The following is a 55,391-nucleotide window of genomic DNA, read 5'->3' as shown; positions in this document are numbered from 1 at the left end:
GTCATCGAGGCCGGCGGCGGCGCCATGCCGCGGTTTCCGCTGCCGCTCGGCGACCCGACGCCCCAGCCCGAGCGCGTCGTGATCCGCGACGTCCTCGACCTGCGCGAGCTGGCCGACTTCTCGGCGCGCGCATCGTCCGAGCGGGTGTCCACGCTGGCCCTCGCGGTGTCCGCGATGACCGCGACCACGCTCGAGCTGGCGGGCACTCCCCTGCGCACCGTGTTCCCCGTGCACAGCCGCCACCAGGACCGCTGGCACGACTCGGTGGGCTGGTTCATCACGAACTCGGTGCTCGAGTCCGCCGACACCGACCCTCGCGCCTGCTCCGCGGCCGTCAAGCAGGCGATCCGGCTCGGCTCGTGGCCGCTCGCCGACCTCATGGCGCCGTGGGGCGGCATGCCCGAGCAACCCGGCATGTTCGCCGTCTCGTGGCTCGACCTGCGACGCCTCCCGGTGCGGATCGACGCGGCCGGCCTGGACGCCCAGTACGTCGGCGCCGCCATCCGCACGCACGGCGTCATGCTGTGGTTCATCATCGACGACTCAGGCGTCCACCTGCGCTGCCGCTACCCCGACACCCACGTCGCCCGCGCCAGTGTCGGCACGTGGCTCGACGCACTCGTCGCCCGCATGCGCGAGCTGGCCGACGAGCGGCCGGACCCGGAGGCCTGAGCCGGACTCAGCGCGCGACCGACTCGGCCGCGGCGAGGACGGCGAGGACGTACTCGTCGGAGTGGTTGTAGGAGTGGATCGCCCGGCTCCATCCGTGGCCCGTGCGCAGGTCCTCCCCCGAGGCGCACAGGTAGCGGGCCGCGGCCAGCGCCGCGTCGTCGAGGTCGTGGGGGTCCTCGACCCCGTCGCCGTCGCCGTCGGCGCTCCAGCGGTCCCACGTCGAGCCGATGAACTGGAACGGTCCGACCGCGTGGTCCCAGACGGGGTCGCCGTGCCGGGCCGTCGAGGCCGCGTCGGCCGGGATGGCTGCGAGGCCCGGAGAGCCGTCGAGCGCGGGCCCGATGATCGGGACGGTGGTGCGGCCGTGCGCGTCGAGGTCTCCCCCGCCGTGGCGGCCGTGGTCGGACTCGACGGTGGCGATGCCGGCGAGCGTCGTCCAGCCCACGTGGCACGCGGGCTGCTCGGACGCGAGGGTGAGCGCCGCGTCGGCGTAGGCGCGCACGGCGACAGCGGGGATGCCCGTGCGCTCGGCGTTCCGCCGGACCCACGCCGGGTCCACGCCCGACACCGGGGACGCACCGGCACCGGGGCTCGGCGCCGCCACCTCCGCGGAGAGGTCCTGCACCCGGTCGTCCGCGATGGCGAGCGTCTCCACGCCCCCGGTCAGGGCCGCGGCGGCGACCACGGCCACCGCCGACGCCCCGGCCACGGCCACGACGGCCGTGACGGCCAGCCGCAGCCGGGCCGCGCGCCTCATCCGAAGCGGCCGTTGACGTAGTCGTGGGTGCGCTGGTCCTGCGGCGAGCCGAACATCGACGCGGTGTCGCCGTGCTCGACGATGACGCCCGGCGTGCCCTGGGCGGCGAGGAAGAACGCGCACTGGTCCGACACCCGCGCCGCCTGCTGCATGTTGTGCGTGACGATCACGATCGTGACCTCCTTGGCGAGCTCGACCATCGTCTCCTCGATGACGCGGGTGGACGTCGGGTCGAGGGCGGAGCAGGGCTCGTCCATCAGCAGGACGCGCGGACGGATCGCGAGCGAGCGGGCGATGCACAGGCGCTGCTGCTGGCCGCCGGAGAGGCCGCCACCGGGGGCGTCGAGGCGATCCTTCACCTCGTTCCACAGGCCGCCGCGGCGCAGGCACGACTCGACGAGCTCGTCACGGGTGGAGCGGCTGGCGCGGGTGCCGGTGAGCCGCAGCCCCGCCAGCACGTTGTCCCGGATCGACATCGCCGGGAACGGGTTGGGCTTCTGGAAGACCATGCCGATGCTGCGGCGCACGTCCATGAGCTTGCGGCGCGGGTCGTACACGTCGTCGCCGTCGAGGCGGACCTCGCCGGCGAACTGGGCGCCGTCGACCAGCTCGTGCATGCGGTTCAGGGTGCGCAGGAAGGTGGACTTCCCGCAGCCCGACGGCCCGATCAGCGCGGTGACGTGACCCGCCGGCATGTCCAGGGAGACGCGGTCGAGCACGTGGTGGCGGCCGAACCACGCCGAGACGCCGACGGCGTGGAGGCCGGCCGGCGTGGGGCCGTCGACGGCCGGGATGACGGTGGTCTCGGTCTCGGCGAGGGGGATGACCGAGGTGTCGGTGGTGACGCTCAAGGGAGTTCCTTCGATGGTGCCGAGGGCCGGGGCGGGCTCGTGGGAGCGCCGCCCCGGCCTCGGTGGGGGTGTTAGCGGGTGACCTTGATCGTGAGGACCTTGGCCTTGGCGCCCGTGACGTTGCCGTTGCCGCCGTAGGCGACGACCAGGCGGTGCGTCCCCTTCTTCAGCTTCGCCAGCTTCACGGTGACCTTGCCGTTGCGGACGACGCCGCGGCCGACGACCTTCTTGCCGGCCTTCACGGTGACCTTGCCGGTGACCGGGACGCCCGCGGCCTTGACCGTCACGCGGAGCACGCCGCGCTGCGAGGCCTTGACCTTCGCCTTCACGAGCTTCGCGGTGACGGCGCCCTTCGCCTTGGCGATCCGGACGGTGACCGCGCCGCTCGCGGCGTCGGCCGAGGCCGAGCCCGGCAGCGAGGCCGTGACGCGCAGGCTGCCGGCCGGCGTGGCGGCCGCGACCGGCACGGTGGCCGTGCCGCGCGACAGCGTGTAGGCCCGGGCGGCTCCGCTGCCGACCGCGACGCGGACGGCGCCGGTGGCCGCGGCGCCGCCGACGGTCGCCTTCACGGTGACGGTCTTGGCCTTGCCGTACGGCGCCGAGACGCCCGTGACGCTCACGGTGGCGGGCGTCTTGACGACGACCTGCTGGACCGTGGACTGCGACGGGGCGAAGTCGTTCACGCGCGTCGGCACGAACGAGGCCGTGTACTGGTGCGTGCCGACCGACACGCCGGTGAGCGTCAGGGAGGCGACGCCGCCGGACGTGAACGCGGTGCCGACGAGGGCGTCGCCCTCACGGAACTCGACCTTGCCGGCCGCGGGGGCGCCGCCACCGGTGCCGACCGTGGCGCGCAGGCTCACGGTGCGCTGCCCCGGCGCCGAGGCCGCGAGCGTCGTGGTGGTCACGACGGCGTCGGCCTGGTCGGAGGTCTTGAGGTTGGAGACCGGGTCGGTGACGAACTGGCCGCAGGCGCCGCCGTCCTCAGTCGAGGCCAGCTGCTCGAAGCCCGCCTTCTCGATCACCGCGCGGCCGTCGGGACCGCAGATCCAGCCGTCCTCGCCGAAGACGTTGGTGAGGCGGGCGCCCACGGCCGCGTTCGCGAGGTCGGCCGTGCGCACGACGTTGTACACCGCGCGGGTGGCCTTCCAGCCGCCGAGCGCGTCGACCGTGGAGGTGATCGTGGCGCGGGCGCTGGAGAACGGCGCGATGGCGTTGGGGTCGCCCTTCACGTCGGCGTCGCTGTGCTCCTGCGTGGAGGTCGCGACCGGCGTGAACGGGATGCCGCCGTTGGCCGCGGTCAGCTGCGAGGTGAAGAAGCTGAGCGTGCCCGAGCCGGACTGCGGGATGAGCGCCTTGATGGTGCCCGGCCTGCCGCCGACCTGGCTCCAGTTCGTGACCTCGCCCTTGTAGATCTTGAGGATCTGGTCGATCGTCAGCTCCGACGGGGCGTTCGTGGCGGTCGCGCTCACGGCCATCTGGAGGCCGTCCACGGCGAAGGCCGCCTGCTTGAGGCCGCCGGTGATCTCGGCCGGGCTGAGCGTCGACGAGGACCGGGCGAACGAGACGCTCGCGTTGTTGTCCGGCGCGTAGAGGAGCTTCTTGCCCGCGCCCGAGCCGTTCGGGCGGGTGATGGCGGCGAGGCCGCTGCGCAGCGTGACCGTGGCGGGTGCGCCGTCGGCCGCGAACGACGCGAGCCGGCCCGAGGCGCGGCCGGCGTTGTAGGCGACGGCCAGGTCATGGGTGACGATCTGGGTCGTGTCCGAGCCGACACCGACCAGGTCGTCGGTGGTGTTCGGGACGAAGGTCGGATCGAAGGGGTTCACGTCGGCCGCGACGGCGGGCGACATGAGGGTCAGCGTCGAGCCGACCACGAGGGCCGCACCGGCCGTGATGGCCGATACACGGTTTCGCTTCATCGGGGGTTCCCTTTCCTCGAGCCGGCGATCTGCCGGGTCTCGTGCGGCACGCTATGAGTGAGTGCCGCGGACTCGGGGCGCTTGCGGTGAACGGCAGGTGAAACCCGGAGGGCCATCTGGCGCTCACACCAGGTTCGGCAGCAGGCTCATGCCGAGATCGGTTGCGATCCAGGCCAGGGCCACGACCGGGGCGGACAGCAGGACCCACGCCCGGGCGCGCCCGAGCCGGGCTCGGGCGTACGTCGCGACGCCGGCCAGGACCCCGAGACCGGCCAGCACGAGCGCCAGCAGCGGCAGCACGGACGTGTCGCGCCCCATCGGCTGCTCGGCCGCCGGCACGGCCGTCATCCGGGCCGGACCGGCCTCGTGGGGCTGCGAGACCAGCTCGGCGTCCACGTAGATCACGGCCCCCGGCGACAGCGCCGCCAGTCGGCCCTGACCCTCGGCGCCCACCAGGACGAGGCGGCCCCTTCCGGGGGCGAGCGGCTGGGGCAGCGGGTCGCCCGCGCGCCTCACGCCGCTCACCTCGTAGGCGGCCCGGCCCTGTCCGGTGACCGTGGTGATCGTGTCGCCGACCCGCAGGTCCGCCAGCCCGCCGAACGGTGCGCCGAACGTGCTGCTGCGCCCGTAGACGACCGAGGTGCCGGGCTGGCCCGGCAGCACCGTGTCCCGCCGGTGGCCCGGCCCGTCGAGCGTCTGGCCCGACGCGGTGCCCTCGACGACCACCTCGCTGATGCCGTGACGCGGCACCGTCAGCGTGGAGACGGCGGTCCCCGGCTCGATCACTCCCCCGACCGGGGCGGTGGCGGAGGCGAGGTCCGTGCGGAACTGCGCGTAGAGCACGTGCTGCGCGCGATCGTGCGAGACCCCGCCGAGCACGAGCAGCTGGAGCACGACCCAGGCGCACACGACCGCGACCACCGTCAGCGCCTCGGTCACCATCGTGATCTCGGCCGGCAGCCTGACGGGCTGGGCCGCGACCCGCGGCTTCGCGCGCCGTCCCGGGACGCGCACGCTCCACGCGCTCACCGGCGTGCCCTCGCCGTCGCGATCCCGCGCAGCACCGGCCCGACGGCGGCGGCCGCCAGCCCGACGCACAGCAGCAGGGGCAGCAGCATCCGGCCCGAGGTCGACGTGATCGCCCCGGTCGGCGCGGTCTCGACGAGGGTCACCTTGGTCGCCCCGGACGCCTTGACCTGCTCCTCGGGGAGGTCGCCTCCGGGTGCGGAGACCGGGGCATCGGAGGACCCTCCTCCACCGCCGGACGGTGGAGACGTGCTGGGCGTCGTGTCCGGCGCCTTCTCCGGGCGCTGCGCCGCGATGAGGTCGGCGGCGTGTCGGGCCGCGTCGTACAGGCGCTTCGTGACGCCGGTCGCGACGATCGGGACGTAGCCCGCGGGCAGGGTGCCGTTCGCCGACCCCGGACGCTGGCCCTCGGTGGTGGCCACGCGGATGAACTGCGCCACGTGCTTCGCGTCCTTCGCGGCCAGGCCGCGCGTGCGCGCCACGGTGTAGACGATCATCGTCCCGGGGTACGCCTTCGGTCGCTTCGCCAGCGCCTTCGGCGTGATGGCGAAGGCACCGGTGGTGCCCTTCACCTCGGTGGCGGCCGCCACGGCAGCGGCCATCGACGACGGCGTCGGCGCGACCCACGTGCTCGCCGAGGTGCGCACGGCCGCGGTCCTCAGGCCGAGTCGCTCGGCGTCGCCGAGGCTCACGACGCCCAGCATGAACCGGGCGCCGACGCCCTGGCGGTCGGCCCGGCCGAACTTGTACGGGTCGGAGCTCGACGGCCGCTCGCACTTCGTCTGCACGTTCGGCCACGCATCGAGCACGGCCTCCGCGATCGTGCGCAGGCTCGAGACCGGCGCCGCGAGCTGGGTGAAGTACGGCGTGCTGAGCTGCTGCTGGCAGTCGAGGTCGTACTCGGGCACGAACGTGTCGAGCAGCGGCCACTCCGCCACCGGCAGCTTGATCCGCCGGTAGCTCGGGTTGACGACCATCCCCCACGGGTCGGCGGTGCCGTTCACGAACGCCCGCGCGTCCGGGTCCGCCGCGATGTAGGACGTCAGCGACGTCATGACGTCGGAGGACTCCGACAGGGACAGCACCGTCGCGGCGGCCTCGCGCGTCGTGGTGTCGAGCCCGGGGTTGAGGGCGATGAACTCCGGGTCCTGGTTGAGGGACTGCGGGTTGCGCCCCATGCCGGGGTGCTGGGCCCCGTACGCGGATCCCGTGTACGACTGCGTGAGCAGCTTCGCCAGCAGTCGGGGGGTCAGCCGGAGGCGCTCGTACTCCCCCGCGTTGTCCGGCCGGTCGATGACGTACGAGATCGCGAACCCGGTGACGGCCGTCGGCGCATAGGCCACCGGCGTGTCGTCCTCCTGCTCGCGACGCCCGGACACGAGCGCCGCCGGCGCCACGTTCTTCTCCACGAGCGCGAAGGCGGCCTCGTCGGACATCCGGTTGTGCTGGAACTTGAAGCGCTTCTTCGACAGGCAGTAGGCCGGCGCCCACTGGAGCGCGGCCTGCGACATCAGCTCGGAGCCGTAGAAGGCCGTGGGCGCGCGCGAGTCGAGCACGTCGCACACGTTGGGCGCGGTGCCGAACGTGACGGGGACGGTGATCCGGTTGCGCCAGTTCGACCCGGCCCACCAGTAGCCGGCCGACACCGCGTCGTCGACGCCCTCGCCCGCGAAGTTGCTGGAGCCGGGCGCGAACCGTCCCGTGCGCGTGCACTCGTCGTCGCCGTCCACGCAGCTCAGCCCCATGATCGGGATGACGACGATGGAGCAGGCCACGGTGTCGCTGCAGCCGAGCGACTCGTTCTCGGTCGCGGTGCGGACCTCGAAGCTCACCGAGCCGGTGCCGTCGGTGTCGGTGAAGGCGGCCTGCTCGGCGGCGGGGAGGGCCGCGTCGACCGCGGCCTCGGGGGCCATCGTCTCGGCGCTGCACGAGGTGTACGTCTTGCCGCTGGCGGCGACGAACGGCACGGCGTGCGCCGAGAAGCTCGGCACGTCGTCGCACCCGCTCGTGGGGAACGGGTCGATGCCGCTCTTCTGCTCGGTGTCACCCGGCCGGGCATGCAGGTCACGCCGCCAGATCGCCTGGCGGTCCGACGTGGAGCGGAAGCGCTGCTGGGCCGTCGAGGTCCAGCACGTCTCGGGCGAGACGCGCTTCGCCGCCGGCAGGCCCGCGTCGTCGCGACCCCGGCACTGCAGGATCACGACCGGGTACTCCTGGCGCAGCCCGGCGGCGCCGAACGGGCTGGCGGCGCGCCCGCCGCTCGGGTGGGCTCCCTTCCAGCTGACCCGCACGCGCTCGCGGCCGCGCAGATTCTCGGTGTGGTCGACGCTCACCGTCACGCGTCGCTTCTCCACCGAGATCGTGTCGCCGTCGTCCTCGAAGGCGCGGTCGATCTCCTTCGTCCGGGTGAACGCGGAGCTCGGGGCGGCCTCGGCGTCAGGTGCCGCGGTGACGGGCAGGCCGGCGGCCAGCACCAGCAGGGCGGGCACCAGCAGCGTGAGGCGCTTCACCGGAGGTCTCCTCGCCGGCGCAGGAGCGCCGCCACGATGCCGGGGATCAGGACGATCGCGAGCAACTCCAGGACCGCCACGGTCCCGAAGACCCGCGAGTCGCCGGGTCGCGACGAGGTCAGCTCGACCGGCACGGCCTGGGCGCTGCCGCCCACTTGGCCGGACGCCTGGACCGCGTCACCCGTGACCGGGTCCACGGCACCACCGTCGGGTGCGGTGTCGACCGCCCCCGACCGGTCGGTCCCCGCACCTGTAGGCGCGTCCGAGGCCGTCTTGTCGGTACTGGACTTCTCGGCCTCCTCCAGCGTCGTCGGGGCCGATCCGGTGCCGCCGTCGCAGGGCCCGGCGCCGACCTTGTCGCAGGCCGCGGGCTTCGGAGCGATCTCGGCGAGCTTGTTCTTCGACAGGTCGCCGGCCACGAAGGTCGGGTTGTTGCAGGACTTCACGTCGCGTCCCGCGATCTCCACCTTGGGGTCGGCGGTCTTGAGCCGCTTGAGCTGGTCGAAGCCCGCCTTCACGAGGTTGAGCGGCAGCGGCGAGTAGCCGTACGCACCGGCCTTCGACTGACCCTCGCACAGCGAGTAGTACATGAAGTCCGCCAAGGTCTGCCGCTTCGTCGTGGACATCCGCCGGTCCGAGGCACCCGTGGGCAGCAGCATGTAGGAGTACGAGCTCAGCGGGTAGGCCCGCGGGTCCTTCGCGTTGTAGACGCCGTCGAGGATCTGGGTCAGGTAGTCCTGCGAGCCCTTGTCGGTGTTGATCCGCGCCTTGGTCAGCGCCACGGCCACGTTGTACTGGGTGGGCTCGACGAAGAAGCCGGCCTCGTTGAGCACCTTCACGACCGGGAACTTCTTGTTCACCGGGTACGAGTACTCGACGTAGCCGATCGTGCCGTTGCCCGCGGCACCGGCGATCGTGTTCATCACCTGGTCCGAGCCCGCCGCCGCGATCGTGTCGCCCCGGCGCGGGTAGTAGGAGGTCAGGCCGGACTTGCCGAAGAACCCGCGCCAGACCTTCGGGTGCTGGGCGTCCATCCAGCGCGTGAACTGCGCCGTGGTGCCCGAGCCGTCGGAGCGCACCACGGGGATGATCTTGAGCGAGGGGAGCTTGCGCCCGTTGTTGTCCTTCGCGATCGCCGGGTCGTTCCAGTTGGTGATCTGGTTCGTGAAGATCTTGGACAGGGTGTCGCCCGACAGTCGCAGGTTCTTGACCAGCTTCCCGCCGATGCGGATCTGGTACGAGAACGCCGTGCCGCCGGCGATGATCGGCATGTACGCGAACTCGCGGCTGCCCGCGGTGTCGGCGTTGCCGCTCTCGTCCTTGCCCTGGTACGGGATCTCGGTGATGCCGAAGTCGGTCACGTGCTGGGCGAATGCCTTGCGGCCCTGGGACGAGCCGCCGCCGTTGTAGGTGACCTTCATGCCGTTGGCGTTCACGTCGGCGATCCACTGCTGGACGATCACCTCCGACCAGGTGGAGCCCGAGCCCTCGATCTGGGCGTACGCCGCGTGGGCGGGGCGGATCGACGACAGCGTCACGATCGTGAGCGCCGCGAGCACGAGGACCAGGCGGTTCCGCGTGCGCAGGGGGGACAGGGTCATCGGGATCCCTTTCGAGGACGGGCGAGGCGGCGGGCGATCGCGAACAGCACGAGCACCAGCAGGAGCAGGACGGTGGCGGCGGCGAAGGCGCGCTCGATGTACATCGGCTCGCCGCTGCGCACGGTCGAGTAGATGAACAGCGGCAGCGAGTTCATCACACCGTCGGTGGGGTCGAGCACGAGGAACGAGGCGGCGCCGGAGGTGAGCAGCACCGGCGAGGTCTCGCCGATGCCGCGGGCGACGCCGAGGATGAGCGCGGTGGCCAGGCCGGGACGCGCCGTGGGCAGGACGACGTGCCAGACCGTCCGCCACCGCGACGCGCCGAGGGCCAGGCTCGCCTCGCGGAGACCGCCAGGCACCACCCGGAGCACCACGTCGGCCGCGCGGGCGATGATCGGCAGCATCATGACGCCGAGCGCCATCGCGGCCGCGAACCCGGACCGGTCGATGCCGAGCGCGACGATGAGCGTCGTGTAGATGAACAGGCCCGCCACGATCGATGGCAGCGCCGTCATCGCCTCCACGACCGTGCGGACGATGCGCGCGTAGCGTCCGCCCACCTCGGTCATGAAGACGGCGGTCCCGATGCCGAGCGGCACCGTGACCAGCACGGCGATGCCGACCTGGATGAGGGAGCCGGCGATCGCGTGCAGGATGCCGCCGCGGTCGAAGGAGTCCCGCGGGCCGACGCCGGACATGTCCTGCGTGAGCAGCGAGAGGTGGAACAGCGCCTCCGCTCCCCGGTAGACGATGAACGCCACGGTGGAGAGCAGCGCGACGGCGACCGTGAGCGCCGCGACGTGCACGAGGGCCGCGACCACGCGGTCGACGACCACGGGCCTCGGCTCGGTCATGGCGGTGGCCACCGCGAGCACGGCGAGGCCCGCGACGACGGTGGACAGCACGAGGGGCAGCACGCCGGTCCACGGCAGCAGCCGCGCGTTGACGATCCACGCCAGCGCGAAGCCGGCGACCCACGAGCCGATCTCGACGAAGCGGTCCTCGGCGGTCACAGTGGACAGCCGGCGGGTGCCGGTGGGCTGCTGGGGCGTGGCCAGGTCCGGCCGGGCGATGGTGGTGCTCATGCGTCGGTCCCCGCTCCGGATCGACTCCGCGACACCACGACCGCGGCGGCCGTGTTGATGACGAGCGTGATGACGAACAGGACGAAGCCCGCCGTCAGCAGGGCCTGGAGCTGACCGCCGCTGGCCTCGCCGAACCGCCCGGCGATGAGCGCCGAGACGGTGTTGGTGCCGATCTCCAGCACGCGGGGCTTGAGCTCGAACGCGGGCGAGATGATCAGCAGGACGGCGATCGTCTCGCCGAGCGCGCGGCCGAGGCCGAGCATCGTGCCGCCGATGATGCCGCCCCGCCCGAACGGCAGGACGACCGAGCGGATCATGCCCCAACGCGTGGCGCCGAGGGCGTAGGCAGCCTCCCGCTCCCCCAGCGGCGCCTGGCTGAACACCTGGCGCATGACGGCGCACGCCATCGGGATCACCATCATGGCGACGGCGAGACCGGCGATGAACGCCGAGGCGGTGTAGCGGCTCTGCTCCCAGATGGCGGCCTGCGGATCGGCCTCCACCGCGAAGAACGGCAGCCAGCCCAGGTGCTCGTGCAGCCACCGCGCCACCGCACTGGCGTGCGGCTGGAGCAGGAAGAAGCCCCAGAGGCCGTAGATGATGCTCGGCACGGCCGCCATGAGGTCGACCATCGAGACGAGCAGGCCGCGCAGCCGCGCCGGCGCGTACTCGCTGATGTAGAGCGCCGTGGCGAGCGCGAGCGGGAACGCGACGACCAGCGCGACGGCCGCGACCGAGAACGTGCCCACGAGCACGGCTCCGATGCCGACGACGTCCGCGTCGGGCTCCCACTGCGTCTCGGTGAAGAACGAGGCGCCGTAGTGGCGCAGCGTCGGCACCGCCTGCAGCGCGAGGAAGAGGCCGATGCCGCCGGTGATCAGCAGGACGGTCGTCCCGGTGGCCCGCATGGCGACCGCGAAGACCCGGTCGGCGCCGGCCTGGCCGCCTCGGATCGTGCGAGGGACGTCCGGCGCGTCGGACGACGCCCGGGTGGGCAGGACCGTGGTCACACGACCTCCAAGCTCTCGACCCCGAACAACGACGGCTGTGACTCTAGGGATGCCGTGGCGGGCTGCGGACCACCTGCGATGAACGCGGCGTGAACGTTGGAAGGCACCTCGGTGGGGATGCGACGATGGGGCCGTGAGCCTCTCGATCACCGGTGACGCGACCGCCGACGAGCTGCTGACGGACGACCCCTTCGCCCTCCTCGTGGGCATGCTGCTCGACCAGCGCATCTCGTAGGTATGGACTGGTCGCGGTGGCTGCGGGGGCGCCCCTTAACGACGCAGTCGGGCGAACCTTGCCTGCGGCGTCAAGCATCCTAGAAATGCGAGAATCGCCTGTGCAGTGACCTTCGCGCCCGTATCGTCGGCCCATGGCTGTCCCGGCGTCGTACCTGACAAGCACCAAGAATCTGGCCTCAATTTTCGAAGCACTCCGAAAAGCTCAAGTCCCTGACGCTTTCACGTACGAATTCCTGAAGCAGCTCGGCTACTCAAGTTCCAGTGACCGCCCGGTGATTCCGGTTCTCAAAGCTATTGGTTTTCTCGACAGCAGCGGACGGCCGACACCGCTTTACCGGGAGTATAAGGATCCGAAGTCCTCAAAGTCTGTCCTTGCACGTGCCCTCCGGAAGGGTTACTCGGACGTCTTCGCGATCGACGCAGAAGCATTCGAGCGGACCACCACCGAGCTGACAGGGATGTTCAGCAGATTGTCTGATAAAGGCGAGTCTGTGACGTCAAAGATGGCACTCACTTTCAAGTCCCTTTCCGACATGGCTGACTTTGACGCAGTAGCGGAACCAGTTCATACCTACCCCCGCGAGCCCGACACCACCGACCCAACTCCCGGACCGCCAAGCCCCGGCCTTGCCAACGACGGACACTCGCTAACCCTGCGCCACGACGTTCACATCCATCTCCCCTTGTCGACCGACGTCGCTGTGTACGACGCAATCTTCAAGAGCATCAAGGCGAACCTGTTGTGAGCGACATCGCGACTGAACTCGCCGGCTTCATGTTCCGGTCTCTGGCGCTGAACAAGGAAGCCGACGTTGAGCACACTCAAGACACGACTCTTAGCACGAGCGCAATCGACCATTTTTCAGACGAAGCTCGTCGTCAGGCCAGTTCGATGGGTCGCGTCTATGAGCTTCTCTACTGTCTTGAGAACTCGATCCGGGAAATGGTCGAGTCGTCTCTCAAGGAAGCGTTTGGTGCAGACAGCTGGTGGGTCGCTGGAGTACCTACCACTATCCGCCGTAGCGCGGAAAAGAGACAAGCAGACGACTTGAGGAACAGGTGGCACGGCCCGAGAGGTGATTCACTCCTGGCCTACGTGGATTTCCCCCAGTATGGCGAGATCATCATCGAGCAATGGGAGCACTTCGAAGCGCTTCTGGGTGACCAAGACTGGGTGACGTATTACTTCGCAGAACTGAATCGCACCCGCAGGGCGCTCGCGCACACAGGACAGTTGACCGAGGCCGACGAGGAGCGGATGGAAGTTCGCGTCCGTGACTGGCTCAGGACGGTCGGGTAGAACCGCCGAGTCTCCTCTCCAGAAGGACCAGGAATTCACGAGGACGGAAGAGCAGAGGCGAGTCCGTTCGTGCCTGACCGCGTGGATCGGGCTTCGGCCAACTGATCCATCCCTAACTCGCATCGACGGCGCATGCGGCAGGCATGGAGTGTCTAACCACACATGAACTCATGCGCCGACTTGGCTGATTCTCTCAGTAATAGCGTCTAGATCCCGGATCGCCTCGTTCAAGGCGTCGTCGGTAGGGAAGCGCACCATCCGGCCATGCACGATGTCATTCCGCAGTCGATTGAGTCGTCGGATGCGCTCGTACTCCTTCTCAGAAATGAAATCGGCTGCCCGCGCAGCCTCAGCAATTCGCCTGGTGATGGGATAACGCGGTGTTCCCTCGCCTGCTGGGAGCTTCTGGAGCAGCTGGGTTCCTGCCGCCTCGAACGAAGCCCAAGCAGTAATGAACGCCCCCACCAAACCTGCCTTCGAATAGTCGTCGTTAGTGGATCCGCCATGACGAAGTCGTCGCGCATGAGTCTTCGCGGCCCGGTATGCCTCGTAGGCTTCCGGGTCACCAGCGAGGAGCACATCGCTGATCTGGTCTGCAAGGGGCCTACGCTCGAAGTCCTCGTCGATCGACTCAAGCACAGGCTCTATGTCCTTTGGACGGTTCTTTCCCTTCCGCCTCAGGAAGTCGAAGAGCACGTCGATCGCGCCTAGACCCGACTCATTGATCGTTTTAACCTGCGCTTGGTTCCTCAGGTACTCAGCGAGGTCGAAGTGATTCCTGAATGGTGTCTCGGCTGCCGCAATCCGCGCGTCACCCGCACGGAGCAGTTCCTCAAGTGCGATCTCGCCAGACTGAACGAGACCATTCAACTGATCCAGGAGGGCGTACTCCGTCTCCGAAAGGCTTCCCTCGAGCGGCTTGTACACGAGGTCATGTTCAACCTCTGACCAAGCGTGCATGAGGACCGACGCCACCTGGATCTCAACCTGAGCACCGATGTACCTGGGGTCAGAGAGTAGCTGCGGCTGAATCGACCCTCTGTAATGCCGAGCACGGTAACCCGTGAACCGTGGTGACCCGGGCCGGTCCTGATCCTTGACCGGGAAGTCCTTTGGCAGAATGTCCTTGAAAAGCGTTCCGATGATTCGGTCAACTTCGTCCAGTTGACTAGGAAAGTAGAGCGCGATCCGCACACCAGCTCGGTCGACGATGTCCTTCTCGATGTCCTTCGACGACTTGTAACGCCTTGAATGATTTCGTTGTTCGAGCTTTTCTCGAAGCCTTTCAACCGATTTGGCCCTACTCGTCACGATCGCTCGGAGACCTGACCCATCAACCTCCTCTTCGATCAAGACGCGCGCCCTCGAGGCCAGCGCATCCCAGTAGTCGTACTCGCGCTCGTAGGCCCGGATGTACTGGTCGATGAGGTTCACGGCGACGGCTCCCTGAAACGATTCGGAACACCGTACGCTAGCGCGTCCAGCAGCCGCCCGATGCGCGTAACGCATACTTGATGCGTGGCTCTTCAAATTGCGCAGGACTCGGAAGCCGATCGTGTCCTGGATGAGTACCCGTTCGCCATTCTGATTGGGATGGCACTGGATCAGCAGTACGGGATGGAGCACGCCTTCCGCGGCGGCCTCAAGCTCCTTCAGCGTCTCGGAACGCTCGATCCGGAATCTATCGCGACCCTGAATCCCGAAACGTTCAAGGCCGCGTGCGCCGAGGCGCCGGCGATTCATCGCTTCCCTGGCTCAATGGCGGAGAAGATCCAGCGAATCGCCGCGATCGTCGAGGATCAGTACGACGGAGATGTCACCAAGCTCTGGTTGGAAGCTGCCGACGGCGAGGAATTGTTGAAGCGAGTCACCGCATTGCCCGGGTTCGGGCAACAGAAGGCGCGCATCTTCATCGCTCTCCTCGCTAAGCAGCTCAATGTACGGCCTTCCGGCTGGGAAGCGGTTGCTGGGGACTACGCGCTTGACGGCTGGCGATCCGTCGCTGACGTAGTTGACGCAGAGTCGCTCCAAAAGGTGCGCGATTACAAGAAGGCCAAGAAGGCCAAGGCGAAGTCTGCCGGTGCGTAAGTGGGGCCACCTTCGGCTTGTCCGACCTGACCCGCTTCGACCAGCAGATCGCGATGGAGGCGGCCTTCTCCGGGCCGGCAAAGATCCTCGAGCGCCGTCGGCACGCTGGAGCCGGCCGAGATCGCCACGCAGGATCCTGAGGGCTTCGAGGCCGTGTTCCGCCACACCCCCGCCGTGCACCGCTACCCCGGCTCGATGGCGGGGCGCGTGCAAACGCTCGCGGCGGCCGTGCGCGACGAGTGGGGCGGCGACGCCGCCGCGATCTGGACCCAGGGCTCCCCCGACGGCGCCGAGGTGCTCAAGCGACTCAAGGCGCTGCCCGGCTTCGGCGAGCAGAAGGCCAAGATCTTCCTGGCCCTGCTCGGCAAGCAGTACGGCTTCGACGGCGCCGGCTGGCGTGAGGCAGCCGGCGACTACGGCCAGCCGGGTCACCGCAGCGTCGCCGACATCACCAGCCCCGAGTCGCTGGCGAAGGTGCGCGAGTTCAAGCGCGAGCAGAAGGCGGCCGCCAAGGCCGCGAAGAGCCGCTGAGGCTCAGGCGTCCTCCGCGTCCGCGCCCAGCGCGGAACCCTCGAGCCACTCGTCCCACGAGCGGTTCCAGTCCGTCCATCCATTGGCCGGCTCGAGGCGCCGCGGGCTGCCGACGTAGCTGACGATGTCGCCGCGCTTGCTCTGCGCGAACACCCACGCGGCGTCCTTCGTGCTCATGCCGACGCAGCCGTGACTCACGTTGGCATTGCCCTGCGACGCCGCCGACCACGGGGCGGCGTGGAGGAACTCCCCCGAGTTCGTCACGCGCATCGCGTACTTGACGCCCTTGAGGTTGTAGTAGTTCGGGTCGTCGGAGTCCACGCCCGTCGTGGCCGCGTCCATGTCGATCGAGCGGTGCTTCTCCATGATGACCTTGATGCCGTTGCGGCTGCGGTGGTCGGCATCGCCGGTGGAGACCGGGATCGTCCGCCGGGCCTTGCCGTCGATCTTCACGGTCATCTGGTGGCGCCGGGTGTCGACGACGCTCACCACCGAGCGGCCCACCGTGAACTCCACGTGCTGGTCCTGCTGGCCGTAGATGCCGTTGCCGGCGTGCACGCTGTTGAGGCCGAGGTCGACCGTGACCTTCGTGCCGGGCTTCCAGAACTTCTTCGGCCGCCAGTGCGCCGTGTTGTCGCTCAGCCAGTACCAGCCACCGTCGGTGGCCGGCTGGGCGGTGACCTTCATCCGCTTCTCGAAGGCGGCCCGATCCTTGACCGCGATGTCGAAGCTGACGATGACGGGCATGCCGACGCCGACGGTCTCGCCCTGGAGCGGGGCCACGGCCGGGTAGGTCTGCTCGTCGAGGGTGAGGGCCCGCGTGGTGAACCGCGAGGTCTCGGTGACCTGCTGGCCGTCGTCGCCCGTGCCCGACGCGGTGAGGACGTACGTGGTGGCGGGCTCGAGGAGCTGCCCGGCGGTCCAGCGGACGCCGTGCACCTCGCCGGGGATCGTCGTCGAGCCGTCGGCGCTCGCGAGCTTCACGTCGGCCAGCTGGCCGTCGAAGCCGTCAACGGTGACCACCGAGTCGACGGGGACGTCCGCGGCGCCGTTCTCGACGCTCGCGGTGATCGTCAGCGGATCCTTCGCCTGCTCCTGCTCGGCGACGTCACTGCCGCCGCCGCTCGTGCACGACGACGTCAGGACCATCACGACCAGGGCACCGACGGCCCGCACTCCCCACCTGCTCACGCCTGGAAGTCTAGGCAATCGCACCCCACGCCCCGGACAGCGAAACGCCCCCGGTGTCGGAACACCGGGGGCGTGACGTGCGGGGATCGGGCTCAGTGAGCGTGGATCCCGCGGTAGTACTCGAAGATCCAGCCGCAGACGCAGATCGCGCCGAACGGCAGGGCCAGGATGAACATCCACCAGCCGAAGACGACGCCCAGGACCAGGAAGCCGAACGACATGGCGGCGAACAGCGGCCACCAGGAGAACGGCGGGAAGAAGCCGAGCTCGCCGGCACCCTCCGCGATCTCGCCGTCGAGACGGTCCTCGGGACGCTCGGGGATGGCCTTGGCCACGAACCACAGGTAGAAGCTGATCATGAAGAACAGCAGCATCGCCATGATGAGGGCGACCGTGCCGGTGACCTCGTGCGCCACGGCCCAGTAGACGGGCGTGACGATCACGAAGAAGATCGCGCAGCTGAAGAACAGCCAGAATTCCTTGCGCATCGATCACTCACCAGCCTTGGGGTTCTTGCCGCCGAGCGCCTCGCCACGACCCTCGAGGTCGGGGGTGTCGGCCAGCGGCTCGTTGGCGTCGGGGTTCTGGGCCATCTCGAGCTCCACCACGTCGGGGTGGTGCAGGTCGAACGCCGGGCTCTCCGAGCGGATCCGCGGCAGCGACACGAAGTTGTGACGCGGCGGCGGGCTGGAGGTGGCCCACTCGAGCGTGCGGCCCCAGCCCCACGGGTCGTCCTGGCGGACCAGGGGCGCCTTGCGGGACTTCCACACGTTGTAGATGAACGGCAGCGTGGAGGCACCGAGCAGGAACGCACCGATCGTGGAGATCTCGTTCAGGCGGGTGAAGCCGTCGCCGGGCAGGTAGTCGGCGTAGCGACGCGGGAAGCCCTCGACGCCCAGCCAGTGCTGCACCAGGAAGGTGAGGTGGAAGCCGACGAACAGCAGCCAGAAGTGGATCTTGCCCAGCTTCTCGTCGAGCATCCGGCCCGTGATCTTCGGCCACCAGTAGTAGTAGCCGGCGAACATCGCGAACACGACCGTGCCGAACACGACGTAGTGGAAGTGCGCCACGACGAAGTACGTGTCGGACAGGTGGAAGTCCAGGGCCGGCGAGGCCAGGACGATGCCGGTCAGACCACCGAAGAGGAAGGTCGTCAGGAAGCCCAGCGAGAACAGCAGGGGTGTGTCGAACGAGACGGACCCGCCCCACATCGTGCCGATCCAGTTGAAGAACTTCACGCCTGTCGGCACGCCGATCAACAACGTCATGAAGCTGAAGAACGCCAGGTTCACCGCTCCGGTGACGAACATGTGGTGGGCCCACACCGCGGCCGAGAGGACCGCGATCGCCAGCGTCGCGCCGACGAGGCCGACGTAGCCGAAGACCGGCTTGCGGCTGAAGACCGGCAGGACTTCGGTGATGATGCCGAAGAACGGCAGGGCGATGATGTAGACCTCTGGGTGGCCGAAGAACCAGAACAGGTGCTGGTACATGATCGGTCCGCCCGTGGAGGGGTCGAACACGTGCGCCCCGAGCATGCGGTCCGCGCCCAGCGCGAGCAGCGCCGCGGCGAACACCGGGAACACGATGATGATCAGGATGCTGGTGACCAGCGTGTTCCACACGAAGATCGGCATGCGGAACATGGTCATGCCGGGTGCGCGCATGCAGAAGATCGTGGTGATGAAGTTGACCGCGCCCAGGATCGTGCCCAGACCCGACATGTACAGGCCCATGACCCACAGGTCGCCACCGACGCCGGGGCTGTGGATCGAGTCCGACAGCGGCAGGTAGGCGAACCAGCCGAAGCTGGCCGCGCCGCCGGGGACGATGAAGCCCGAGACGGCGATCAGCGAGCCGAACAGGTACAGCCAGTAGCTGAACATGTTCAGTCGCGGGAACGCGACGTCGGGAGCACCGATCTGCAGCGGCATGATCATGTTGCCGAAGGCGAAGAACAGCGGCGTCGCGAACATCAGCAGCATGATCGTGCCGTGCATCGTGAACAGCTGGTTGTACGTCTCGTCGCCGACGAACTGGCCACCCGGGCGAGCGAGCTCGGCGCGGATGATGAGGGCCAGGATGCCACCGAAGATGAAGAAGAAGAACGTCGTCACGGCGTACATCTGACCGATGACCTTGTGGTCGGTGGTCGTCAGCAGCGTGAAGGCCTTCGTCCCGAGGGAGCGCTCCCGTGCGGGTCGGCGCGGTTCTGACGCGTCGAAGGTTGCGGTGGCCATCAGTCCTCCGGTTCGCTCTCGCCGCTGGCGTCCAGCCCGGCGACGGTGTCAGCTGTGGTCGAGCCACTGGGATCGCCGACCTGGCCGGCGGCCTCGAGCTCGGCGAGGTGGGCGCGGTACTCCTCGGGGGAGACGACCTTGACCTTGAACAGCATGCGGGTGTGGTAGACGCCGCAGAGCTCGGCGCAGCGACCCGTGAAGGTGCCCTCGCGGTTCGGCGTCATCGTGAATGAGTTGTTGCCGTCCTTGCCGGGGATGTTGCCCGGGACGACGTCCATCTTGAAGTAGAACTCGGGGACCCAGAAGGAGTGGATGACGTCCGGCGACAGGAGCTCGAACTTCACCGACTCGCCCTTGGGCAGCCACAGCTCGGGCAGGTTCGCGGTGTCGCCCTGGTCGAAGACCGACTCCCCACCGGGAGCGCCCTCGAGGTAGTTGAAGGTCCACTGCCACTTGCTGCCGACGACCTCGATCGTGTGATCGGGGTTCTCGACCTCCTCGAGCTGCGCGTTCTGCGACTCGACCGTGTGGAAGAAGAACACGGCGACGATGATCACCGGGGCGATCGTGTAGAGCGCCTCCAGCGGGAGGTTGTAGCGCACCTGGACCGGCGCGGGATCATCGGCGTTCTTGCGGCGGTAGCGGAGGGGCGCGTAGAGGATCATGCCGAACACCAGCAGGAACACCACGAGCACTGCGATCCACGTACCGAGCCACAGGTTCCACATGTAGATGGATCGGTCAGATCCGGCCACGGGGAGCGCGAGTCGGTTCAGGTCCGACTCGTCCAAGGGCGAGCAGCCGCCAAGCATGACAGCGGCCAGGGCGGTCAACGCCGCCAGTTTCATTCGACCCACGGAGCGCCTTTCTCAGAAGATCTCGACCACACAGGGTTTTGATGAACAGTAACGCAGGCGACCGGTCGCCCAGCGGGTTAGGTCAGCCTGACTTGACGACCGTGTCATGGGTGATCGACAGCGCCGTGCCGATCTCGTCGCAGGCCTCGTCGCCGTACGTCGAGCGCACCCGATCGAGGAACGCCGAGCGTTCCAGCACGTACTCCTGGGTGCCGATCGTCTCGACCACGCTGGCCGCGATCGTGCAGCCCACCTGGGCCGCGCGGTCGAGCGAGAGCCCGGCGGCGACGCCGGCCATGAAGCCCGCCCGGAAGCTGTCGCCGACGCCCGTCGGGTCGACGGCGGTGACGCCCTCGATGGCCCCGATCTGGTGGCGCGTGCCGTCGGCCTCGTGGACGACGCAGCCGTCCTTGCCGTGCGTGACGACGCGGACGCCCACGCGCTCGGCGATGTCGGCGTCGCTCCAGCCGGTCTTCTTGGCGATCAGGGCCGCCTCGTAGTCGTTGCTGAACAGGTACGCGGCGCCGTCGATCAGGTCGCGGATCAGCTCTCCCCCGGCCCAGGCCAGCTGCTGGGAGGGATCGGCGGCGAACGGGATGCCCAGCTCACGGGCGGTGCGCGTGTGCCGCAGCATGCCGTCGGGGTCGTCGGGGCCGATGAGGAGCAGGTCGATGGGGCGCTCGGCGTGCAGTGCGGCGATGTCGATCTCGCGCGCCTGGGCCATCGCGCCCGGGTAGAACGTCACGATCTGGGCGTGCGCCTCGTCGGTCGTGATGGTGCACAGCGCGGTGTGCAGCGTGGGCGACACCAGGACGCTCGAGCAGTCGACGCCCGACTCCTGGAGCCACTCGCGGTAGCCGAGGTCGAAGTCGCGGCCCACGGCGGCGACGAGCGTGGGGTGCAGCCCGAGGCTGCCGAGCCCGAAGGCGATGTTGGCGGCGCATCCGCCGCGGCGGACGTCGAGGTCCTCGACCAGGAACGAGACCGCCAGCTTGTCCAGCTGGTCGGGGACGAGCGAGTCGGAGAACTTGCCGGCGAAGGTCTGCAGGTGGTCGGTGGCTACCGACCCGGCGATGGCGAGGTGCACGGCCGCCACCATATGCGATCGGGGCACGCCGCCGGAAACCCCGGTGGCGTGCCCCGATCGACGTGGGCTGCTGGGCGACTCAGTGGAAGGAGTCACCGCAGGCGCAGGAGCCGGTGGCCATCGGGTTGTCGATGGTGAAGCCCTGCTTCTCGATGGTGTCGACGAAGTCGATCGTGGCGCCGTGGAGGTACGGCAGGCTCATGCGGTCGACGACGACGTTGACGCCGTCGAACTCGCGGATCTCGTCGCCGTCGAGCGTGCGCTCGTCGAAGAACAGCTGGTAGCGCAGGCCCGAGCAGCCACCGGGCTGCACGGCGATGCGCAGCGCGAGGTCGTCGCGGCCCTCCTGCTGCAGCAGGCTCTTGACCTTGCCGGCCGCGCCGTCGCTCAGGGTCACACCGTCGGCGGGCGTGGTCTCGGTGGTGGTCTGGTCCGTGGCGGTCATCGAGGCTCCTCGGTCTACGGATGGATCATGCCGTCAGGTGCAACACGGCGCGATCGGATTCGATTCCCATGGTACGCGGCGAATCGAAGTCGTCGAGCGGCGCGGGCCGCTCGCGCGCGCCGGATCAGGCCGACCAGGAGCGGGCGACGCGCTCGGCGAGGTCGGCCAGGTGCCGGTCGGGCTCGCGCAGCGCGGCCTCCTCGCCCACCCGGTCGACCATCCCGTAGGCCGACTCGACGCCCAGGGCGCGCATCTCACGGCTGCCGACGTCGACGCGGCCGGCCAGGACGACGCAGGGCGTGGCGTGCTCCATGGCGATCGAGGCGACGCCGTGCACGACCTTGCCCGCGCGGGAGGAGTAGTCGAACGCCCCCTCCCCCGAGATCACGAGGTCGGCGCCCGCCACGAGGTCGGCAAGGCCCGCCTCCCGGGCGACCAGGCCGATGCCCGACGTGACCTCGGCGCCGAGGACCAGCAGCGCGAACCCGAGGCCGCCGGCGGCACCGGCGCCCTTCTGGTCGGCGACGCGGCGCTCGGCCGGGGTGGAGCCGCACGCGGCCTCGACGAAGCGGTCGAGGCGGTGGTCGACGGTGATCACCTGCTCGTCAGTGAGGCCCTTCTGGGGGCCGAAGGTGCGTGCCGCGCCGAACATCCCGAGCAGGGTCGTCTCGACGTCGGCGGCGACCACGAGCTCGATCCCCTCGAGACGGGCCCGCGCCGGAGCCAGGTCGACCCCGGTCACGCCGTCCAGTCCGGCAGGGCCGGCGTCCAGGGGGACGTCGGAGGTGGCGCCGAGGACCGCGAGGAGTCCCGCTCCCCCGTCGCTGGTGGCGCTGCCGCCGAGCCCCACGACGATCCGCCGCGCTCCCCCGTCGACGGCCGCGGCGATCGCCCGTCCGACGCCGACGGTGGTGGCGTCCATCGGGCGCCGCTCGGACACCAGGTGCAGCCCGCACGCCTGCGCGGACTCCAGGTAGACGGTGTCGCCGGCGACCAGCAGGCCGACCGGCGCCGGCTCGCCCAGCGGGCCCGGCACGGTGACGACCTCGAGGCGCGCGTCGGCGCCGAACGCTCCCTGGAGGGCGTCGAGGAAGCCAGGTCCGCCGTCGGCCATGGGCGCCTCGACGAGCTCGTCGCCGGGCGCGGTGCGGCGCCACCCCTCGGCGATGGCCCGCGCGGCCTGGGGTGCGGTCAGGGTGCCGGCGAACTTGTCCGGGGCGACGACGATGCGCACGTCAGGCCGAGGCGGCCTTCTCGGCCGCGGCGAGCAGCACGCACGTGGCCAGACCCTCCATCGCGAGCGTCAGCTCCTGCAGCGGCGGGAACGAGGGCGCGATGCGGATGTTGCGGTCGCGCGGGTCCTTGCCGTACGGGAACGAGGCGCCGGCGGGCGTGAGCGAGATGCCGGCCTCCTTCGCCAGCTGCACGACGCGCGACGCGGTGCCGTCGACGACGTCGAGGCTGACGAAGTAGCCGCCCTTCGGGGTGGTCCAGGTGGCGACCTCGTGCGGACCGAGGCGCTCGGAGAGGATCCGCAGCACGGTGTCGAACTTCGGCGCCAGGATCTCGCGGTGGCGTGCCATCAGGTCGAGCACGCCCTGCGGGCTGCCGAGGAACTGCGCGTGGCGCAGCTGGTTGACCTTGTCGGGGCCGATCGTGCGGATGGCGGTGTGCGACAGGTACCAGGCGACGTTGTCGGGCGAGCCCGCGAGGAAGCTGACGCCCGAGCCGGCCAGCGTGATCTTCGAGGTGGACGCGAACATCAGCGGGCGGTCGGGGTGCCCGGCGGCCGAGCAGAGGCCCAGGATGTCGGCCGACTTCGCGTGCTCCTCGGTGAGGTCGTGCACGGCGTAGGCGTTGTCCCAGTAGATGCGGAAGTCGTCGGCGGCGGTGTCCAGCGACGCCAGCTCGGCGGCGACCTGCTCGCTCACGACCGCGCCGGTGGGGTTGGAGTACGTGGGCACGATCCAGATGCCCTTGACCGCGGGGTCGGCGACGTGGGCGCGCACGGCCTCCATGTCGGGACCGTCCTCGCGCATCCCGACCGGGATCATCTCGATGCCGAGGTGCTCGCAGATCGCGAAGTGGCGGTCGTACCCGGGCGCGGGGGCCAGGAACTTGACCGGGCCGTCCTTCCACGGGGCCGATCCGCCGGGGACGCCGTGCAGCATCGCGAACACGATCGAGTCGTGCATCATCGACAGGCTCGCGTTGTTGCCGGCGAGGAGCTGGCCGACCGGAACGCCGAGCAGCTCGGCGAAGATCTCGCGCAGCTCGGCCAGGCCCGTGCCGCCGCCGTAGTTGCGGACGTCGACGCCGCCGGACACGTGATCCTCGATCGGCGTCGTCAGCAGGCCCTCGGAGAGGTCGAGCTGGTCCGAGGACGGCTTGCCGCGCGTGATGTCGAGCTTCAGGCCGGCCTGCTGGAGGTCGGCGTAGGCCTGCTGCTGCTCGGCCAGGAAGGCGTCGAGCTGGTCACGGGAGAGGGAGTCGAGGGTCACGGACCCAAGGTATCGCGCAGCACCGTCGGGCCCGCTCCGGCATCGCGGCCCGCTCGGGCTGCCCTACCATCAGGGCCATGACGGGGGACGAGGGCGGACGCGTGCGCCGGTGGCTGCGCCAGCTGAGCCGCACGATGACGCTGCGCCAGGTGCTCGCCGCGGGCGCCACCGTGGTCGTCCTGGCCTCGGGACTCTTCGGCGGGCTCGCCACCGCGAGGACCGCCGGACCCACCGAGATCAAGGCCGGCCAGACGTTCCACGCCGAGCCCTTCGACATCACCGTCGACCGGCTGCGGTGGTCGGACGACCTGGGCCTCGACGAGGAGGTCCGCGGACGCTACCTCGTGGCCGTCGCGACGGTGGAGAACACCTCGGACCACCCCGTCTACACCAGCACCATCCGCGACTCCGTGCGACTGACGGGACTCGAGGGCTTCTACACGGGACCGCTCGGTGACGAGACCGGGCCGAGCGACGACGCCGCCCCGCAGGTGCTCGTGCTGGCCGACGCCACCGCTCTCACGGCCGTCGCCCCGGGCCTGGAGTACGAGGTCGCCTTCGTGTGGGAGCAGGCCGCGTCCGAGCCGCTGCCGACCGAGGCCACCGTGGCCGTCTCGGCCTGGACCTGGCGCCGCAGCTCGCTCGACGACCAGCTCATGTGGTTCGACCCCACGGTCACCCACGCGGGCACGCTCGCGGTCTCGCAGGGGCGCGAGTCGTGAGCCGGCTGGGCCTGCGCCGGCCGCCCGCGACGGCCGGCGTCCTCATCGTGCTCGCGCTCGTCCTCGGCCAGTGGCTGCACCAGCAGCTGCCCGAGCGCGCCGAGTCCTCACGCCCCTTCGAGGAGCCGGTCGCCGTCGGCGGCACGGCCGCGCTGCGCACCGGCGACCTCGAGGTGCTGTCGGTCGACGGCGCGACCTCGGTGGCGCCCGCCGGCGGCACGACCATGGTCTCCCCCGGCGTCTTCGTCGCGGTCGAGCTGGCCTGGACGCCGCGCGGCGAGTCCTCCGACCTCACGTACGCCGCCCTGCGGGACAACGCCGGACGCGAGCTGCCGTTCTTCGGCACCAGCGGCCGCAGCTCCGTCTCCTGCACCGGCCTGATGGTCGACCGTCCCGCCCGCTGCGTCGCCGTCGTCGAGGCCGACCCGGCGAGCGTTCCCGGTGCCTCCGTGGCACTGGCACCGCTCGGCATCGACGAGCGCTGGGACTCGATGGCCGTGGTGGACCTCGGCGTCGACGCGAGCGACGTCGCGCGCTGGCAGCAGCGGAGCGAGCCGCTCGAGCTGCCCGCCCCGCGCGAGATGATCCGGACGGAGGCGTCGTGACCAGCACGATCGAGCACCGCCGCACGTGGTGGCAGCGCAACCGCTGGGGTCTCGTGGCCCTGCCGCTGGCCCTCGTCCTCGCGCTGGCCGCCGGCAGCTCGCGGCTCCAGGACTACTGGTGGGCGAAGGGCTTCCACTCCCCCGCACCCGTCGAGTCCTCGCAGGCGCACCTCGTCGACGAGTACGACGACGGACACCTGCGCTACCCGATCGAGGCGCGCTACGCGCTGGACACGTTCGAGCCGGCCGACGACGTCACTCTCATCGGTGGCGACCCGCTCCCCGACGGCGTGCGCGCCTGGCGGCTGCGGCTCGACGTCAGCGCCGATCCCGACGTCTCCCTCGTCGGCTGCACCGTCGCGGTGGTCGACGCCGCCGGCAACCTGCACGGCGAGTCGGACTCGGGGCTGCCGGTGGACGGCGCACGGTTCTCCAGCTGCGTCCCGAACGCGACGCCGGGCCCGCAGGCGGAGCTCGGAAGCACCGCCCCGCCCCGGCTGCGCGAGGGCGACGAGCCGCGTCTGGCCGCCTTCACCACCGAGACGCTGTTCGTGCTGCCCGCGGAGGCCGAGCCCACCGCGGTGCGGCTCTGGTACTTCCTGCCGCGCTACGTCGAGCTGCCGGTGGACGGCTCCGCCGCCTGATTCGGCTGCGCCCAGCGCCGCTGGTTCGACAGGATCCGCCCGATCGCCGCGGCGAGCAGTCCGGCGAGGACGACGTACTCGACGCCCGACGAGACGATGTCGAGCCACGGCGAGAACGCCAGCGCGGTGTCCCGGTCGCGGGGGCCGAGGGCCGCGCGCCAGACCTCGCTCGCCAGCGCGTTGGCCTGGTCGGCGATGACGAAGACGAGGCAGAACATCACCATCGGAACGAGTCCGCCGAGCGCCAGCACCCGGAACCCGTCGCGCAGGCCGCTGAACCGGCCGCGGAAGCCCGAGGTCGCCTCGCCCGCCCAGCGCTTGACGACGGCCGGGGTGCGCGACCCGACGACGGCCAGCGGGCGCACGCGCGAGAGGCGCGAGGGGCGCTCGCGCGGCGCCGGCGGGGCGATGCTGCGGCCGAAGACGACGGCCGCCACCGTGAGCCACGCGAGCGGCACGAGCACGACGTCGTCGGCATTGTCGATGAACGTGCCGATCCAGCCCACGACCGTGGCGACGGGGTCGCCGATCGGGCCGAGGAACTCCAGGAGGTCGGCCCACGTGTCCTGGACCCAGTGGACGAAGCGCCGGTCGGCCACCCACGCCCAGAGGCGGTCCTGGTAGGCCGCGAAGGACACGCCGAGCGTGACGATCCACAGCGTCTCGACGTAGGCGGCGCCGAAGGCGAGGGCGCGGCTGCGCGCCGGGAGGTTGAAGCGGTCGAAGAGGAACCGCAGCACGAGCGCCAGCACGACGATGGCGACAAGCAGCCAGCCGGTGGCGATGGCGGTGCGGTCGATGTCGGCCGCCTCGCCGTAGAAGGATCCCGCGCTGCCGTACAGCTCGTCGTAGGTGGCCTCGTTGACGTACGCGCGCACGTCCTCCTTGAGCAGTCCCTGCGCCGCGTAGACCGTGAGGAACGGCAGCAGCGCGCCGGCGAGCACGCCGAGCCAGCCGTCGGTGCGGGGCCCGGTGCCGGCCTCAGGTGCCGAGGTGTCGGCGACCAGGCCGGTGACCGACGACGAGACGACCAGGAGCATGACGATGATCGCCACCAGGGTGGACAGCGGCGCCAGCGGCACGATCAGGCCGGCGAGCGTGGAGTGGCTCTCGCTGAGCACGACGGCGAGCCACAGGAAGCCCCACCGTCCGGCTGCGCCGACCAGGTAGATCGTCGCCAGCACCGGCCAGTGCGCGCCGACCAGCCGGAATCCCTGCCACACCACGACGATCGCGTCGCGCAGCACCCGGCTCAGCTCCCCCATGGGCGCTGAGTCTAGACCGACTGCGTCACAGTCCCGGGGCGCCCCAGATGGCGAGCCAGCGGCCGAGGTCGGCCTCGATCGGCACGTCGTTCTCCACGAGCGCACGCATCCGGAGCTCGGTGGGGTTGTCGCGGCGCCGGGCGGCCGTGGGGTCGGGGACGAACGGGTAGAACGTGCCTCGCTTGAACAGGTAGACCAGCGCCGAGCGGTGGCCCTCGTGCTCGAAGACGACCGTGGAGCACAGCATCGACGCGTCGAAGCCCTGCGCGGCCATCGTGGAGTTCACCGCGTGCAGGTCGGTGACCAGCCCCGAGACGTCGCCCGTCGGGCGGATGACCTCGAGCCACGTGAACCCGAACTCGTCATGGTGCATCTCGACCGTGGCCGTGGGATCGGTGCGGATCATCTCCTGCGCCGACGCGATGACCTCGTCGTCGGCGCGGCCCTCGGCGTCGCGGAAGCAGACCGCGCCGTGGCCGCTGAACGCGAAGCCCTCGGCCTCGAGCGTGAGCGCCGCCTGGGGCACCGAGAACAGGACGTCGAGGTTGGCCTTCGGCGGCTTGCTGCGGCCGAGGATCCCGTCGAGGAAGCCCACGCTCAGCGCCGCTCGGTGAGGTCGGCGCCGATGCGGGCGAGCTGGTCGAGGCGCGTCTGCAGCGGCGGGTGCGTGGAGAACAGCGCCTGCGCCGCGTCGCCCTTGAGCGCCGGCGCGATGAAGAAGGCGTTCATCGACTGCGCCTCGCGCAGGTCGGACGTGGGGATGCGGCCCATGTCGCCGGAGATCTTGACCAGCGCCGACGCCAGCTTGGACGGCCGGCCGGTGAGGTAGGACCCCGACCGGTCGGCGCTCAGCTCGCGGTAGCGCGACAGCGCCCGCGTCAGGAAGAAGCTGACGGCGGTGACGACGAGGCTCACCAGGACCACGACGATCATCGCGGGGCCGCTGTTCTTGTCGCGGCTGCCGCCGCCGAACCACATCCCCCAGCGGGTGAGGAAGCCCGCGAGCAGGCCGAGCGACGAGGCGACGGTCATGACCGAGACGTCGCGGTTGGCCACGTGCGCGAGCTCGTGGGCCAGGACGCCCTCGAGCTCGTCGGCGTCGAGCCGCTGCATGATGCCGGTGGTGACGCACACCGCCGAGTGGTTCGGCGAGCGCCCCGTGGCGAAGGCGTTGGGCATGTCGGTGACCGCGACGGCCACGCGGGGCTTGGGCATGTCGGCCAGCGCGACCAGCCGGTCGATCATCGCGTGGAGCTCGGGGGCCTGCTCGGGCGTGACGACGTGCGCGCCCATCGACTTCAGCGCGAGCGAGTCCGAGAAGTACCACTGGCCCCACGCCATGCCGAGCGTGATGATGACGGCGACCCACAGGCTGCCGGCGACCGAGATCAGCATCGCGCCGAACAGCACGTAGAGCAGAACCAGTCCCAGGCCGACCCCGCCCATGCGCAGGGTCAGCCCCCGGTCACTGCGAAATCTGGTGCGGGCCATGTCCGTCTCCCTCCACGGCGCGCGGCTCGGGATCGACCGAGCCGAGGGCCTCGTCGAAGCGCCGCAGCAGCGCCTCGTCCTGCGACTCACCCGGGCGGGTGAGGATGCCTTCGTTCATGAGCTCGTCCACGGCGTCGGCCGTGGCCTCGAGCTCGCGGGTGTGCCGCTCGGCGTCGGCCATGACGCGGCCGACCTCGCCGGCGGCGGCGCCGATGCCGGCCGTGGCGCCCTGGATCTCGGTGCGCGCCTGGGCCGCCGAGTAGCGGGCGGCCAGCGTGTCCTTGCGGACGCGGAAGTCCTCGATCTGGCGCTCGATGCCCGCCGCCGAGCTGATCAGCTGCTGCTCCTCGGAGCGCAGCTGGGAGCGACGGTCGTCGAGCTCGGTGGCGGCCTTCTCCAGCGCGACCTGGCGCTCCAGGGCCAGGCGGGCGGAGGCGTCGTCGCCGCGGTCGACCGCGGCCTTGGCCTCGGCGCCCGCGGAGTCGATCTCGCGGCGCAGCGACGCCAGCTGGATCTCGACGCGCTTGCGGCTGGTGGCGACGTCGGCCACGCCACGGCGCACCTGGGCCAGCAGTCGCGACTGGGTGCGATAGGCCTCGTCGAGGCGCTCGCGCACCTCCTCGGGATCGGCTCCGGCGTCCTTCGCGGTGTGCGAACGGAACAGCCGCTTCGTCCGTGTCCAGAACCCGCCCTCAGCCATGGCACCACCCTAGCCGTGCACACCAGCACGAGGCCTCGCCTTGTAGGGTCGTTCGCGTGAACGACGCACCCGAAGGCACCCCCCAGCGCAAGGGTGGACCGACCCGCAGCCGCAAGGAGGCCGAGGCGGCTCGCCGGCAGCAGATGAAGCGACCGCTGACCCGCCGTGAGCAGGCCGAGCGCGAGCGCCGTCGCCGCTCCGCGGCCCGTGACAAGCAGCGCGAGGCGCTCATGGGCACGGGCTCCACCGCCGACCTGCCGCCCCGCGACCGCGGGCCCGCGAAGGCCCTCGCCCGCGACGCGGTCGACCGTCGCCGCACCGTCGCCGAGTTCATGCTCCCCCTGCTCGTCGTGATCCTCGTGCTCAGCTTCTTCCCCGCGATGGCGTCGATCGTCTTCTCGCTGTGGACCGTCACGATCTTCGCCACGATCATCGACGAGATCTGGCTGGTCGCCACGATCAAGCGCGAGCTCAAGAAGCGCTTCACCAAGGCCGAGAGCCGCGGCGCGGTGCTCTACGCGGTGCTGCGCAGCACGCAGCTGCGCCGGATGCGTCTGCCGAAGCCGGCCATCGAGATCGGCCAGCCGCTGCGCGAGCAGTACTGACGGTCGCCGCCCCGGAGGTCACTCCGGGCGCAGCGACATGGGTCCGTAGACCTCGGCCCCGTCCTCGAGCAGGCGCACCTGCTCGACGCCGTCCTCCAGCAGGTCCTCGAAGCTCGTGCCGATCCACGACTCGGCCTCGCCCCGCTGGTCGAACTCCTCCGACGCGCCGACGGCCTCGCCGGCGCCGTTCTCGTACTGCCACGTGAAGCCCATGTCAGCTCTCCTTGGTCGAGGGTTGGACGAACGGCGGCTTGGTCACCGTGAACGCCTGGACGCGTCCGCGCACGTCGACCGAGACGGTGTCGCCGTCGGCGACGGTGCGGTCGAGCAGCGCGAGGCCGATCCCCTGGCGCAGCGTGGGCGAGAAGGTGCCCGAGGTGATCTCGCCGAGCACGTTCCCGTCGGCGTCCTGCACGGCCATGCCGGGCCGCGGAATGCCGCGGCCCTCGGCCAGCAGGCCCCGCAGGGTGCGCACGGTCTTCTCCTCGCGCTGGCGCTCGAGCGCCGCCTTGCCCCAGAACACGGGCTTGGACCAGCCCACCGCCCAGCCCGCGCGCGCCATGACGGGGCTGACCTCGGCCGACAGCTCGTGGCCGTGCAGCGGGTAGCCCATCTCGGTGCGCAGGGTGTCGCGGGCGCCGAGGCCGCACGCGCGGATGCCCAGTGACTCGCCGGCGGCCATGACCGCGTCCCAGACCGGCACGGCGTCCTCGGCGGCGGCGACCAGCTCGTAGCCGCGCTCGCCGGTGTAGCCCGTGCGGCAGACCGTCAGCTCGACGCCGTCGATCGTGCCCTTCGTGAAGGACATGTACTCGTGGTCGGCCGGCAGGTCGAGCGCCTCGAGCAGCTCGTCGCTCAGCGGACCCTGGATCGCGAGCACGGCGTACTCGCGGTGCTGGTCGAGGACCTCGACGCCCTCGGGCGCGGCGGCGCGCAGCAGGCGCACGACCTCGGCGGTGTTGGCCGCGTTGGGGATGAGGAAGACCTCGAACTCGCTGCGCAGGTAGGCGATGAGGTCGTCGACCGTGCCGCCGTCCTCGGAGCAGCACAGCGTGTACTGGGCCTTCCCGGGCGCGATGCGGCTGAGGTCGTTCGTCAGGCAGCGGTTCACGAATCCGGCCGCTCCGGTGCCGCGGACGAGCGCCTTGCCCAGGTGGCTGACGTCGAACAGGCCGACGGCCTCGCGGACGGCCTTGTGCTCGGCCAGGACGCCGCCACCGGCGTACTCCAGCGGCATCGACCAACCACCGAACTCCGAGAACTTGGCGCCGAGCGCCTCGTGGCGCTGGTGCAGGGGCGACAGCAGCAGGTCCATGCGAGCCAAACTACCGCTGACTACAGTGGCGGCATGTCCACGGTCCAGTTGCGTGCCACCCTGCCCACCGTCGATGCGATCGTCGCGCTGATCCCCTCGGGCTCAGCCCTTCCCGACGACGTCCCCTGGGCGGCCTTCGGCTTCACCGGGGACGCGGGCGACGTGGCCGTCGTGGCCAGCGGCGACGCCCAGCTGACCGCATGGGTCGCCACCGCGGCCGAGCCCACGGCCGAGCAGCAGCGTCGCGCCGTGGCCAAGGGCCTGCGGGCCGTCCCGAAGGCCGCCCGCGTGGGCATCGATCCCAGCCGCGTGGCCGGCGCCGACCTCGCCGCCATCGCCGAGGCCGTCGTGCTGACCTCGTACGCGTACCTGGACTACAAGGGCGACGACGCCCGGAAGAAGACCACGGTGGTGGAGACCGCCACGATCCTCAGCGAGGACGCCCGCAAGGCCGCGACCAAGCGCCTCGTCGAGGAGGCCGTCGTCGTCGCCGAGGCCACCTGCGTGGCCCGCGACTGGGTCAACACTCCCCCGGGCGACCTGCGCCCGCCGGCGTTCGCCGACGCGATCAAGGCCGCCGCCCCGTCCGGCGTGCGCGTCACGATCTGGGACGAGAAGCGCCTGACGAAGGAGCGGTGCGGCGGCATCATCGGCGTCGGCGCCGGCTCGGACGCCCCGCCGCGCCTCGTCCGCCTCGACTACAACCCCGACGGCGCGAAGACGCACCTCGCCCTCGTGGGCAAGGGCATCACCTTCGACTCGGGCGGCCTCTCGCTCAAGCCCGGCGCCTCGATGATGACCATGAAGTGCGACATGGGCGGCGCCGCCGCGATCGTGGCCGCCACCCACGCCATCGCCCGTCTCGGCCTGCCGATCCGCGTCACCGCGTTCGCGTGCATCGCCGAGAACCTGCCCAGCGGCACCGCCACGCGTCCCGGCGACGTGCTGCGCATGCGCTCGGGCGCCACGGTCGAGGTCCACAACACCGACGCCGAGGGTCGCCTCGTGCTGGCCGACGGCCTCGCGCTCGCGGTCGAGGCGAAGGCCGACCACGTCGTCGACGTCGCCACGCTGACCGGCGCGGCCATGGTCGCGCTCGGCACCCGCACCACGGCCGTGCTCGGCAACGACGACGCGCTGCAGGACCGCGTGCTCGCGGCGGCCGACCTCGCGGGCGAGTCGATGTGGCGCCTGCCGATCACCGAGGAGATCGGCGCGGCGGTCACGACCTCCTCGATCGCGGACCTGCGTCAGCACAACCCGAAGCCCTACGGCGGCACGATGTACGCCGCGGCCTTCCTGCGCGAGTTCGTCAAGGACGCCTCGTGGGCGCACCTGGACATCGCCGGCCCGGCGTTCAACGATGCCGGCGCGTTTGACTACACGCCCGTCGGCGGCACGGGCGCCGGCGTGCGCACGCTCGTCGCGCTCGCCCGAGACCTGGGCTGACGGCCATGCCGGCGTTCGACGACCTGCTGCGCGCCGAGCACGAGGAGTCGGGCTCCGCGTCCGTCGCCGCCGCGGTCGTGCGGAACGGCAGCCTGCACTGGTCGGGCGCCGTGGGCACGCTCGACGGTCGCGACGGCGCGCCCGCCACCACGGCGACGCCCTACCGGATCGGCTCGATCACCAAGACGTTCGTCGCCGTGGAGGTCCTGCGCCTGCGCGACGAGGGCCGGCTCGACCTCGCCGACCGGATCGACCGGCACCTGCCGGACGTGCCGTTCGGGCACGTCACGATCGCCCAGCTGCTCACGCACACCTCGGGCCTTCAGGCCGAGACCAACGGCCCGTGGTGGGAGCGCACCTCCGGCGGCGACTGGGACCAGCTCGTCGGCTCGGGCCTGCGCCTCGTGCACACGCCCGGCACCCGGTTCCACTACTCCAACGTGGGCTTCGCGGTCCTCGGCCGCCTCGTCGCCGTGCTCCGCGGGACCACGTGGTTCGAGGCGATCCGCGCCGGCATCCTCGAGCCCCTCGGCATCGGCGCGATCTCCGAGCACCCGGGCGAGGGCGCGGCCACTGGCCTGTCACGCCACCCACGCGACGGACGACTGATCGTCGAGCCGCACCACGACGCCGGCGCGATGGCGCCCGCAGGGCAGCTGTGGTCGGGCGTCGAGGACCTGGCGCGCTGGGCGGCCTTCGCCGTGGGCGACACCGGCGACGTCCTCGCCCGCTCCACGTGGGAGGAGATGATCGTCCCGCTCGCGGTGGACGACCGCCCCGACGCCCCGTGGGCCACGGCGCAGGCGCTCGGCTGGCGCGTCTGGCCCGGCAGCGGCTCGGGCCGCCGCGTGGGCCACGGCGGCTCGATGCCCGGCTTCCTCGCCACCGCGATCGCCGAGCCCGCCACGGGCTGGGGCGTGGTGGTGCTCGCCAACGACACGCTGCACCTGGGCGACCTCGCCACGAGCCTGCTCGACGCGGCCCGCGCACTGCACCCGGCGACGCCGGAGAGCAAGACCGTCGAGCCCGCCCCCGACGTCGCCGCGCTCGTCGGCGACTGGTTCTGGGGCGCGGTGCCGTACCGACTCGAGGCGACGACCGAGGGCTTCCACCTCAGCGACGTGAACGGCAACCGCCGCTCGCGCTTCGTGCGCGACGGCAAGGGCTGGCGGGGCCTCGACACGTACTTCGCGGGTGAGCGCCTCGTGGTGCGACCCGACGGCGCACTGGATCTCGCCTCGTTCGTCCTCAGCCGCGAGCCCTACGACCCGACGGTCGAGCACCCCGGCGGCCTGGACCCCCGCGGCTGGCACTGACCCGCCCCCTTGAGGGAGCGGTGAGCAGTCAACCCCTCCCGCGCGAGAGCGGTGAGTGGTGAACCGCATCAACACGCCATGCGGTTGACCACTCACCGCCGACCAGGCTCAGAGGCCGAGCTTGCGGGCGGCCTGCTCGACCTTGTCCCAGCGGGTGCGGTCGCCGCCGGTGCGGTCGGGGTGCGCCTTGCTCCGTGCGGCGCGCAGCACCCGCTCGAGGTCGGACTTCGAGGGGTTGCGCGGCAGCGGCTCGGTGCCGGCGATCGTCTCGAGCGTCATGATCGCGGCGAACTGCGCCGGGCTGTAGTCCCCGCGCTCGACCTCGACGCTGGTCTTCTTCGTCGTGGCGCGGGCGTTGTAGTCGCGCATGCGCTGCGGATACCCCACGCGGTTGGCGTCGTAGAGCGGGATCTTGAGGCTGCGTGCGAGATCGGAGGCGACCTTCTCGTTGGCGACGCGGCGCCGTGTCCACTCGCCGTCGGCGGCGACGAACACCACCGTGGTCTGGGTGACCGTGGTCTTGGGCTCGACGTACGCCTCGACCCCCGACCGCGACGTGGCGAACTCGCGCAGCGCGGCGAGGTCGGCCTTGCTGGCGTCACGGTCGGACACGACGGCACCCGCGGCGGTGCGTCGACGGCGCTTGAACAGTCCCACGCGGCAATTCTGCCGGACCGCGCCCACTCACCGTGGGAACCCCGCGGAACCTACGCCGAAGTCACATCGACACGGGACCTCCCCGGTGGCAGCCCTCACCGGACAGGTGACAAGATGACAGCAGACCACCTACCCGGAGGACATCGTGCCCGACGACGCACCCCATTCGTTCGACATCGTCATTCTCGGAGCCGGCAGCGGAGGCTACGCGTGCGCCCTGCGCGCCGTGCAGCTCGGCAAGACCGTCGCCATGATCGAGAAGGCCAAGGTGGGTGGCACGTGCCTCCACGAGGGCTGCATCCCGACCAAGGCGCTGCTCCACGCCGCCGAGGTCGCCCACGTCGCCAGTGAGGGCGACTCGATCGGCGTCCACACCAGCTTCGACGGCGTCGACATGACGAAGGTCAACGCCTACAAGCAGGGCGTCATCGACCGCCTCTACAAGGGACTCACCGGCCTGGTGAAGTCCGGCGGCATCACCGTCATCGAGGGCGAGGGCCGCCTGGTCGACGCGAAGACCGTCGAGGTCGACGGCCAGCGCTACACCGGCACGAACGTCGTCCTCGCCACCGGCTCCGAGCCCCGCACCCTGGGCATCGAGATCGGCGGCCGCGTGATGACCAGCGACCAGGCCCTCCAGCTCGACGAGGTCCCGAAGCGCGCCGTCATCATCGGCGGCTCGGTCATCGGCGTCGAGTTCGCCTCCGTCTGGAACCACTTCGGCGCCGAGGTCACGATCGTCGAGGCGCTGCCCACCCTCGTGCCGCTGGAGGACCCGATCCTCAGCAAGGGCCTCGAGCGCGCGTTCCGCAAGCGCAAGATCGCCTTCAAGACCGGCGTGAAGTTCACCGGGGTCGAGCAGAGCGAGAACGGCGCCGTCGTCACCCTGGAGAACGGCGACACCATCGAGACAGACGTGGTCCTGGTCGCCGTCGGCCGTGGCCCCCGCTCCGCGGGTCTGGGCTTCGAGGAGGCCGGCGTCACCGTCGAGCGCGGCTGGGTGCCCACTGACGAGCGCCTGCGCACCAACGTCGACGGCGTCTTCGCCGTGGGCGACCTGGTCCCGGGCCTGCAGCTGGCGCACCGCGGCTTCGCCCACGGCATCTTCGTGGCCGAGGAGATCGCGGGCCTGAACCCGCAGCCGATCGTCGACTCCAACATCCCGCGCGTCACGTACTGCGAGCCCGAGCTCGCGTCGGTCGGCCTCACCGAGGCCCAGGCCAAGGAGAAGCACGGCGAGGTCGAGACCGTCGAGTACAACCTCGGCGGCAACGGCAAGAGCCAGATCCTGCAGACCGCCGGCGTCGTGAAGGTCGTGCGCGAGAAGGACGGCCCCATCGTGGGCGTCCACATGCTCGGCGCGCGCATGGGCGAGCAGATCGGCGAGGCGACGCTCTGGGTCGGCTGGGAGGCCTACCCCGACGACGTGGCCGAGTTCATCCACGCGCACCCCACCCAGAACGAATCCCTCGGCGAGGCCGCTCTCGCCCTGGCCGGCAAGCCGCTGCACTCGCACGCCTGAGAACGGAACAGGACACCCACATGGCAACCGAAGTCACCCTTCCCGCGCTCGGCGAGTCCGTCACGGAGGGCACGGTCACGCAGTGGCTGAAGTCCGTCGGCGACACGATCGAGGTCGACGAGCCGCTGCTGGAGATCTCCACCGACAAGGTCGACACCGAGATCCCCTCCCCCGTGGCCGGCACGATCTTGGAGATCAAGGCCGAGGAGGACGACACCGTCGAGGTGGGCGCCGTCCTGGCGATCATCGGCGACGCCGACGAGTCCTCTTCCGACGGCGGTGACTCGGACGCCTCGTCCGAGGAGGAGACCGCCAACGCCGAGGCCGAGCCCGCGCAGGAGGAGTCGCAGCCGGCTCCTGCCGAGGAGCCCGCGCCCGCCGCCGAGCCCGACGAGGAGGCGCCCGCCCCCGAGCCGGAGACCAAGCCCGCCTCGTCCGGCAGCACGGGCGGCCAGGCCGTCACGCTGCCCGCGCTCGGCGAGTCCGTCACCGAGGGCACCGTCACGCAGTGGCTGAAGTCCGTCGGCGACACCGTCGAGGTCGACGAGCCGCTGCTGGAGATCTCCACCGACAAGGTCGACACCGAGATCCCGTCGCCGATCGCCGGCACGCTGCTGGAGATCAAGGTCGACGAGGACGAGACCGTCGAGGTCGGTGCCGAGCTGGCCATCATCGGCGAGGAGGGCGCCGCGCCCGCCGAGTCGTCCGAGCCCGAGCCCGAGCAGCCGCAGGCGGAGGAGCCGAAGGCCGAGGAGCCCGAGCCGGAGCCGGAGCCTGAGCCCGAGCCCGAGGAGCCGAAGCAGGAGGAGGCTCCGAAGGAGGAGCCGAAGCAGGAGGAGCCGAAGGCCGAGGAGCCGAAGGTCGAGGTCTCCGCCTCGTCCGACTCCGGCTCGTCCGAGGGCTACGTCACCCCGATCGTGCGCAAGCTCGCGAAGCAGCACGGCGTCGACCTGGCCACCGTCACCGGCTCCGGCGTCGGCGGCCGCATCCGCAAGCAGGACATCCTCGACGCCGCCGAGAAGAGCAAGGCCGCCGAGGCGCCCGCCGAGGAGAAGCCCGCTGCCGCCGCCCCCGCGCCGGCGCAGGCCTCGCCGCTGCGTGGCCGCACCGACAAGCTCACCCGCCTGCGCAAGACCATCGCCAACCGCATGGTCGAGTCGCTGCAGGTCGCGGCGCAGCTCACGCAGGTGCACGAGGTCGACGTCACCGAGGTCGTCCGCCTGCGCGCCCAGCACAAGAACGCGTTCCTGGAGCGTGAGGGCGTCAAGCTGACGTACCTGCCGTTCTTCGCGAAGGCGGCCATCGAGGCGCTCAAGCAGTACCCGCAGGTCAACGCGGCACTCGACCTCGAGGGCGGCACCGTCACCTACCCCGACGGCGAGCACCTGTCGATCGCGGTCGACACCGAGCGCGGTCTGCTGGCGCCCACGATCAAGGACGCCGGCGACCTCAACATCGCCGGCCTGGCCCGCAAGATCGCGGACATCGCCGATCGCACCCGGAACAACAAGATCCTTCCGGACGAGCTCTCCGGCGGCACGTTCTCGATCACGAACCTGGGCAGCAACGGCGCCCTGTTCGACACGCCGATCATCAACCAGCCGCAGGTCGCGATCCTGGGCGTCGGCTCGATCGTGAAGCGCCCGGTGGTCATCACCGACGCGAACGGCTCGGAGTCCATCGCGATCCGCTCGATGGCGTACCTCGCGCTGACGTACGACCACCGGATCATCGACGGTGCCGACGCCGGTCGCTTCCTGACCGCCATCAAGGAGCGCCTCCAGGCCGGCGCCTTCGAGGGCGAGCTGGGCTGACCATGCGTGTGGTGATCGGGGGCGCGTCGGGGTTTCTCGGCGCGCCCCTGGTCGTGCACCTGCGCCAGCGCGGGCACGACGTCACGGCGCTCGTGCGGCGCACGGCCGGGCAGGGCGAGTCGTGGTGGAAGCCCTCCGAGGGGCTCATCGACCAGACGCTGATCGACGAGGCCGACGCGGTCATCAACCTCTCCGGGTCGCCGATCTCGCAGTGGCCCCGCACCCCCGCGCGCAAGCGCGAGATCCTCTCGTCGCGCCTCGACGCCACGTCCACGCTGGCGCGGGCGATCGCGGCGGCTCCCACTCCCCCGACGTTCCTGTCGGGCTCGGCGATCGGCTGGTACGGCACCGATCGCGGTGACGAGGAGCTGACCGAGGACACCGCCGCCGGTCCGGGCTTCCTCGCCGAGGTGGCCCAGCGCTGGGAGGAGGCCGCCGCCCCGGCGGTCGACGCCGGCGCCCGCGTGGCCTGGCTGCGCACCGGGATCGTGATGGACCGCTCCGGCGGCGCGCTCAAGCTGATGCTGCTGCCGTTCCGGCTGGGGCTCGGCGCTCGCCTCGGCGACGGCCACCAGTACTTCTCCACGATCTCGCGACGCGACTGGATCGCCGCGGTCACCCACGTCCTCGAGGGCGACCTCAGCGGCCCGGTGAACCTGGCGATTCCCGACGACGTCACCAACCGCGACTTCACCCGCACGCTGGCCACCACGGTGCACCGGCCGGCCGTGCTGGCCGCTCCGGCGTTCGCGATCCGGCTCGCGCTCGGCGGCCTGGCCGACGACCTGCTCGGCTCGCTGCGCGTGCGACCGCAGGCGCTCATGGACGACAAGTTCTCCTTCGCCGACCCGGGCATCGACCGGGTGCTGCGCACGGCCCTGGGCCGCGGCGCCTGACTCACCGCACGCGCTCGATCCGCCACCAGCCGTCCCGGTGGCCCAGCTCGACGATCCTGCGGTCCCACGCGTCCGCGGGCAAGGCCTGACGCGAGCCGTCGGGCAGCACGGCCACCGTGGGTCCCAGACGCTCCACCACTTCGACGTCGTGCGCTCCGCGCTCACGGCACGACTTCCGCAGCGTGCGGGCTCCCTCCAGACGGATCCCCCGCGCGGCCCACGCCCTCAGCCTGTCGGCGTCGTCGGCGCCCGCACCCTCCGTGTAGCCGGTTGCCAGCATCCGCTCGTCGCCCGAGGTCCAAGCAAGCGCCCGGACCACGTCGAGGGCCGCGAGCGCGTCGCAGCGCGCGGTGGACGGCACGGCGAGGGCGACGAGAGCCGCGATCAACTCCCCCATGGCCGCAGCCTCGCTGCCGGGGTGCGCCCGTGTCGACTCGTCGTCCACAGCCCTGCCACGATGGACCCGTGGCGACCATCCGCGCGGCGACCCCGGCCGACCTCCCCACGATCCTCGAGATCCACAACGAGGCCATCGTCCACACGACGGCCATCTGGGACGAGACGCCGGTCGATCTCGCCGACCGGGTCCGCTGGTACGAGACGCGGATCGCGGCCGGCCACCCCGTGCTGGTGGCCGACGTCGACGGCGAGGTGGCGGGCTACGCCAGCTACGGCGTGTTCCGGCCGCGCGAGTCGTACCGCCACACGGTCGAGAACGCCGTCTACGTGCACCACGACCACCGGCGGCGCGGGATCGCCCGTCAGCTGATGGTCGCGCTCCTGGGCCACGCCTGCGACAACCCCGACGTTCACGTCGTGCTGGCGCTCATCGAGTCCGGCAACACCGTGTCCATCGAGCTGCACGAGGACCTCGGCTTCGAGCAGACGGGCCGCCTCGCCGAGGTCGGCCGCAAGTTCGACCGCTGGCTCGACCTGACGATCCTGCGTCGGGTCGTAGGCTGATCCTCGTGCGCTACCTCCAGGACTGGTACGGCGACGCCGCGCTCGACTACTCGCAGGCGTGGCAGCTGCAGCGCGACCTGCACGCCGACCGCGTGGCCGACCGCATCGGGGACACCGTGATGCTGCTCGAGCACCCGCCCGTCTACACCGCGGGGCGCCGCACCGAGCCGCACGAGCGCCCCCAGGACGGCACTCCCGTCGTCGACGTCGACCGGGGCGGCAAGATCACGTTCCACGGTCCCGGCCAGCTGGTGGGCTACCCCATCGTGAAGCTCCCCGGCCACGTGCTCGTCGTCGACTACGTCCGTCGGATCGAGGAGGCGCTCATCCGCTCCCTCGCCGACCACGGCCTCGCCACCGGCCGCGTGCCCGGTCGCTCGGGTGTCTGGCTGCCCGAGGCTGCAGGCCGGCCCGAGCGCAAGATCGCCGCGATCGGCATCCGTGTCTCGCGCGGCGTGGCGATGCACGGCTTCAGCCTCAACTGCGACGTCGACCTCGACTGGTACGACCGGTTCGTGCCGTGCGGGATCGCCGACGCGGGCGTGACCTCGCTCGACCGCGAGGTGGGTCGCGACCTCCGCCCCTCGGACGTCGCGCCCACGGTGATCGCGCACCTCGACGACCTCCTGACGTGGCGCACGTACGAGCCCTCGCCCGACATCGAGCGCGTGCAGCACGCCTCGGTGCCGCTGTTGCAGCCGTAGGGCGTCGCCCGGGCGGGCTCGGTGGGTGCCGCGGCGTAGGGTGGTCACCGTGACCATCGCTCCCGAAGGACGCAAGATGTTGCGGCTCGAGGTCCGCAACGCCGAGACCCCCATCGAGAAGAAGCCCGCGTGGATCAAGACGCGCGCCAAGATGGGCCCCGAGTACCAGGAGCTCATGAAGCTCGTGAAGGGCGAGGGCCTGCACACGGTGTGCCAGGAGGCCGGCTGTCCCAACATCTTCGAGTGCTGGGAGGACCGCGAGGCCACGTTCCTCATCGGTGGCGAGCAGTGCACGCGCCGCTGCGACTTCTGCCAGATCGACACCGGCAAGCCGGCCGACCTCGATCGTGACGAGCCGCGCCGCGTCGCCGAGAGCGTCCGCACGATGGAGCTCAAGTACGCCACGATCACCGGCGTCGCCCGCGACGACCTGCCCGACGGCGGCGCCTGGCTCTACGCCGAGACGGTGCGCAAGATCCACGAGCTCAACCCCGGCACGGGTGTGGAGAACCTGATCCCCGACTTCAACGGCGTCCCCGAGCTGCTCACCGAGGTCTTCGAGTCGCGTCCCGAGGTGCTCGCGCACAACGTCGAGACGGTGCCGCGCATCTTCAAGCGCATCCGCCCGGCGTTCCGCTACGAGCGCTCGCTCGACGTGCTGACGCAGGCGCGCCAGTTCGGCCTGGTCACGAAGTCGAACCTCATCCTGGGCCTCGGCGAGACGCGCGAGGAGGTCTCGCAGGCGCTGCGCGACCTGCACGAGGCGGGCTGCGAGCTCATCACGATCACGCAGTACCTGCGTCCGTCGGCGCGTCACCACCCCGTCGAGCGGTGGGTGAAGCCCGAGGAGTTCGTCGAGCTGCAGCAGGAGGCCGACGAGATCGGCTTCTCCGGCGTCATGTCCGGCCCGCTGGTCCGCTCGTCCTACCGCGCCGGAAGGCTCTACCAGCAGGCCATGGACGCACGGGCCTGACGTAGAATCGGGGTCATGTCCAGCCCCGCCCCTGCCGCACCCACCGGACGCATCGCGCAGCTGCGCTCGGCGTACCAGATGACGAAGCGGACCCAGCCTCGTCTCGGTCTGCTCCTCGTCGCCGTGTTCGTGCTGTCCGCTGCCGCCATGGCGACCCTGTCGCTGTTCATCTTCGGCATCTGGTGGCTGGGCATCGTCATCACCGCCATCCTGTCGCTGACCACGGCGCTGCTGGTGACGATGATCGTGTTCGGCAAGCGCGCCGAGAAGTCGATGTACCAGCAGGCCGAGGGCCAGCTGGGTGCCGGCGCGGGCGCGCTGCAGATGCTGCGTCGCGGCTGGGACGTGAAGCCTGCCGTCGGCTTCACGAAGCAGCAGGACGTCATCCACCGTCTCGTCGGCCGCCCGGGCGTCGTGCTCGTGGGCGAGGGCCAGCACGCGCGCGTGAAGAACCTGCTCGGCGCCGAGGTGAAGAAGCACCGCCGCATCGTCGGCGACGACGTCCCGATCACCACGCTGATCGTGGGCCGCGGCGAGGGCGAGGTGCCCCTGCCCGACCTGGTGAAGCGGGTCAAGAAGCTGAAGAAGGCCATCAAGCCGGCCCAGCAGACCGACGTGCTCTACAAGCTGAAGGCCCTCGACGCGATGCGTCCGGCCGCTCCCATGCCGCGCGGCCCGGTGCCCACGAGCATGAAGGGCGCCCGCAAGATGATGCGCGGCTGACCCCGCCCCAGCCGTCGCCACCCGCCCACCGCGAGTGGCGCAAAGACGCCCGCCACTCGTCGAGTGGCGGGCGTTTCTGCGCCAGTCGCGACCCCGGTTTGCGCCACTCGGGGTCGGGCGGAGGTCACGCGGGTCGGCAGCGGGTCAGGCCTTGACGACCTTGCTGCCCGCGGCGAGGTCGTGGAGGCCGCGCTTGTCGTCGGTCATGACGATCGCGGGGATGACCACGCTGAGCAGCAGGGTGCGCAGCAGCGCCCGCGGGATGCCGATGGGCATGCCGTCGGGGTTGATGAGCCGCAGGCCCATGATCCGCTTGCCGATCGAGAAGCCGGTGAGGCCGACGAGGATCGCGACCTCGACGATGAACACGGCGTTGATGATCAGCTGGTCGCGGATGCCCTCGGGCGGGAAGGTCACGCCGGCCCAGGCGAACATCGCCACGGCGGAGAGGGAGGCGATCACCCAGTCGATCAGCAGCGCCACGAGGCGCCGACCCAGGGACGGCTCGTCGTCGAAGGTCTCGGTCACGCCCACCAGCCTAGGCAGCCGTGCCCCTCTCCCCCGGGCCGGGTCGCGGCGCCGCGGCGGTCAGGACCGACGCAGCCGCGTGACCGCGGGTGCCTCGTCGAACTGCTCGCCCTCGGCGCCGAACGAGATGACGAACTGCGCGAAGACGTACTTCGTCGCGTGTCCCTTCAGGCACGACCGCGGCACCTTCAGCCGGACGACCTCGGGCCCCCAGCTGCCGGAGATGCCCTTGCAGGTGCGCTTCCTCAGGCTGAAGTGGTCGTAGTACAGCAGCGACACCTTGGCGGGCTTGCCCCGGTGCTGGCGGATCCGCACGACGTAGCCGGCCTCGAAGATCTCGTACTGGGAGACCAGGAGGTCGGCGGTGCCGGACGGCCCGAGGTCGGGGATCCTCGCGGCGACGCGCACGCGGTCGGACAGGTGGGTGTAGCGGACCTTGGTGATGTCGATGCGCGCCGGAGCGTCGCCGACCGTGTCGGCTCGGTCGACCGACTGCGCCGAGGCGGGAGCGGCCACGCCGCCCACCAGCAGTGCAGCTCCGCAGAGCGCGGGAACCAGGTGTGAGCGTCTCATCGTCGGCCTCCTTCGGCGCGGGCGCCGTGCCCGCCCTCCCTCTCCGTGAGCGGACAGCAGCCCGACGGATACCTCTCAGGGCGCGATCCGCAGCCGGGCGGACGCCTCGGCACGGACGGTGGCGGAGTCCGGTAAGCCCGGCGGGACCAGGGGCAGCCGCGCCTGTCGGGTGACGCGGACCTCGACCCGGTCGTCGCTGGTCGTGAGCCGGAGGCCGACGTCGGCGGGGACGAGCCCGGCGGTGAGGGCCCGGGCGTCGGTGGCGTCGAGCGTGGCCTCGTCGGTGATCCCGCGGAGGTAGACCCGGTCGCGGTCGAGTCCGTCCGCCGCGTGCAGGGCGACGCGGTCGGCGAGGTTCATCAGCTCGCGCCGTTCGAGGAAGGCGGCCGAGGCGTTGACGACCACGACGACGAGCAGGCCCAGGATCGCGAGGAACCCGACCGTCAGCACCGTGACGTTGCCGCGCTCGGATCTCATGGCGCCGCCCGATAGCGACCGAAGGGCTCGGTGTGGGTGGAGGCCACGTCGAACGCCGGGATCGGATCGCCGAACAGGTCGGGAGCCAGGGGCAGGCGCTGGCTGGACCGCACCCGGACGACCACGGTGGAGCCGGGTGCGAAGCAGGTCGGCCGGCACTCGGTGGACACGTCAGCCCCGACCACGTCGTGGTCGGCCAGCACGAGGCGAGCGGCCACCCCCGCCCGAGCGCGCCCCTGCTCGGGAGTGTCCGCCTGGATGAACGCCCGCGCCGCCGCCTCGCTCGCCGCGGCGACGCCGTAAGCCGCGCGCTGCGTCTCGAAGACCGCCACGACGACGTACACGAGCGGCACGAGGAGCAGCAGCGTCAGCCACGTGAACTCCACGGTCGCGCTCCCCCGCTCGCGCCTCACGGCGCCTCCTGCCGAACGGCTCGGCCGACCACGTCGACCTCGACCCGTGGGCCCCACAGACCGAGCGGCGGCACCGATCCGCGGACCCGCACCTCGACCACACCCATCCCGTCGACCTGAGCTTCACGTACGGTCACGCCGTCGGCGTACCGATCGGCCAGCGTCGTGCTGAGCACGTCGCGGGTCCGGGTGCGGGCGTCGTCGACGGAGCCGTCGAGCCCCGCAGCGGCGCGCGCGCCGTCGGAGGCGGCCGCGGTCATCGTGTTGCGAACGTGCATGACGAGCGCAACCTGAGCGATCCCGAAGACGAGCGGCACGAGCACGAGGAGCACCAGCACGAACTCCGGGACGGCGGCCCCGCGCTCGTCGCGCTCCCGCACCGTCACCCGCCGACGGACGACAGTGCCTGATTGAGCATCGAGGTCAGCCGCGGCCCGGCGATCACGGTGAGGCCGGCGACGACGCCGGCCGTCATCAGCGTGATCATCACCCAACCGGGGACGTCGCCGCGCTCGCGGTGCCGACGGCTCCTCAGTCGCTCGATCCATGTCGTCATCTGGTCTCCTTCATGTCAGCCACCCGAGGTCAGGTGGAGTCCGGCCAGGCCCGGGAAGAACGCGAACGCGATCGTGACCGGGAGGATCAGGAAGACGACCGGCACCATCATCGCGATCTCGCGGCGGCCGCCCGACTCGATGAGCTCGCGGCGAGCGGTCTCGCGGACGTCGGCCGCCTGCGCGTGCAGGACGTCGATCAGCGGGGTGCCGCGGTCGATCGCGACCGCGAGCGCCTCGGCGAAGCGCGCCACGCTCAGGACCCCGGTCCGCGCTGCGAGCCCGTCGAGGGCATCGACGACCGTGGCGCCGGCCCGGACGTCGGCGAGCACGCGGCCGAGCTCGAGTGACAGCGCGCCGTGGCTGACGCGGCTCACGCGCTCGATGGCGGCGACGGGGCTCTCTCCGGCAGCGACCGACAGCGCGAGCAGGTCGGCGATCGTCGGGAACTCGGCACGCATCTGGGTCTCGTGCCGGCGGACCTGCGAGGACAGCGCCTGGTCGCAGGCGAGGCAGCCACCGACGAGCCCGGCCCCGCACCACAGCAGCAGCGCCACGACCGGTGGGTGCGCCACCGACCAGGCCAGCAGCGAGACGGCGACGGCCAACGCGAGGCCGATCGCGCCCCAGGTGGCCTGGCGGACCCGGAAGTCCTCGACGTCGTCGTCGCTCGCGCAGCGGCGGAGCCGGCGGGCGATTGCGGCGTTGCTCCCCACGGACTCGCCGATGGCCCGTGTGAGTCGCCGCCACGACGGGCCGACGAGCTGCTCGATCAGCCGCCCGGTCGGGACCTCGGCGGCCGCGGGGTGCACGTCCCTGACGTACGGCACGACGCGATCGGCGAGCGAGGGGCGACGGGCGCGCCGCCAGCCGTCGACGACGAGCAGGAGCCCGGTCGTGAGCATCGCCGCCACGACGGCGCCGATCACGCGAGGATCCTCTGCTCGGTGGGCAGCCGACCCAGGCGCAGCATGAGCCGGTAGGCGACGAGACAGGTGGCGGCACCGCCCACGAGCAGGACGACGCCCGAGGGGGTGGCGAACCGCGCGATGACGTCGCGCTGGAGGCTCATCGTCAGCAGCACGAGCCATGGCGCGGCGACGGCTAACCGGGCAGCGCCGATGGTCCAGGACTGGCGCGACTCGATCTCGCCTCGGGTGCGCAGGTCGTCGCGCAGGAAGCCCGACAGCGAGCGCAGCAGCCGGCCGAGATCACCACCGCCGACCTCTCGTGCGATCCGGAGTGCCTCGACGACGCGGTCTCCGACGGGATCGGCCAGCCGCGCCTTCAGCCGGTCGAGGCTCTCGGCGAACCGTCCGGAGGAGCCGTAGTCACGGCCGAACTGCGTGAACGGCTCACGCAGCGGCTCGGGCCCGCGCTCCGCCAGTTGGATGAGCGCCTCGGGGAGGGAGAGCCCGGCGCGAACGGCCGACGCGAGGTGGTCGACGGCATCCGGCCAGGCCTCGGCGTGCTCGCGCTGGCGCCGGGCGGCTCGCGAGCGGACCAGGGCGAACGGCGTCCACGCCGCCGCGCCGCCGGCGAGCAGAGCGACCACCGGGACCGAGGTCACCGCGCCGGCCGCCGTTCCCGCGATCACGCCGACCGCGATGGCTGCGACGAGAAGCGTGCGCGGAGCGACGTCGGGCATGCCGGCACGGAGCAGCAGGGACTCGAGCGGATGACGCCGCACGGCGCGCTGGGTCCTGCTGGGCCTCGGGTTCCAGCTCTCGACCACGAGCAGCAGGCCGATCCCGAAGGTCAGCCCGATCAGCGTTCCCACAGCGCTCCCGGGTCGATCCCCGCGGCCTCGAAGGCCTCGCGACGCTGCGGCGTGCCGGCGCCCCGCTCGAGCACCCCGGCTCGGCGGACGAAGATCGGCTCGGCCTCGATGATCCCGTTCTCGGCGCGACCGGTCGTGGCGACGATCTCCCGCACGGCGCGGCGACCGGAGGTGTCGATCCCCGTGTGCACGACGATGTCGACCGCAGTGGCGACGGTAGGAACGACGAACCCGGCCGAGACGTTCTCCCCCGCGAGCAGCGGCAGCGTGCAGAGCTTCACGAGCGCCTGCTTGGCGGAGTTCGCGTGGATGGACGCCATGCCCGGGAGCCCGGAGTTGAGCGCGAGGAGCAGGTCGAGCGCCTCCTCGGCACGGACCTCACCGACGATGATCCGGTTCGGTCGCATCCGCAGCGCCTCCTTGACCAGCATCCGCAGCGTGATCTCGCCGGTTCCCTCCAGACCCGCCTGACGGGTCTGCATCGCGACCCAGTCGGGGTGCGAGGTCTTGAGCTCGAAGACCTCCTCGACCGACACCAGTCGCTGCGTGCCGGGGATGGCGGCCACGAGGCAGTTCAGGAGGGTCGTCTTGCCGGCCTGGGTGCCTCCGCTGACGACGATGTTGAGCCCCGCCTGCACGCACGACGTGAGGAACGCCGCCGCGCGCTCGTCGATCGTGCCGAGCGCCACGAGGTCGTCGAGTCCGCCGGCCTTCGCCACGAACTTCCGGATGTTGACGGCCGTGAAGCCGCGGGTGATGCCGTCGAGCACGACGTGCAGGCGGTGCCCGCCCGGAAGCATGGCGTCGACGAACGGCTGACTGAGGTCGAGGCGTCGTCCGCTGGAGGACAGCATCCGCTCGACGAGCTCGCGCACCTGTGACGCCGTGAGCATCACCGAGGTCAGCTCGTGGCGCCCGGCGCGGGCGACGAAGACTCGCTCGGGCTCGTTGATCCACAGCTCCTCGACCTCGGGATCGTCAAGGAATCGCTGCAGCGGACCGAAGCCGACCAGGTCGGCCACGAGCTGGCCGACGACGTGATCGGGCTCGTCGAGCGCCCGGACGGCTCCCGTGAGGCTGCGCTGCTCGTGCTCGGCGACCGCCTCCGCGGCCGCTCGTCGCACGGCGTCGATGTCCGTGCGTGGATCGATGCGCCGTTCGCGCACCAAGGCCCTCACACGGTCCCCCAAGACATCCATGCTTCCCCCCGAAAGCCGTCCAGACTGCGCCGCATCCTGCCCAACTCCCAGTGACCGGCGCAAGGGGTCGTCCCACGGCTGTGGACGAGCACGCTCATGAGCGGGATCGAGGGGGCGGCAGATGCGGATGGGCCGGAAGTGTTGCACCCTTTTGGCATGGTGCGCGTTGCTCGTCGGGGAAGCACGGCCGTGGCCCTCGCCCTCGTCCTCTCGTTGATCGCCCTGCCCAGTCATGCCCAATCGGTGGAGCCCGAACCCGAGGTCGCACCGTCGGCCGAGGTGACGTCGGAGCCCGCCGAGCCGGAGGAGGTGGCCGAGCCGGAGACGGCCTCCCCGGAGGCGTCCGAGCCGGCCGTCGAGCCCTCTGCGGCGGCTCCCGCGGCGCCCGCCCGCCGGACCACCGCGTCCCGCGCGCCCGCCGCCACCGCGGCCTCCGCGCCCTCGGTCAACACCCCCGCGAAGTCCGGTCGCTGGGTCAGCATCCGGATCAACAGCGGCGCCGACACCCGCGTGCTCACGCGCGAGAACTTCTGGCTGCGAGGCCGCGTCCTCACCACGAGCGGCAAGCCGCACGCCGGCACCAAGGTGCGGATCTACCGCGACACGAAGAACGGCCGCGTCAAGGTCGCCACCGTGCGGACCTCGGCCAAGGGCTGGTACTCGTGGATGCCGAAGGTGCCCAAGAGCGGGAAGTACCGCGCCATCGTCAGCCGCTACCGCTACTCCCCCAAGATCACCGTGAAGCGCACCTACGGGAAGCGCTCGCTCGCCAGCCGCGAGAAGGCGATGTCGTTCCTGCTCGGCTCGCCGAAGGGCGGCGTCAAGCGCGCCCGGAACTACGTCTACCGCGAGTACACGAAGGCCACGCTCGTCCAGTACGGCGGCCGCACCTCGGTCGTGCGCACCCACGCGCTCAAGCAGATGCGAGCCCGCGGCGGCGCCGGCGGCTCCCTGGGCGCCCCGACCGGCGACCTGCGCTGCGGCCTGCCCGAAGGCGCCTGCCTCCAGCAGTTCCGCACCGGCGCGGTCTACGTGAACAAGAAGGCCAAGAAGACCGTCACGTCGGCCGTCTCGCCGAAGCTCGGCGCCGCCGACCTCGTGGCCGTCGCCCGCTCGCAGGTGGGCTATCGCGAGCCGAAGCCGCGCAAGAGCAAGTACAACAAGTGGATCAAGCGCACCGGCGCCTACGACCCCTGGTGCGGCTTCTTCGTCTCGTGGCTCGCGTACGCGGCCGACAAGCCCGGCTCGGTCATCAAGGCCAAGTCGTTCGGCTCGCTGCTCAAGGCGGAGCGCAAGCGCGGCCGCACCTCGAAGACGCCGCGCGTCGGCCGCCTCGCCTACATCGGCTACTTCAGCAAGGGCACCGCCTCGCACGTCGGCATCGTCGCCAAGCACCAGGGCGACTACGTCTGGACGGTCGAGGGCAATGTGTCCTCCGGTGGCGGGATGGCCCATCCGCGCGGCGTGCACATCGTGAAGCGACACAAGTCGAACGTCGTCTTCTACGCCGATCCGAAGTACTGAGACCGCCTCCACGCGACCGATTCCGCCCGGATTTCCAGACCGCGCGGATCGGTCGGCATGCCCGGAGGGGCCCGCACCCGGGGCCTCGGCGCCGACCTGCAGACGCGTAACCTGCATGTAACAATCCGGTGATGGACGGGAAACTGCCCCGACCTAGCCTCTAGGTGGACGCAGGGAGATGCTGTCCGCACCGATCTACCAGCCGCAGCGCGGTCGAGGAGGCCCAATGTTCGGCAATGCCGACGAGTTCTTCAAGTTTGTCCGGGACGAGGGCGTCGAGTACATCGACATCCGATTCACCGACCTCCCGGGCATCCAGCAGCAGGTCACGATGCCGATCTCGGCGTTCGACGAGGGAACCGCCGCCGAGGGCGTCGCGTTCGACGGCTCGTCGATCCGCGGCTTCCAGACCATCGACCAGTCGGACATGAAGCTGCTGCCGGACTACGGCACGGCGTACGTCGACCCCTTCCGCAACCCCAAGACGATCGCGATGGACTTCTTCGTCCACGACCCGATCACCGGCGAGGCCTACTCGCGCGACCCGCGCAACATCGCCCGCAAGGCCGAGGCCTACCTGAAGACCACCGGCATCGGCGACACCGCGTTCTTCGCGCCCGAGGCCGAGTTCTACATCTTCGACCGCGTCTCCTACGGCACCAGCGCCCACAAGAGCTACTACGAGATCCAGTCGGCCGAGTCCGCCTGGTCCACCGGCGACGAGCTGCACGAGAACCGCGGCTACAAGGTGCGCTACAAGGGCGGCTACTTCCCCGTCCAGCCCACCGACCGCTTCGCCGACCTGCGCAACGACATGATGACGCACCTGTCGAACGCGGGCCTGGTCCTCGAGCGCGGCCACCACGAGGTCGGCACCGCCGGCCAGGCCGAGATCAACTACCGCTTCGACACGCTGCTCAAGGCCGCGGACGACACGATGAAGTTCAAGTACCTCGTGCGCAACACCGCGTGGGCGAACGACAAGACCGTGACCTTCATGCCGAAGCCGATCTTCGGCGACAACGGCTCGGGCATGCACGTGCACCAGTCGATCTGGAACAACGGCGAGCCGCTGTTCTACGACGAGTCCGGCTACGGTGGCCTGTCCGACACGGCCCGCTGGTACATCGGCGGCATCCTGAAGCACGCCCCGTCGCTGCTGGCGTTCACCAACCCGTCGGTGAACTCCTACCACCGTCTGGTGCCGGGCTTCGAGGCCCCGATCGCGCTGGTCTACTCGGCCCGCAACCGCTCGGCCTGCGTCCGCATCCCGATCACCGGCGCCAACGCCAAGGCCAAGCGCATCGAGTTCCGCTGCCCCGACCCGTCGAGCAACCCCTACCTGGCGTTCTCCGCGCTGCTGCTCGCCGGCATCGACGGCATCAAGAACAAGATCGAGCCGCCGGCCCCGATCGACAAGAACATCTACGAGCTGCCGCCGGAGGAGTACGCGGAGATCGACATGGTCCCGACCTCGCTCGGTGCCGTGCTCGACGCGCTCGAGGCCGACCACGAGTTCCTGACCGTCGGCGACGTGTTCACGCCCGACCTGATCGAGACGTGGATCGACTACAAGCGCAACGAGGAGATCCTCCCGATCCAGCTGCGCCCGCACCCGCACGAGTTCGAGCTGTACTACGACATCTGACGGTCGAGGACTGGAACGGCAGGGTTTTCACGCTGTGACCTCTCTGCCAGTCCGCAAATAGTCCGCAACGTCTGGCACTTGGGCCGCGATCAGACCGTCGATCGCGGCCCTTGTGCTGTCGTCAGAGTCCGGCCAGAGGTGGCCGTAGACGTCGAGTGTCGTCTTCGCCGACTTGTGACGCAGCCGCGCCTGAACGACCTTCACGTCAGCGCCGGACGCGATCAGCAATGACGCGTAGTAGTGGCGCAGGTCGTGGAACCGGAACTCGAGCGGCAGGCCATGCGACACGGCCACGACCTCGCGCGCGTTGCGGAATGCCCGATCGAGAACCCGCGGCGCGAGCTGGTCGGTCCACTCGTTGCGGAAGAGGTGTCCGTCGCGGCTCGCGTAGCTGCCGGCGTGAGTCGACAGGATCTTCGCCAGCGACCTGGGAATCGGGACGGGAGTCTTCGACGTCTCCGTCTTGAGGGGTTCGTCGGGGTACTGCGCCCGCGGCTTCACCAGCCCGCGCAGGTAGTCGAGGTCATCGATCGCCAGCCCACAGACCTCCGCGTTACGCAAGCCCACGAAGGCGCCGAGCAGGACCGTCGCTCGCAGGTGGGCTGGCATCGCGTCATGCAGCGCCCACACCTGCTCCGTGGTCGCGACGTACGGCTTCTGACCGCCTGCCCTCGGCGACGTCCGCCTCGAGCACGGGTTCTTCGCCACGAGATCGTCATGGATGGCATCGGTGTAGATCTGCGAGAGCCGACGGTGCAGCGCGTAGATGTACGACTGCGAGAGGTTCTGGCCCTGGAGCTTCACGATCCACGCACGCACGTCGGTCGGCTTCACGGCTGCGAGCCGACGAGCGCCGAACTCAGTCTCGATGTGAGCGAGATGAGTCCGCGCCTGCCGGATGGTCGACGCTCGGTTCACCGAGTAAGCGGCCAGCCACCGCTCGCACCACTCCCCCACGGTGATCCGCGCGTCCTTTGGTGCGACATAGGTGCCGCGGTCAAGGTCGGCCGTGATCTTGTCGAGCCACTGCTGAGCGTCGATCTTCCGGTCGAAGTGGCGAGCATGTTCCTTGCCAGCGTCATCACGGAACCGTGCCCGCCATTTGCCGCTGTCGCGCTTCGCGATGCTCTTGCTAGCCATTCTTCTGCCTCGCTGCTAGGTCAAGCAGCTCGCGCCCCGTGCCGCCAAGGGCCGTGTCCCACCGCAGCCGCCATGCTTCGTAGGCCTCAAAGGCCTGCCTGATGTTGGATTCCGCCATCGCGGCCGACTGACGAGCGGCCCGAGCCACATGATCGGGAACGTCGCCGACGTTGTCCGAGATGATCTTCTCGACACGATCAAGCCGGCTCCCCTGCTCAGAGGCAAGACGTTCGGCCTCGGCCTTGAGGTTCATGAGTTGCCGGAGGTTCCTGATTAGGTCGTCGGATGCTCCGTTGACCATCGGCACCGTGCGCATCATCTGGTCGACGCAATGGGCAGCCTCGGTCATGGTGACGTGCGTCGCGCGGGTGAGGTCTTGGACCTGGAGTCCCGCTCGCGATAGGGAGCCGGTCAACCCCGCAAGCATGCTCGGGTCGGTAGACAGGACCTTCGAAAGAGCCATGCCCTCTTCGAACTTGAGACCTCGGTCGCCGGCCTCGACCTTCACGACCGTCTGAGGCCTCCAGGCAAAACCCATCTTGGACATCTCCTCGGCGATCGCCGCCTGCGTCATGCCTCGCTCTTCGCGGATCGAGCGAACTCGTTGGGCGATGTTGTCCTTTTCGTCTTCGGGCACGTCGACACCGTATCCCAAAATCGAACTCTCCACAACACTGTCGATAAGTGCCGTTCGGGATGGTACGATAAGGATGTTCCACTCATTCAGTATCGAAGGTTCTAAAACAGGAGGAACGCTCATGACTGAGCTTCTCACCACCGAGGAAGTCGCCAAGATCGCCCGCACGACACCCGGCACAGTTCGCTACTGGTTCCACTCGAATCGCGGACCTCGTTCCCTGAAGGTCGGGCGCAGGCGGCTGTACGACCGCGCAGACGTCGAGGCATGGCTCGACGCAGCGAAGGCCGCGAGCTGAGCCTTCGGCCCCTGCGCGCCTGGCCCGTCCCGCCACAAGGGGGCCACTCATGGAGATGACGTCTGCCCAGAAGGCGCGGGCCCGTCATCTCGTGAACGCCGCAGAGGAGATTCTCGCCCACAACGGCGTCGACATGCGGCGAGCGGAAATCCGCCGATACGCAAAGGAACATGTCCTGCAAGACCGACGCACTAGTGACTTCCTGGCCGCCGTGCAGGAGTTTGAGCCGTTCCATGAGCGGAGCAATGACGTTCCAGATCCGACCGGGTACCTAGCCGCGTCCCAGCGGCGCTACGCCGCTTCGGATCGAACCGTCTGACAACCGAATACCGAAGAACAGAAGGCCCCCGAGCGCACCAATCGCTCGGGGGCCTTCTGCATGTTCAAGGAGAGCACCGTGAACAACCACTCAACTACCCCCCATTCTACTGACGATCATTCTCGTTTGCGGGCCGAGATCGTGTCCGAGATCAGGGCGCAGCTGCCCGACCCTGGCGCCGTCCGCCGTCGAGCCGATCGGGTCAGGCGTCGCCAGGCCCGGAAGCTGTTCCCGACCCGTACTGCCCGTCCGTCGACACCTACGGCGTACGGACTGACAGCCGCCGGGATTCTTCGCCACGCTGCCCAACTGAGGGCTCAAGGGTGGACCGACGCCGAGATCCGCGCACGGCTCATCGACCCGAGGCAGGTGGCCGCGTGACCGACCTCGACGCGCACTACAGCGCGATGATCCGAAGCGGCGACTGGCTCGACGCCCAGGACTTCCCGCCACTGCGGTGGGCCGTCCCTGGGATCGTCCCCGAGGGCTTCGGTCTGCTGGTCGGTCCGCCGAAGGCCGGCAAGTCATGGGCGGCCCTGTCGATCATCCTGGCCGTCGCGAGCGGCGGGAAGGTCTTCGGCACGGTCGACGTCGGCACGGCGCGCCCAGTTCTGTATCTCGCTCTCGAGGACGGCGACCGACGCCTACAGGACCGTGCTCGTCTCTTGCTGGAGCGTGAGGCCATCCCGAAGCTGATGGAGTTCGCGACCCGTACGACACCAGCCGACGCGGTTGGCCTCATGGCGTGGTGGCTCGAACGGAACCACGACGGCTTGATCGTGCTGGACACGCTCGGCAGGGTCTCCCCGCCGTCAGTGCCTGGCGAGTCGGCTTACGCCCGCGACTACCGCATCGGCTCGACGCTCAAGCGGCTCGTGGACGACCACCCCGGCTCGACCCTGATCGCCGTGCACCACGACCGAAAGGCCGGCGCCGAGGACTTCGTCGACAGCGTCAGCGGCACGCACGGCCTTGCGGGCGCCAGCGACTTCCTGATCGTGCTCGATCGACACCGCCAGGAGCAGGACGGCGTCCTCAAGGTCACAGGTCGCGACGTGCGCGAGGCCGAGTACGCCGTGACGATGAACGGCCGCGGCCAGTGGACGCTTCGGGGCAACTCGCTGCACGAGGCCGCGCAGGCTGCTTCGGCCGTGAAGTCCAAGGCCGGCTTGGGTGATCGGTCCGCGGAGATCATCGAGTTCGTCACGAGCCAGCCGACCGCGGTCTCGGCCGGGGAGGTTCAGGAGGCACTCGATGTGCCTGATGCTCGTCGCTATCTCGCACGCTTGGTCGATGCCGGGCGACTGCATAGACCGGCGCGTGGCCTCTACGCCGGTGTCCCAAATGTCCCACTGTCCCAAGAGGGGAATGTCATCTATCCCTCAGGTTGGGACAACGGGACAGATGGGACACCCACTGACACCGGAGACGCTTCGTGACCCGCCTTCGCTCGCTCGTTGATTGCCACGCATGTGGGTGCGGTGCCTACTTCTGCCAGCTCCGCCGGCTCGAGGACGTCGGGCCCTGCTGCACGCGCTGCTCGCACAGGCTCGAGGGCACGTCGTGAGCCGCCCACCGAAGAACGCGATCGAGGAACCAGGCCGCGCTCACGCACTCGCCGACCTGTACCTCACGATCGCCGATGCACTCGACGCCGGCTCGAGCGTTCCGTGCATGTCCGAACCGAGCCTGTGGCTGTCGGAGTCCAAGGCCGATCAAGAGGCGGCTGGCTGGCGGTGCATGGCCTGTCCGGCCATTGGTGCCTGCGGTGAGTACGTGCTCGCGTTCCCGGAGCCGTCGGCCGTGTGGGCGGGCATGACGCCCAGCGAACGACGTCGGCACCCAGGCCAGCACCCCTTCCCCGGGGCGCCATGAAGACGGCAACCCCCGGGAAGCGGCCTATCTCCCCCTGCGGGGGTTTTTGCAATCGAAGAGGAGAGACCCATGAACCGAACCTGGACCGACTACACCGAAGGCCAGCCCAATCCCGGCCCGGAGGTCGCTTTCCGACTCGGGCTGCCGTACGGCG

Annotated in this window: 60 protein-coding genes (1 of these 60 running past the window's edge); 24 read left to right on the top strand and 36 right to left on the bottom strand. The window is 70.4% G+C overall.

All coding sequences use genetic code 11. The annotated features are described in order from the left end of the window. Positions 1–672: the 3' portion of a condensation domain-containing protein gene (locus ACK99Q_RS10725; protein ID WP_410186139.1), read on the top strand. The gene continues 636 nt to the left of window position 1, outside the view; 672 of the gene's 1,308 nt are visible here — the last part of the coding sequence; its start codon lies off the left edge, out of view; it ends in the stop codon at positions 670–672. Positions 673–679: 7 nt separating this feature from the next. On the opposite strand, the gene ACK99Q_RS10720 is transcribed toward ACK99Q_RS10725, so the two are convergent. The 8 genes from ACK99Q_RS10720 to pstC form a co-directional block, all read right to left on the bottom strand. Then, positions 680–1,429 (bottom strand): lytic murein transglycosylase, encoded by a 750-nt coding sequence (locus ACK99Q_RS10720; protein ID WP_410186138.1) that lies wholly within the window; start codon positions 1,427–1,429, stop codon positions 680–682. Beyond that, on the bottom strand, positions 1,426–2,223 hold the full coding sequence (locus ACK99Q_RS10715; RefSeq protein WP_269307056.1) for a phosphate ABC transporter ATP-binding protein: 798 nt from the start codon (positions 2,221–2,223) through the stop codon (positions 1,426–1,428). Before ACK99Q_RS10715 ends, ACK99Q_RS10720 begins: the two co-directional genes overlap by 4 nt. A 128-nt stretch (positions 2,224–2,351) precedes the next feature. Next, positions 2,352–4,199 carry an Ig-like domain repeat protein gene (locus tag ACK99Q_RS10710; protein ID WP_410186137.1) on the bottom strand — a complete coding sequence of 616 codons (1,848 nt, stop codon included), beginning with the start codon at positions 4,197–4,199 and terminating at the stop codon, positions 2,352–2,354. Positions 4,200–4,322: 123 nt separating this feature from the next. After that, the gene (locus ACK99Q_RS10705) at positions 4,323–5,228 is read right to left on the bottom strand and encodes a sortase domain-bontaining protein (protein WP_410186136.1); all 906 of its coding nucleotides are present in this window, start codon (positions 5,226–5,228) and stop codon (positions 4,323–4,325) included. Then, positions 5,225–7,735 (bottom strand): hypothetical protein, encoded by a 2,511-nt coding sequence (locus tag ACK99Q_RS10700; protein WP_410186135.1) that lies wholly within the window; start codon positions 7,733–7,735, stop codon positions 5,225–5,227. Before ACK99Q_RS10700 ends, ACK99Q_RS10705 begins: the two co-directional genes overlap by 4 nt. Continuing rightward, positions 7,732–9,336, bottom strand: a complete 1,605-nt coding sequence (locus ACK99Q_RS10695; protein ID WP_410186134.1) for a substrate-binding domain-containing protein — start codon at positions 9,334–9,336, stop codon at positions 7,732–7,734. The genes ACK99Q_RS10700 and ACK99Q_RS10695 overlap by 4 nt, the downstream gene beginning before the upstream one ends. Further along, a complete protein-coding gene (gene pstA / locus ACK99Q_RS10690) occupies positions 9,333–10,421 on the bottom strand; it encodes a phosphate ABC transporter permease PstA (RefSeq protein ID WP_410186133.1) in 1,089 nt (362 codons plus the stop codon). The genes ACK99Q_RS10695 and pstA overlap by 4 nt, the downstream gene beginning before the upstream one ends. Further along, a complete protein-coding gene (gene pstC / locus ACK99Q_RS10685; RefSeq protein ID WP_410186132.1) occupies positions 10,418–11,431 on the bottom strand; it encodes a phosphate ABC transporter permease subunit PstC in 1,014 nt (337 codons plus the stop codon). The genes pstA and pstC overlap by 4 nt, the downstream gene beginning before the upstream one ends. A gap of 368 nt (positions 11,432–11,799) precedes the next feature. On the opposite strand from pstC, the gene ACK99Q_RS10680 reads away from it, so the two are divergent. Together ACK99Q_RS10680 and ACK99Q_RS10675 are read left to right on the top strand one after the other, a co-directional pair. Next, positions 11,800–12,414 (top strand): DUF5343 domain-containing protein, encoded by a 615-nt coding sequence (locus tag ACK99Q_RS10680; RefSeq protein ID WP_410186131.1) that lies wholly within the window; start codon positions 11,800–11,802, stop codon positions 12,412–12,414. Continuing rightward, the gene (locus tag ACK99Q_RS10675; protein ID WP_410186130.1) at positions 12,411–12,968 is read left to right on the top strand and encodes a Swt1 family HEPN domain-containing protein; all 558 of its coding nucleotides are present in this window, start codon (positions 12,411–12,413) and stop codon (positions 12,966–12,968) included. Before ACK99Q_RS10680 ends, ACK99Q_RS10675 begins: the two co-directional genes overlap by 4 nt. A gap of 168 nt (positions 12,969–13,136) precedes the next feature. On the opposite strand, the gene ACK99Q_RS10670 is transcribed toward ACK99Q_RS10675, so the two are convergent. Beyond that, on the bottom strand, positions 13,137–14,402 hold the full coding sequence (locus ACK99Q_RS10670; protein ID WP_410186129.1) for a GTP pyrophosphokinase family protein: 1,266 nt from the start codon (positions 14,400–14,402) through the stop codon (positions 13,137–13,139). A gap of 84 nt (positions 14,403–14,486) precedes the next feature. Here ACK99Q_RS10670 and ACK99Q_RS10665 point away from each other — a divergent pair, with 84 nt between their 5' ends. After that, positions 14,487–15,056 (top strand): HhH-GPD-type base excision DNA repair protein, encoded by a 570-nt coding sequence (locus ACK99Q_RS10665; RefSeq protein WP_410186128.1) that lies wholly within the window; start codon positions 14,487–14,489, stop codon positions 15,054–15,056. Between the two features lie 105 nt (positions 15,057–15,161). Beyond that, a complete protein-coding gene (locus tag ACK99Q_RS10660; protein WP_410186985.1) occupies positions 15,162–15,587 on the top strand; it encodes an HhH-GPD-type base excision DNA repair protein in 426 nt (141 codons plus the stop codon). A 3-nt stretch (positions 15,588–15,590) separates the two neighbouring features. On the opposite strand, the gene ACK99Q_RS10655 is transcribed toward ACK99Q_RS10660, so the two are convergent. The 8 genes from ACK99Q_RS10655 to ACK99Q_RS10620 form a co-directional block, all read right to left on the bottom strand. Further along, positions 15,591–16,778 carry an Ig-like domain-containing protein gene (locus ACK99Q_RS10655; RefSeq protein ID WP_410186127.1) on the bottom strand — a complete coding sequence of 396 codons (1,188 nt, stop codon included), beginning with the start codon at positions 16,776–16,778 and terminating at the stop codon, positions 15,591–15,593. A gap of 92 nt (positions 16,779–16,870) precedes the next feature. Further along, entirely contained in the window at positions 16,871–17,266 is a 396-nt protein-coding gene (locus ACK99Q_RS10650; RefSeq protein ID WP_179424065.1) for a cytochrome c oxidase subunit 4, read from the bottom strand. Between the two features lie 3 nt (positions 17,267–17,269). Continuing rightward, positions 17,270–19,018 carry a cytochrome c oxidase subunit I gene (gene ctaD / locus ACK99Q_RS10645; RefSeq protein ID WP_410186126.1) on the bottom strand — a complete coding sequence of 583 codons (1,749 nt, stop codon included), beginning with the start codon at positions 19,016–19,018 and terminating at the stop codon, positions 17,270–17,272. After that, positions 19,018–19,746 carry a cytochrome c oxidase subunit II gene (coxB, locus tag ACK99Q_RS10640; protein ID WP_410186125.1) on the bottom strand — a complete coding sequence of 243 codons (729 nt, stop codon included), beginning with the start codon at positions 19,744–19,746 and terminating at the stop codon, positions 19,018–19,020. The genes ctaD and coxB overlap by 1 nt, the downstream gene beginning before the upstream one ends. A gap of 211 nt (positions 19,747–19,957) precedes the next feature. Beyond that, positions 19,958–20,962 (bottom strand): carbohydrate kinase family protein, encoded by a 1,005-nt coding sequence (locus ACK99Q_RS10635; RefSeq protein WP_179424063.1) that lies wholly within the window; start codon positions 20,960–20,962, stop codon positions 19,958–19,960. A 79-nt stretch (positions 20,963–21,041) separates the two neighbouring features. Then, the gene (locus tag ACK99Q_RS10630; protein ID WP_179424062.1) at positions 21,042–21,407 is read right to left on the bottom strand and encodes a HesB/IscA family protein; all 366 of its coding nucleotides are present in this window, start codon (positions 21,405–21,407) and stop codon (positions 21,042–21,044) included. Between the two features lie 124 nt (positions 21,408–21,531). Continuing rightward, positions 21,532–22,641 (bottom strand): glycerate kinase, encoded by a 1,110-nt coding sequence (locus ACK99Q_RS10625; protein WP_410186124.1) that lies wholly within the window; start codon positions 22,639–22,641, stop codon positions 21,532–21,534. 1 nt (position 22,642) lies between these two features. After that, positions 22,643–23,908 carry an aminotransferase class I/II-fold pyridoxal phosphate-dependent enzyme gene (locus tag ACK99Q_RS10620; RefSeq protein WP_410186123.1) on the bottom strand — a complete coding sequence of 422 codons (1,266 nt, stop codon included), beginning with the start codon at positions 23,906–23,908 and terminating at the stop codon, positions 22,643–22,645. 77 nt (positions 23,909–23,985) lie between these two features. Here ACK99Q_RS10620 and ACK99Q_RS10615 point away from each other — a divergent pair, with 77 nt between their 5' ends. From ACK99Q_RS10615 to ACK99Q_RS10605, 3 genes are read left to right on the top strand one after another with little or no spacing between them, the layout of a single operon-like run. Further along, positions 23,986–24,630 carry a hypothetical protein gene (locus ACK99Q_RS10615; RefSeq protein WP_410186122.1) on the top strand — a complete coding sequence of 215 codons (645 nt, stop codon included), beginning with the start codon at positions 23,986–23,988 and terminating at the stop codon, positions 24,628–24,630. Then, the gene (locus tag ACK99Q_RS10610) at positions 24,627–25,235 is read left to right on the top strand and encodes a hypothetical protein (RefSeq protein ID WP_410186121.1); all 609 of its coding nucleotides are present in this window, start codon (positions 24,627–24,629) and stop codon (positions 25,233–25,235) included. The genes ACK99Q_RS10615 and ACK99Q_RS10610 overlap by 4 nt, the downstream gene beginning before the upstream one ends. Next, positions 25,232–25,879, top strand: a complete 648-nt coding sequence (locus ACK99Q_RS10605; protein ID WP_410186120.1) for a hypothetical protein — start codon at positions 25,232–25,234, stop codon at positions 25,877–25,879. The genes ACK99Q_RS10610 and ACK99Q_RS10605 overlap by 4 nt, the downstream gene beginning before the upstream one ends. On the opposite strand, the gene ACK99Q_RS10600 is transcribed toward ACK99Q_RS10605, so the two are convergent. From ACK99Q_RS10600 to ACK99Q_RS10585, 4 genes are read right to left on the bottom strand one after another with little or no spacing between them, the layout of a single operon-like run. Continuing rightward, positions 25,843–27,144 carry a hypothetical protein gene (locus tag ACK99Q_RS10600; protein WP_410186119.1) on the bottom strand — a complete coding sequence of 434 codons (1,302 nt, stop codon included), beginning with the start codon at positions 27,142–27,144 and terminating at the stop codon, positions 25,843–25,845. The two genes, ACK99Q_RS10605 and ACK99Q_RS10600, sit on opposite strands and share 37 nt — an antisense overlap. 25 nt (positions 27,145–27,169) lie before the next feature. Continuing rightward, a complete protein-coding gene (gene pspAB, locus ACK99Q_RS10595) occupies positions 27,170–27,739 on the bottom strand; it encodes a PspA-associated protein PspAB (protein WP_410186118.1) in 570 nt (189 codons plus the stop codon). Between the two features lie 2 nt (positions 27,740–27,741). Next, on the bottom strand, positions 27,742–28,635 hold the full coding sequence (gene htpX, locus ACK99Q_RS10590) for a zinc metalloprotease HtpX (protein ID WP_410186117.1): 894 nt from the start codon (positions 28,633–28,635) through the stop codon (positions 27,742–27,744). After that, on the bottom strand, positions 28,610–29,335 hold the full coding sequence (locus ACK99Q_RS10585; protein WP_410186116.1) for a PspA/IM30 family protein: 726 nt from the start codon (positions 29,333–29,335) through the stop codon (positions 28,610–28,612). Before ACK99Q_RS10585 ends, htpX begins: the two co-directional genes overlap by 26 nt. 56 nt (positions 29,336–29,391) lie before the next feature. Here ACK99Q_RS10585 and ACK99Q_RS10580 point away from each other — a divergent pair, with 56 nt between their 5' ends. Next, positions 29,392–29,940 carry a DUF3043 domain-containing protein gene (locus ACK99Q_RS10580; RefSeq protein ID WP_410186115.1) on the top strand — a complete coding sequence of 183 codons (549 nt, stop codon included), beginning with the start codon at positions 29,392–29,394 and terminating at the stop codon, positions 29,938–29,940. An 18-nt stretch (positions 29,941–29,958) separates the two neighbouring features. On the opposite strand, the gene ACK99Q_RS10575 is transcribed toward ACK99Q_RS10580, so the two are convergent. Then, positions 29,959–30,153, bottom strand: coding sequence for a hypothetical protein (locus ACK99Q_RS10575; RefSeq protein WP_410186114.1), 195 nt, complete (start codon positions 30,151–30,153; stop codon positions 29,959–29,961). Position 30,154: 1 nt separating this feature from the next. Then, positions 30,155–31,255: a glycine cleavage system aminomethyltransferase GcvT gene (gene gcvT / locus ACK99Q_RS10570; protein ID WP_410186113.1), complete on the bottom strand. Its 1,101-nt coding sequence runs from the start codon at positions 31,253–31,255 to the stop codon at positions 30,155–30,157. A gap of 33 nt (positions 31,256–31,288) precedes the next feature. On the opposite strand from gcvT, the gene ACK99Q_RS10565 reads away from it, so the two are divergent. Both ACK99Q_RS10565 and ACK99Q_RS10560 read left to right on the top strand, forming a co-directional pair. Beyond that, positions 31,289–32,704 carry a leucyl aminopeptidase gene (locus ACK99Q_RS10565; protein ID WP_410186112.1) on the top strand — a complete coding sequence of 472 codons (1,416 nt, stop codon included), beginning with the start codon at positions 31,289–31,291 and terminating at the stop codon, positions 32,702–32,704. A gap of 5 nt (positions 32,705–32,709) precedes the next feature. After that, positions 32,710–34,020, top strand: a complete 1,311-nt coding sequence (locus ACK99Q_RS10560; RefSeq protein WP_410186111.1) for a serine hydrolase domain-containing protein — start codon at positions 32,710–32,712, stop codon at positions 34,018–34,020. A 108-nt stretch (positions 34,021–34,128) separates the two neighbouring features. Here ACK99Q_RS10560 and ACK99Q_RS10555 read toward each other — a convergent pair whose 3' ends face one another. Beyond that, the gene (locus ACK99Q_RS10555) at positions 34,129–34,677 is read right to left on the bottom strand and encodes a hypothetical protein (RefSeq protein WP_410186110.1); all 549 of its coding nucleotides are present in this window, start codon (positions 34,675–34,677) and stop codon (positions 34,129–34,131) included. Positions 34,678–34,822: 145 nt separating this feature from the next. Here ACK99Q_RS10555 and lpdA point away from each other — a divergent pair, with 145 nt between their 5' ends. The 3 genes from lpdA to ACK99Q_RS10540 are packed head-to-tail and all read left to right on the top strand — an operon-like array spanning position 34,823 to position 38,909. Further along, a complete protein-coding gene (lpdA, locus tag ACK99Q_RS10550) occupies positions 34,823–36,199 on the top strand; it encodes a dihydrolipoyl dehydrogenase (protein WP_410186109.1) in 1,377 nt (458 codons plus the stop codon). A 20-nt stretch (positions 36,200–36,219) separates the two neighbouring features. Beyond that, complete coding sequence (sucB, locus tag ACK99Q_RS10545) at positions 36,220–38,013, top strand: 2-oxoglutarate dehydrogenase, E2 component, dihydrolipoamide succinyltransferase (protein ID WP_410186108.1); 1,794 nt, start codon at positions 36,220–36,222, stop codon at positions 38,011–38,013. A 2-nt stretch (positions 38,014–38,015) separates the two neighbouring features. Further along, entirely contained in the window at positions 38,016–38,909 is an 894-nt protein-coding gene (locus ACK99Q_RS10540; protein WP_410186107.1) for a TIGR01777 family oxidoreductase, read from the top strand. A 1-nt stretch (position 38,910) separates the two neighbouring features. Here the strand turns inward: ACK99Q_RS10540 and ACK99Q_RS10535 are convergent, their stop codons facing one another. Continuing rightward, on the bottom strand, positions 38,911–39,306 hold the full coding sequence (locus ACK99Q_RS10535) for a hypothetical protein (RefSeq protein WP_410186106.1): 396 nt from the start codon (positions 39,304–39,306) through the stop codon (positions 38,911–38,913). A 68-nt stretch (positions 39,307–39,374) separates the two neighbouring features. Here ACK99Q_RS10535 and ACK99Q_RS10530 point away from each other — a divergent pair, with 68 nt between their 5' ends. The 4 genes from ACK99Q_RS10530 to ACK99Q_RS10515 all read left to right on the top strand — a co-directional run bounded on the left by ACK99Q_RS10530 (position 39,375) and on the right by ACK99Q_RS10515 (position 42,272). Further along, the gene (locus ACK99Q_RS10530) at positions 39,375–39,872 is read left to right on the top strand and encodes an N-acetyltransferase family protein (protein ID WP_410186105.1); all 498 of its coding nucleotides are present in this window, start codon (positions 39,375–39,377) and stop codon (positions 39,870–39,872) included. Beyond that, on the top strand, positions 39,869–40,576 hold the full coding sequence (gene lipB, locus ACK99Q_RS10525) for a lipoyl(octanoyl) transferase LipB (protein ID WP_410186984.1): 708 nt from the start codon (positions 39,869–39,871) through the stop codon (positions 40,574–40,576). The genes ACK99Q_RS10530 and lipB overlap by 4 nt, the downstream gene beginning before the upstream one ends. Before the next feature lie 76 nt (positions 40,577–40,652). Then, entirely contained in the window at positions 40,653–41,549 is an 897-nt protein-coding gene (gene lipA, locus ACK99Q_RS10520) for a lipoyl synthase (RefSeq protein WP_410186983.1), read from the top strand. Between the two features lie 15 nt (positions 41,550–41,564). Continuing rightward, complete coding sequence (locus tag ACK99Q_RS10515) at positions 41,565–42,272, top strand: DUF4191 domain-containing protein (RefSeq protein ID WP_410186104.1); 708 nt, start codon at positions 41,565–41,567, stop codon at positions 42,270–42,272. 144 nt (positions 42,273–42,416) lie between these two features. Here the strand turns inward: ACK99Q_RS10515 and ACK99Q_RS10510 are convergent, their stop codons facing one another. The 9 genes from ACK99Q_RS10510 to ACK99Q_RS10470 all read right to left on the bottom strand — a co-directional run bounded on the left by ACK99Q_RS10510 (position 42,417) and on the right by ACK99Q_RS10470 (position 47,763). Further along, positions 42,417–42,800, bottom strand: coding sequence for an RDD family protein (locus ACK99Q_RS10510; RefSeq protein WP_179424042.1), 384 nt, complete (start codon positions 42,798–42,800; stop codon positions 42,417–42,419). Between the two features lie 60 nt (positions 42,801–42,860). Continuing rightward, positions 42,861–43,373, bottom strand: coding sequence for a hypothetical protein (locus ACK99Q_RS10505; RefSeq protein ID WP_410186103.1), 513 nt, complete (start codon positions 43,371–43,373; stop codon positions 42,861–42,863). A 75-nt stretch (positions 43,374–43,448) separates the two neighbouring features. Then, positions 43,449–43,850 carry a pilus assembly protein TadG-related protein gene (locus tag ACK99Q_RS10500; protein ID WP_410186102.1) on the bottom strand — a complete coding sequence of 134 codons (402 nt, stop codon included), beginning with the start codon at positions 43,848–43,850 and terminating at the stop codon, positions 43,449–43,451. After that, positions 43,847–44,263, bottom strand: a complete 417-nt coding sequence (locus tag ACK99Q_RS10495) for a hypothetical protein (protein ID WP_410186101.1) — start codon at positions 44,261–44,263, stop codon at positions 43,847–43,849. The genes ACK99Q_RS10500 and ACK99Q_RS10495 overlap by 4 nt, the downstream gene beginning before the upstream one ends. Beyond that, entirely contained in the window at positions 44,260–44,649 is a 390-nt protein-coding gene (locus ACK99Q_RS10490; RefSeq protein ID WP_410186100.1) for a TadE/TadG family type IV pilus assembly protein, read from the bottom strand. Before ACK99Q_RS10490 ends, ACK99Q_RS10495 begins: the two co-directional genes overlap by 4 nt. Next, on the bottom strand, positions 44,646–44,819 hold the full coding sequence (locus tag ACK99Q_RS10485; protein ID WP_410186099.1) for a hypothetical protein: 174 nt from the start codon (positions 44,817–44,819) through the stop codon (positions 44,646–44,648). Before ACK99Q_RS10485 ends, ACK99Q_RS10490 begins: the two co-directional genes overlap by 4 nt. 15 nt (positions 44,820–44,834) lie before the next feature. Continuing rightward, positions 44,835–45,746, bottom strand: coding sequence for a type II secretion system F family protein (locus tag ACK99Q_RS10480; protein ID WP_410186098.1), 912 nt, complete (start codon positions 45,744–45,746; stop codon positions 44,835–44,837). Beyond that, on the bottom strand, positions 45,743–46,597 hold the full coding sequence (locus tag ACK99Q_RS10475) for a type II secretion system F family protein (protein ID WP_410186097.1): 855 nt from the start codon (positions 46,595–46,597) through the stop codon (positions 45,743–45,745). The genes ACK99Q_RS10480 and ACK99Q_RS10475 overlap by 4 nt, the downstream gene beginning before the upstream one ends. Next, positions 46,585–47,763, bottom strand: a complete 1,179-nt coding sequence (locus tag ACK99Q_RS10470; RefSeq protein ID WP_410186096.1) for a CpaF family protein — start codon at positions 47,761–47,763, stop codon at positions 46,585–46,587. Before ACK99Q_RS10470 ends, ACK99Q_RS10475 begins: the two co-directional genes overlap by 13 nt. 189 nt (positions 47,764–47,952) lie before the next feature. Between ACK99Q_RS10470 and ACK99Q_RS10465 the strand changes: the two genes are divergently transcribed. Then, positions 47,953–49,320 carry a CHAP domain-containing protein gene (locus ACK99Q_RS10465; protein WP_410186095.1) on the top strand — a complete coding sequence of 456 codons (1,368 nt, stop codon included), beginning with the start codon at positions 47,953–47,955 and terminating at the stop codon, positions 49,318–49,320. 226 nt (positions 49,321–49,546) lie between these two features. After that, complete coding sequence (gene glnA, locus ACK99Q_RS10460; protein WP_410186094.1) at positions 49,547–50,968, top strand: type I glutamate--ammonia ligase; 1,422 nt, start codon at positions 49,547–49,549, stop codon at positions 50,966–50,968. 27 nt (positions 50,969–50,995) lie between these two features. Here glnA and ACK99Q_RS10455 read toward each other — a convergent pair whose 3' ends face one another. Next, positions 50,996–52,108, bottom strand: coding sequence for a tyrosine-type recombinase/integrase (locus tag ACK99Q_RS10455; RefSeq protein ID WP_410186093.1), 1,113 nt, complete (start codon positions 52,106–52,108; stop codon positions 50,996–50,998). Then, positions 52,101–52,868 carry a helix-turn-helix domain-containing protein gene (locus tag ACK99Q_RS10450; protein WP_410186092.1) on the bottom strand — a complete coding sequence of 256 codons (768 nt, stop codon included), beginning with the start codon at positions 52,866–52,868 and terminating at the stop codon, positions 52,101–52,103. The genes ACK99Q_RS10455 and ACK99Q_RS10450 overlap by 8 nt, the downstream gene beginning before the upstream one ends. On the opposite strand from ACK99Q_RS10450, the gene ACK99Q_RS10445 reads away from it, so the two are divergent. The 4 genes from ACK99Q_RS10445 (at position 52,867) to ACK99Q_RS10430 (ending at position 55,237) form a co-directional block, all read left to right on the top strand. Further along, positions 52,867–53,043: a helix-turn-helix domain-containing protein gene (locus tag ACK99Q_RS10445; protein ID WP_410186091.1), complete on the top strand. Its 177-nt coding sequence runs from the start codon at positions 52,867–52,869 to the stop codon at positions 53,041–53,043. The two genes, ACK99Q_RS10450 and ACK99Q_RS10445, sit on opposite strands and share 2 nt — an antisense overlap. Before the next feature lie 49 nt (positions 53,044–53,092). Further along, positions 53,093–53,362 carry a hypothetical protein gene (locus tag ACK99Q_RS10440; RefSeq protein ID WP_410186090.1) on the top strand — a complete coding sequence of 90 codons (270 nt, stop codon included), beginning with the start codon at positions 53,093–53,095 and terminating at the stop codon, positions 53,360–53,362. 377 nt (positions 53,363–53,739) lie between these two features. Beyond that, positions 53,740–54,801 (top strand): AAA family ATPase, encoded by a 1,062-nt coding sequence (locus ACK99Q_RS10435; RefSeq protein ID WP_410186089.1) that lies wholly within the window; start codon positions 53,740–53,742, stop codon positions 54,799–54,801. A 31-nt stretch (positions 54,802–54,832) separates the two neighbouring features. Continuing rightward, complete coding sequence (locus ACK99Q_RS10430) at positions 54,833–55,237, top strand: WhiB family transcriptional regulator (RefSeq protein ID WP_410186088.1); 405 nt, start codon at positions 54,833–54,835, stop codon at positions 55,235–55,237. Positions 55,238–55,391 lie beyond the last annotated feature (154 nt).

Source organism: Aeromicrobium sp. MLTX1, assembly GCF_046452335.1.
GTDB lineage: Bacteria > Actinomycetota > Actinomycetes > Propionibacteriales > Nocardioidaceae > Aeromicrobium.
Note: the sequence above shows the minus strand (reverse complement) of the source record. Positions and strands in the feature narration are given on the sequence as shown.

Coding starts and splice junctions, on each gene's coding strand:
- ACK99Q_RS10600 (WP_410186119.1), bottom strand. CDS start 27,144: ATGGGGGAGCTGAGCCGGGTGCTGCGCGACGCGATCGTCGTGGTGTGG.
- ACK99Q_RS10720 (WP_410186138.1), bottom strand. CDS start 1,429: ATGAGGCGCGCGGCCCGGCTGCGGCTGGCCGTCACGGCCGTCGTGGCC.
- ACK99Q_RS10565 (WP_410186112.1), top strand. CDS start 31,289: ATGTCCACGGTCCAGTTGCGTGCCACCCTGCCCACCGTCGATGCGATC.
- ACK99Q_RS10450 (WP_410186092.1), bottom strand. CDS start 52,868: ATGAGCGTTCCTCCTGTTTTAGAACCTTCGATACTGAATGAGTGGAAC.
- ACK99Q_RS10535 (WP_410186106.1), bottom strand. CDS start 39,306: ATGGGGGAGTTGATCGCGGCTCTCGTCGCCCTCGCCGTGCCGTCCACC.
- coxB (WP_410186125.1), bottom strand. CDS start 19,746: ATGTGGAACCTGTGGCTCGGTACGTGGATCGCAGTGCTCGTGGTGTTC.
- ACK99Q_RS10515 (WP_410186104.1), top strand. CDS start 41,565: ATGTCCAGCCCCGCCCCTGCCGCACCCACCGGACGCATCGCGCAGCTG.
- pstA (WP_410186133.1), bottom strand. CDS start 10,421: ATGAGCACCACCATCGCCCGGCCGGACCTGGCCACGCCCCAGCAGCCC.
- ACK99Q_RS10575 (WP_410186114.1), bottom strand. CDS start 30,153: ATGGGCTTCACGTGGCAGTACGAGAACGGCGCCGGCGAGGCCGTCGGC.
- lipA (WP_410186983.1), top strand. CDS start 40,653: ATGTTGCGGCTCGAGGTCCGCAACGCCGAGACCCCCATCGAGAAGAAG.
- gcvT (WP_410186113.1), bottom strand. CDS start 31,255: ATGGACCTGCTGCTGTCGCCCCTGCACCAGCGCCACGAGGCGCTCGGC.
- ACK99Q_RS10430 (WP_410186088.1), top strand. CDS start 54,833: ATGTGGGTGCGGTGCCTACTTCTGCCAGCTCCGCCGGCTCGAGGACGT.
- ctaD (WP_410186126.1), bottom strand. CDS start 19,018: ATGGCCACCGCAACCTTCGACGCGTCAGAACCGCGCCGACCCGCACGG.
- ACK99Q_RS10615 (WP_410186122.1), top strand. CDS start 23,986: ATGACGGGGGACGAGGGCGGACGCGTGCGCCGGTGGCTGCGCCAGCTG.
- glnA (WP_410186094.1), top strand. CDS start 49,547: ATGTTCGGCAATGCCGACGAGTTCTTCAAGTTTGTCCGGGACGAGGGC.
- sucB (WP_410186108.1), top strand. CDS start 36,220: ATGGCAACCGAAGTCACCCTTCCCGCGCTCGGCGAGTCCGTCACGGAG.
- ACK99Q_RS10505 (WP_410186103.1), bottom strand. CDS start 43,373: ATGAGACGCTCACACCTGGTTCCCGCGCTCTGCGGAGCTGCACTGCTG.
- ACK99Q_RS10650 (WP_179424065.1), bottom strand. CDS start 17,266: ATGCGCAAGGAATTCTGGCTGTTCTTCAGCTGCGCGATCTTCTTCGTG.
- ACK99Q_RS10445 (WP_410186091.1), top strand. CDS start 52,867: ATGACTGAGCTTCTCACCACCGAGGAAGTCGCCAAGATCGCCCGCACG.
- ACK99Q_RS10630 (WP_179424062.1), bottom strand. CDS start 21,407: ATGACCGCCACGGACCAGACCACCACCGAGACCACGCCCGCCGACGGT.
- ACK99Q_RS10485 (WP_410186099.1), bottom strand. CDS start 44,819: ATGACGACATGGATCGAGCGACTGAGGAGCCGTCGGCACCGCGAGCGC.
- ACK99Q_RS10710 (WP_410186137.1), bottom strand. CDS start 4,199: ATGAAGCGAAACCGTGTATCGGCCATCACGGCCGGTGCGGCCCTCGTG.
- ACK99Q_RS10585 (WP_410186116.1), bottom strand. CDS start 29,335: ATGGCTGAGGGCGGGTTCTGGACACGGACGAAGCGGCTGTTCCGTTCG.
- ACK99Q_RS10680 (WP_410186131.1), top strand. CDS start 11,800: ATGGCTGTCCCGGCGTCGTACCTGACAAGCACCAAGAATCTGGCCTCA.
- ACK99Q_RS10455 (WP_410186093.1), bottom strand. CDS start 52,108: ATGGCTAGCAAGAGCATCGCGAAGCGCGACAGCGGCAAATGGCGGGCA.
- htpX (WP_410186117.1), bottom strand. CDS start 28,635: ATGGCCCGCACCAGATTTCGCAGTGACCGGGGGCTGACCCTGCGCATG.
- ACK99Q_RS10465 (WP_410186095.1), top strand. CDS start 47,953: ATGGTGCGCGTTGCTCGTCGGGGAAGCACGGCCGTGGCCCTCGCCCTC.
- ACK99Q_RS10560 (WP_410186111.1), top strand. CDS start 32,710: ATGCCGGCGTTCGACGACCTGCTGCGCGCCGAGCACGAGGAGTCGGGC.
- ACK99Q_RS10440 (WP_410186090.1), top strand. CDS start 53,093: ATGGAGATGACGTCTGCCCAGAAGGCGCGGGCCCGTCATCTCGTGAAC.
- ACK99Q_RS10500 (WP_410186102.1), bottom strand. CDS start 43,850: ATGAGATCCGAGCGCGGCAACGTCACGGTGCTGACGGTCGGGTTCCTC.
- ACK99Q_RS10540 (WP_410186107.1), top strand. CDS start 38,016: ATGCGTGTGGTGATCGGGGGCGCGTCGGGGTTTCTCGGCGCGCCCCTG.
- ACK99Q_RS10695 (WP_410186134.1), bottom strand. CDS start 9,336: ATGACCCTGTCCCCCCTGCGCACGCGGAACCGCCTGGTCCTCGTGCTC.